Source organism: Pseudomonas sp. TE6288 (assembly GCF_054062095.1).
In genome coordinates this window covers 1-57671 of the sequence record NZ_JBSSEW010000016.1, presented here as the reverse complement: position 1 = coordinate 57671, position 57671 = coordinate 1, and the positions used below count along the sequence as shown (strand labels likewise).

The 57671-nt window shown below is 65.4% G+C and carries 49 protein-coding genes (1 of these 49 running past the window's edge); 27 read left to right on the top strand and 22 right to left on the bottom strand.

Annotated features, from left to right (window positions below; translation table 11 throughout):
• The 8 genes from lnt to ACVWY1_RS17875 all read right to left on the bottom strand — a co-directional run.
• Positions 1-52 carry the beginning of an apolipoprotein N-acyltransferase gene (gene lnt / locus ACVWY1_RS17910; protein ID WP_457378590.1) on the bottom strand. It extends 1466 nt beyond the left edge of the window, so the window shows 52 of its 1518 coding nt (coding positions 1-52); the start codon lies at positions 50-52; its stop codon lies off the left edge, out of view.
• Positions 53-60: 8 nt separating this feature from the next.
• Positions 61-900, bottom strand: a complete 840-nt coding sequence (locus tag ACVWY1_RS17905; RefSeq protein ID WP_023630352.1) for an HlyC/CorC family transporter — start codon at positions 898-900, stop codon at positions 61-63.
• A 26-nt stretch (positions 901-926) separates the two neighbouring features.
• Complete coding sequence (gene ybeY, locus ACVWY1_RS17900) at positions 927-1400, bottom strand: rRNA maturation RNase YbeY (RefSeq protein ID WP_023630353.1); 474 nt, start codon at positions 1398-1400, stop codon at positions 927-929.
• Positions 1393-2391: a PhoH family protein gene (locus tag ACVWY1_RS17895; protein ID WP_139668302.1), complete on the bottom strand. Its 999-nt coding sequence runs from the start codon at positions 2389-2391 to the stop codon at positions 1393-1395. The genes ybeY and ACVWY1_RS17895 overlap by 8 nt, the downstream gene beginning before the upstream one ends.
• A 180-nt stretch (positions 2392-2571) precedes the next feature.
• A complete protein-coding gene (locus tag ACVWY1_RS17890) occupies positions 2572-3117 on the bottom strand; it encodes a tetratricopeptide repeat protein (protein ID WP_102684172.1) in 546 nt (181 codons plus the stop codon).
• Between the two features lie 199 nt (positions 3118-3316).
• Positions 3317-4600 carry a glutamate-1-semialdehyde 2,1-aminomutase gene (hemL, locus tag ACVWY1_RS17885; RefSeq protein ID WP_277502661.1) on the bottom strand — a complete coding sequence of 428 codons (1284 nt, stop codon included), beginning with the start codon at positions 4598-4600 and terminating at the stop codon, positions 3317-3319.
• A gap of 17 nt (positions 4601-4617) precedes the next feature.
• Entirely contained in the window at positions 4618-5241 is a 624-nt protein-coding gene (thiE, locus tag ACVWY1_RS17880; protein WP_277502662.1) for a thiamine phosphate synthase, read from the bottom strand.
• A 14-nt stretch (positions 5242-5255) separates the two neighbouring features.
• Complete coding sequence (locus ACVWY1_RS17875; protein WP_102684169.1) at positions 5256-6053, bottom strand: hydroxymethylpyrimidine/phosphomethylpyrimidine kinase; 798 nt, start codon at positions 6051-6053, stop codon at positions 5256-5258.
• Positions 6054-6318: 265 nt separating this feature from the next.
• Here ACVWY1_RS17875 and ACVWY1_RS17870 point away from each other — a divergent pair, with 265 nt between their 5' ends.
• The 4 genes from ACVWY1_RS17870 (at position 6319) to ACVWY1_RS17855 (ending at position 12239) form a co-directional block, all read left to right on the top strand.
• Positions 6319-8310 carry a sensor histidine kinase gene (locus ACVWY1_RS17870; RefSeq protein WP_277502664.1) on the top strand — a complete coding sequence of 664 codons (1992 nt, stop codon included), beginning with the start codon at positions 6319-6321 and terminating at the stop codon, positions 8308-8310.
• Positions 8311-8409: 99 nt separating this feature from the next.
• A complete protein-coding gene (locus ACVWY1_RS17865; protein ID WP_102684168.1) occupies positions 8410-10062 on the top strand; it encodes an acyl-CoA dehydrogenase family protein in 1653 nt (550 codons plus the stop codon).
• 77 nt (positions 10063-10139) lie between these two features.
• A complete protein-coding gene (amn, locus tag ACVWY1_RS17860) occupies positions 10140-11603 on the top strand; it encodes an AMP nucleosidase (RefSeq protein ID WP_023632409.1) in 1464 nt (487 codons plus the stop codon).
• A gap of 6 nt (positions 11604-11609) precedes the next feature.
• Positions 11610-12239 carry a pseudouridine synthase gene (locus ACVWY1_RS17855; protein ID WP_457378589.1) on the top strand — a complete coding sequence of 210 codons (630 nt, stop codon included), beginning with the start codon at positions 11610-11612 and terminating at the stop codon, positions 12237-12239.
• Between the two features lie 23 nt (positions 12240-12262).
• Here ACVWY1_RS17855 and ACVWY1_RS17850 read toward each other — a convergent pair whose 3' ends face one another.
• Both ACVWY1_RS17850 and ACVWY1_RS17845 read right to left on the bottom strand, forming a co-directional pair.
• Positions 12263-12466, bottom strand: coding sequence for a DUF2788 domain-containing protein (locus ACVWY1_RS17850; RefSeq protein WP_023631482.1), 204 nt, complete (start codon positions 12464-12466; stop codon positions 12263-12265).
• A 53-nt stretch (positions 12467-12519) separates the two neighbouring features.
• The gene (locus ACVWY1_RS17845) at positions 12520-12996 is read right to left on the bottom strand and encodes an Lrp/AsnC family transcriptional regulator (RefSeq protein ID WP_011535815.1); all 477 of its coding nucleotides are present in this window, start codon (positions 12994-12996) and stop codon (positions 12520-12522) included.
• A 444-nt stretch (positions 12997-13440) separates the two neighbouring features.
• Here ACVWY1_RS17845 and ACVWY1_RS17840 point away from each other — a divergent pair, with 444 nt between their 5' ends.
• Positions 13441-14274 (top strand): DUF6515 family protein, encoded by an 834-nt coding sequence (locus ACVWY1_RS17840; protein WP_277502671.1) that lies wholly within the window; start codon positions 13441-13443, stop codon positions 14272-14274.
• Between the two features lie 21 nt (positions 14275-14295).
• Here the strand turns inward: ACVWY1_RS17840 and ACVWY1_RS17835 are convergent, their stop codons facing one another.
• Positions 14296-15165, bottom strand: coding sequence for a cation diffusion facilitator family transporter (locus ACVWY1_RS17835; protein WP_102684165.1), 870 nt, complete (start codon positions 15163-15165; stop codon positions 14296-14298).
• Positions 15166-15190: 25 nt separating this feature from the next.
• Positions 15191-15610, bottom strand: coding sequence for a polyribonucleotide nucleotidyltransferase (locus tag ACVWY1_RS17830; RefSeq protein ID WP_102684164.1), 420 nt, complete (start codon positions 15608-15610; stop codon positions 15191-15193).
• Positions 15611-15729: 119 nt separating this feature from the next.
• Here ACVWY1_RS17830 and hrpB point away from each other — a divergent pair, with 119 nt between their 5' ends.
• Complete coding sequence (hrpB, locus tag ACVWY1_RS17825; RefSeq protein WP_457378588.1) at positions 15730-18258, top strand: ATP-dependent helicase HrpB; 2529 nt, start codon at positions 15730-15732, stop codon at positions 18256-18258.
• A 10-nt stretch (positions 18259-18268) separates the two neighbouring features.
• Here hrpB and ACVWY1_RS17820 read toward each other — a convergent pair whose 3' ends face one another.
• Entirely contained in the window at positions 18269-18931 is a 663-nt protein-coding gene (locus ACVWY1_RS17820) for a YciC family protein (RefSeq protein ID WP_110703165.1), read from the bottom strand.
• A gap of 157 nt (positions 18932-19088) precedes the next feature.
• Here ACVWY1_RS17820 and ACVWY1_RS17815 point away from each other — a divergent pair, with 157 nt between their 5' ends.
• Entirely contained in the window at positions 19089-19823 is a 735-nt protein-coding gene (locus ACVWY1_RS17815) for a DUF2076 domain-containing protein (RefSeq protein WP_457378587.1), read from the top strand.
• A gap of 108 nt (positions 19824-19931) precedes the next feature.
• Positions 19932-20411, top strand: a complete 480-nt coding sequence (locus ACVWY1_RS17810; RefSeq protein WP_023631362.1) for an NYN domain-containing protein — start codon at positions 19932-19934, stop codon at positions 20409-20411.
• 8 nt (positions 20412-20419) lie between these two features.
• On the opposite strand, the gene ACVWY1_RS17805 is transcribed toward ACVWY1_RS17810, so the two are convergent.
• On the bottom strand, positions 20420-20878 hold the full coding sequence (locus tag ACVWY1_RS17805; RefSeq protein WP_023631363.1) for an Lrp/AsnC family transcriptional regulator: 459 nt from the start codon (positions 20876-20878) through the stop codon (positions 20420-20422).
• Between the two features lie 152 nt (positions 20879-21030).
• Between ACVWY1_RS17805 and yedA the strand changes: the two genes are divergently transcribed.
• Together yedA and ACVWY1_RS17795 are read left to right on the top strand one after the other, a co-directional pair.
• A complete protein-coding gene (gene yedA / locus ACVWY1_RS17800; protein ID WP_102684160.1) occupies positions 21031-21951 on the top strand; it encodes a drug/metabolite exporter YedA in 921 nt (306 codons plus the stop codon).
• Positions 21952-22006: 55 nt separating this feature from the next.
• Positions 22007-23338: a DEAD/DEAH box helicase gene (locus ACVWY1_RS17795; protein ID WP_102684159.1), complete on the top strand. Its 1332-nt coding sequence runs from the start codon at positions 22007-22009 to the stop codon at positions 23336-23338.
• Between the two features lie 34 nt (positions 23339-23372).
• Here ACVWY1_RS17795 and ACVWY1_RS17790 read toward each other — a convergent pair whose 3' ends face one another.
• The 3 genes from ACVWY1_RS17790 to pmrG form a co-directional block, all read right to left on the bottom strand.
• Positions 23373-24614, bottom strand: a complete 1242-nt coding sequence (locus ACVWY1_RS17790) for a TIGR03862 family flavoprotein (RefSeq protein WP_457378586.1) — start codon at positions 24612-24614, stop codon at positions 23373-23375.
• 149 nt (positions 24615-24763) lie between these two features.
• Entirely contained in the window at positions 24764-25678 is a 915-nt protein-coding gene (locus ACVWY1_RS17785) for a histone deacetylase family protein (protein ID WP_277505537.1), read from the bottom strand.
• A 111-nt stretch (positions 25679-25789) separates the two neighbouring features.
• Positions 25790-26476 carry a lipopolysaccharide core heptose(II)-phosphate phosphatase PmrG gene (gene pmrG, locus ACVWY1_RS17780; RefSeq protein WP_277502685.1) on the bottom strand — a complete coding sequence of 229 codons (687 nt, stop codon included), beginning with the start codon at positions 26474-26476 and terminating at the stop codon, positions 25790-25792.
• Positions 26477-26643: 167 nt separating this feature from the next.
• Between pmrG and ACVWY1_RS17775 the strand changes: the two genes are divergently transcribed.
• The 4 genes from ACVWY1_RS17775 (at position 26644) to ACVWY1_RS17760 (ending at position 29894) form a co-directional block, all read left to right on the top strand.
• Positions 26644-27213, top strand: coding sequence for a GNAT family N-acetyltransferase (locus tag ACVWY1_RS17775; RefSeq protein WP_139668342.1), 570 nt, complete (start codon positions 26644-26646; stop codon positions 27211-27213).
• Between the two features lie 91 nt (positions 27214-27304).
• On the top strand, positions 27305-28174 hold the full coding sequence (gene tesB, locus ACVWY1_RS17770; protein ID WP_110703148.1) for an acyl-CoA thioesterase II: 870 nt from the start codon (positions 27305-27307) through the stop codon (positions 28172-28174).
• Entirely contained in the window at positions 28171-28761 is a 591-nt protein-coding gene (locus ACVWY1_RS17765; protein ID WP_457378585.1) for an HAD family hydrolase, read from the top strand. Before tesB ends, ACVWY1_RS17765 begins: the two co-directional genes overlap by 4 nt.
• A 122-nt stretch (positions 28762-28883) precedes the next feature.
• Positions 28884-29894: a zinc-dependent alcohol dehydrogenase family protein gene (locus tag ACVWY1_RS17760; protein WP_277502692.1), complete on the top strand. Its 1011-nt coding sequence runs from the start codon at positions 28884-28886 to the stop codon at positions 29892-29894.
• Positions 29895-29949: 55 nt separating this feature from the next.
• On the opposite strand, the gene ACVWY1_RS17755 is transcribed toward ACVWY1_RS17760, so the two are convergent.
• The 3 genes from ACVWY1_RS17755 to ACVWY1_RS17745 all read right to left on the bottom strand — a co-directional run bounded on the left by ACVWY1_RS17755 (position 29950) and on the right by ACVWY1_RS17745 (position 33126).
• Complete coding sequence (locus ACVWY1_RS17755) at positions 29950-30843, bottom strand: GNAT family N-acetyltransferase (protein ID WP_457378584.1); 894 nt, start codon at positions 30841-30843, stop codon at positions 29950-29952.
• Between the two features lie 124 nt (positions 30844-30967).
• Positions 30968-31846, bottom strand: coding sequence for an RHS repeat-associated core domain-containing protein (locus tag ACVWY1_RS17750; RefSeq protein ID WP_457378583.1), 879 nt, complete (start codon positions 31844-31846; stop codon positions 30968-30970).
• 173 nt (positions 31847-32019) lie between these two features.
• Positions 32020-33126: a peptidase C39 family protein gene (locus tag ACVWY1_RS17745; protein WP_110703134.1), complete on the bottom strand. Its 1107-nt coding sequence runs from the start codon at positions 33124-33126 to the stop codon at positions 32020-32022.
• Between the two features lie 92 nt (positions 33127-33218).
• Between ACVWY1_RS17745 and ACVWY1_RS17740 the strand changes: the two genes are divergently transcribed.
• The 12 genes from ACVWY1_RS17740 to ACVWY1_RS17685 all read left to right on the top strand — a co-directional run bounded on the left by ACVWY1_RS17740 (position 33219) and on the right by ACVWY1_RS17685 (position 54281).
• Positions 33219-34805, top strand: a complete 1587-nt coding sequence (locus tag ACVWY1_RS17740) for a RimK family protein (protein ID WP_457378582.1) — start codon at positions 33219-33221, stop codon at positions 34803-34805.
• 12 nt (positions 34806-34817) lie between these two features.
• Positions 34818-35834 carry a magnesium transporter CorA family protein gene (locus ACVWY1_RS17735; protein ID WP_457378581.1) on the top strand — a complete coding sequence of 339 codons (1017 nt, stop codon included), beginning with the start codon at positions 34818-34820 and terminating at the stop codon, positions 35832-35834.
• A gap of 353 nt (positions 35835-36187) precedes the next feature.
• Complete coding sequence (gabP, locus tag ACVWY1_RS17730; protein WP_102684146.1) at positions 36188-37582, top strand: GABA permease; 1395 nt, start codon at positions 36188-36190, stop codon at positions 37580-37582.
• Positions 37583-37755: 173 nt separating this feature from the next.
• A complete protein-coding gene (locus ACVWY1_RS17725) occupies positions 37756-38532 on the top strand; it encodes an efflux RND transporter periplasmic adaptor subunit (RefSeq protein WP_046857240.1) in 777 nt (258 codons plus the stop codon).
• Positions 38529-39848: an efflux RND transporter periplasmic adaptor subunit gene (locus ACVWY1_RS17720; RefSeq protein WP_457378580.1), complete on the top strand. Its 1320-nt coding sequence runs from the start codon at positions 38529-38531 to the stop codon at positions 39846-39848. Before ACVWY1_RS17725 ends, ACVWY1_RS17720 begins: the two co-directional genes overlap by 4 nt.
• A complete protein-coding gene (locus ACVWY1_RS17715; RefSeq protein ID WP_457378579.1) occupies positions 39845-41941 on the top strand; it encodes an HlyD family efflux transporter periplasmic adaptor subunit in 2097 nt (698 codons plus the stop codon). Before ACVWY1_RS17720 ends, ACVWY1_RS17715 begins: the two co-directional genes overlap by 4 nt.
• A gap of 73 nt (positions 41942-42014) precedes the next feature.
• Complete coding sequence (locus ACVWY1_RS17710) at positions 42015-42815, top strand: aspartyl/asparaginyl beta-hydroxylase domain-containing protein (RefSeq protein WP_457378578.1); 801 nt, start codon at positions 42015-42017, stop codon at positions 42813-42815.
• Positions 42803-43786, top strand: coding sequence for a sulfotransferase family protein (locus tag ACVWY1_RS17705; protein WP_457378577.1), 984 nt, complete (start codon positions 42803-42805; stop codon positions 43784-43786). Before ACVWY1_RS17710 ends, ACVWY1_RS17705 begins: the two co-directional genes overlap by 13 nt.
• A 175-nt stretch (positions 43787-43961) precedes the next feature.
• Positions 43962-44522 (top strand): GNAT family N-acetyltransferase, encoded by a 561-nt coding sequence (locus tag ACVWY1_RS17700; RefSeq protein ID WP_110703116.1) that lies wholly within the window; start codon positions 43962-43964, stop codon positions 44520-44522.
• Positions 44523-44597: 75 nt separating this feature from the next.
• On the top strand, positions 44598-45188 hold the full coding sequence (locus ACVWY1_RS17695) for a phage tail protein (RefSeq protein ID WP_102684140.1): 591 nt from the start codon (positions 44598-44600) through the stop codon (positions 45186-45188).
• A 138-nt stretch (positions 45189-45326) separates the two neighbouring features.
• A complete protein-coding gene (locus ACVWY1_RS17690; RefSeq protein ID WP_457378576.1) occupies positions 45327-52721 on the top strand; it encodes an Ig-like domain-containing protein in 7395 nt (2464 codons plus the stop codon).
• 63 nt (positions 52722-52784) lie between these two features.
• Positions 52785-54281, top strand: coding sequence for a TolC family protein (locus ACVWY1_RS17685; RefSeq protein WP_457378575.1), 1497 nt, complete (start codon positions 52785-52787; stop codon positions 54279-54281).
• A gap of 32 nt (positions 54282-54313) precedes the next feature.
• Here ACVWY1_RS17685 and cysC read toward each other — a convergent pair whose 3' ends face one another.
• Positions 54314-54889 (bottom strand): adenylyl-sulfate kinase, encoded by a 576-nt coding sequence (cysC, locus tag ACVWY1_RS17680; protein WP_457378574.1) that lies wholly within the window; start codon positions 54887-54889, stop codon positions 54314-54316.
• A gap of 87 nt (positions 54890-54976) precedes the next feature.
• A complete protein-coding gene (locus ACVWY1_RS17675; protein ID WP_277502719.1) occupies positions 54977-55849 on the bottom strand; it encodes a LysR family transcriptional regulator in 873 nt (290 codons plus the stop codon).
• Between the two features lie 150 nt (positions 55850-55999).
• On the opposite strand from ACVWY1_RS17675, the gene ACVWY1_RS17670 reads away from it, so the two are divergent.
• Positions 56000-57580, top strand: coding sequence for an MFS transporter (locus ACVWY1_RS17670; RefSeq protein ID WP_457378573.1), 1581 nt, complete (start codon positions 56000-56002; stop codon positions 57578-57580).
• Positions 57581-57671 lie beyond the last annotated feature (91 nt).

Genomic DNA, 57671 nt, shown 5'->3' with positions numbered 1-57671 from the left:
CCGCCATGGCCAGCAGGTTACCGGGCCAGCCGGGGCGGGTGATCCAGCGCATGTTCGTCCTTAACGGTTGATCGGTGTCAGGCGCAGCAAGTGTATCCGGCGGCTGTCGGCATTGAGAATGCGGAAGCGGTAGCCGCCGATCTCGGTGGTTTCGTTACGTTTGGGCAAATGGCCGAACGCACTCATCACCAGGCCGCCGACCGTGTCGAACTCGTCATCGGAGAATTCGCTGTCGAAGAACTCGTTGAAGTTCTCGATCGGGGTCAGTGCCTTGACCAGGAAGTCGCCGCTGGGCAGCGGCTTGATGTAGCTGTCTTCCTCGACGTCATGCTCGTCCTCGATATCGCCGACGATCTGCTCGAGCACGTCCTCGATGGTCACCAGCCCCGCCACGCCGCCGTATTCGTCGATGACGATGGCCATGTGGTTGTGGTTGGCGCGGAACTCGCGCAGCAGCACGTTCAGGCGCTTGGACTCGGGCACGAAGGTGGCCGGGCGCAGCAGGTCCTTGATGTTGAAGCTGTCGCCATTCTCCTTGAGGATCAGCGGCAGCAGGTCCTTGGCGAGCAGAATGCCGAGCACATCGTCGTGGCTCTCGCCAATCACCGGGTAGCGCGAGTGCGCGGCATCGATCACTGCCGGCAGGAACTCGCGGGGCGACTGGTTGGCCTTGATGCTGATCATCTGCGAGCGCGGCACCATGATGTCGCGTACCTGCAGGTCGGCGACCTGGATGGCGCCTTCGACGATGGTCAGCGCTTCGCTGTCGAGCAGTTTGTTCTGATGGGCTTCGCGCAGCAGCTCAAGGAGCTCCTGGCGGTTTTTCGGCTCATGGGCAAAAGCCTGGGTCAGCTTACCCAACCAGGACTTCTGCCCGTTGCTCGATCGGTCTTCGCTCATGGCGGTTACTCGTGATCCTTGCAGTATCAGTGTGTGATTGTTTCGGTTTCGTCGTCGGCGTAAGGGTCCGGGTGACCCAGTTCCGCCAGCAATTGCCGTTCCAGCGCTTCCATTTCCTCGGCTTCATCGTCTTCGATGTGGTCGTAGCCGAGCAGGTGCAGGCAGCCGTGGATGACCAGGTGCGCCCAGTGCGCCTCCAGGGACTTGCCCTGTTCGGCGGCCTCGCGCTCGACCACCGGCACGCAGATCACCAGGTCGCCCAACAGCGGGATGTCGAGCAGCTCGTCGGGGACGTCGGCGGGGAAGGACAGCACGTTGGTGGCGTAGTCCTTGTGCCGGTAGGTGTGGTTCAGCTCGCGACCTTCGGCGGCGTCGACCAGGCGGATGGTCATTTCCGAGTCGGCGCTGCGCTGGCGCAGGGCAAGTTCGCACCAGCGGCGGAAGGCGGCGTCATCGGGGGCAGCGGCGTCCGTGGCCCGTTGCAGATCGAGTTCAAGCATCTTTGCCGGGTGCCTCGGGCTTGGACTGACGGGCTTCGAAGCGGTCGTAGGCTTCGACGATACGCTGCACCAACGGGTGGCGTACCACGTCCTTGGGCTGGAAATGGGTGAAGCTGATGCCTGGCACGTCCTTGAGCACCTCGATCACATGGGCCAGGCCCGACTTGGTGCCGCGGGGCAGGTCGACCTGGGTGATGTCACCGGTGATCACCGCGGTCGAGCCGAAGCCGATGCGGGTGAGGAACATCTTCATCTGTTCGAGCGTGGTGTTCTGGCTCTCGTCGAGGATGATGAAGCTGTTGTTCAGGGTGCGGCCGCGCATGTAGGCCAGCGGCGCGATCTCGATCACCTGGCGCTCAATCAGCTTGGCCACGTGCTCGAAGCCAAGCATCTCGTAGAGCGCGTCGTAGAGCGGGCGCAGGTACGGGTCGATCTTCTGGGCCAGGTCGCCGGGCAGGAAGCCGAGCTTTTCGCCAGCCTCGACCGCCGGGCGCACCAGCAGGATGCGGCGCACCTGTTCACGCTCCAGCGCATCGACCGCGCAGGCCACGGCCAGGTACGTCTTGCCGGTACCGGCCGGGCCGATGCCGAAGTTGATGTCGTTGGCCAGGATTTCCTTGACGTAGCGCTGCTGGTTGACGCCGCGCGGGCGGATATTGCCCTTGCGCGTGCGCAGCGAGACGCTGACTTCGTTGACGGCCGGATTCTCGATGTTCTCGATCGTCGACTCCTGGAGATAGAGGTGCACCGTTTCCGGTGACAGCTCGTTCGCCTTGGCTTCGCGATAGAGGCGGCGCAGCAGTTGCTCGGCGGCGGAGGTGGTCTTGGGCTCGCCGATCAGTTCGAACTGATTGCCGCGGTTGCGGATCTCGATGGCCAGGCGTTGTTCGATCAGGCGCAGGTGCTCGTCGAACTGGCCGCACAGGTTGGCGAAGCGATGGGCCTCGAAGGGCTCGAGTATAAAGCGATGGGGTTGTATGGGTGCGTTCAAGGTCGTTTTTAGCCGCTCGACGGCAATGAATGTGAACTCAAGAATAACCCTTGAGTGGCAGTGGCGAAAGCACTGAAACGATCAAGGGTCGCTGGGAAGCGTCCGATCCGTGCGTCAAAGCATGGCAGGGCAAGTTGACGAATCGATGATGCCGGGGCCAGCGCCGGGCCGGGCAACGGGTCAGGGAAGAGGAGAGAAAGGTGTGCGCCCTTCGGCGTTCTGCAGTTCCAGCAGGTATTTGCGGAAGATCTGGCCGAGTACCTGGGTAGCGTGCTCAAGCTCGTCGCGGGGCATCTGCTCGGTGACTTCGTCGGCCATGTCCAGGGCGTCTTCGGCACCGTTGACCGCGGCTATCTTGAGCAGGATGTAGGCTTGCACGTTGTTGGCCTTGACCCCTTCACCGTGGAAGAACATCGAGCCAAGACGGTATTGTGCCTGCGCCTGGCCTTGCAGCGAGGCTTTCTCGAACCACTTGAGCGCGTTGTCGAGTTGGCGCGGCGTGCCGCTGTAGTAGAACTCGCCCAGCTCGTACTGCGCTTCGGCATCCCCTGACTGAGCGGTCTGCTCGCAGGCCTTCAGGGCATTGGGCAGGTCTTCGGGCGCGGTATCGAGGGCGCAGCGGCCCGTCGCTGGAATCAGCAACGAATTACCGCCCTCCGCCAAGGCCAGCAGGGGCTGAAGAAGCAACAGGCAGCCCAGGGTAAGGGCGCGGCCGGTGCGGTTCATGGGGATCGACTTACCTCTGCAAAGCTACGGCCAATGTCTCTGGTGGCACATTATGGGATAAGCAGCGCCTACCTTACAAAGATTTACGCGAATTTCTACAGCCGGATTGGACGTGACGGGCTGTGATGGGGTTCACAGGCTTGCTTGGTCCGGCCTGATCGTGGGGCAAGGCCGCGATCAGGCCGAGACAGGAACACCCTTACTTCAGCTTGGCAAATGCCCGCTCGGCCGCATCCAAGGTGATCTGCAGCTCCTTGTCGCCATGGGCAATGGAGGTGAAACCCGCTTCGAAGGCGCTTGGCGCCAGGTACACGCCGCCTTCGAGCATCAGGTGGAAGAAGCGCTTGAAGCGTTCGGCATCGCTGGCCATCACGTCGTCGAAGGTGACGATATCGTCGGCGCCGCTGAAGTACAGGCCGAACATGGCGCCCGCCTGAGTGGTGACGAACGGGATACCCACGGCATCGGCACGCTGTTGCAGGCCATCGAGCATGCGGCTGGTGAAGGCACTCAGCTCGTCATGGAAGCCCGGGCGGCTGATCAGCTTCAGGGTGGTCAGGCCGGCGGCCATGGCCAGCGGATTGCCCGACAGGGTGCCGGCCTGGTAGACCGGGCCCAGCGGGGCGATGCAGCCCATGATTTCGCGCTTGCCGCCGAAGCAGCCGACCGGCATGCCACCGCCGACGATCTTGCCGAAGGTCGACAGGTCGGGGGTGATGCCGTAGTGGCCCTGGGCACCGCCGAGAGAAACGCGGAAGCCGGTCATCACCTCGTCGAAGATCAGTACCACGCCGTGCTTGTCGCACAATGCGCGCAGGCCTTCGAGGAAGCCCGGCGCCGGCGGCACGCAGTTCATGTTGCCGGCCACTGGCTCGACGATGATGCAGGCCACGGTCTGGCCGACGTCGGCCAGGGTCTTCTCGACGGCGGCGATGTCGTTGAACGGCAGGGTCAGGGTGTGCTTGGCGAAGTCCGCCGGCACACCGGCCGAGCTTGGCACGCCCTGGGTCAGCAGGCCGGAGCCGGCCTTGACCAGCAGGCTGTCGGAGTGACCGTGGTAGCAGCCTTCGAACTTGATGATGGCGTCACGGCCGGTGTAGCCACGGGCCAGGCGGATGGCGCTCATGGTCGCTTCGGTGCCGGAGCTGACCATGCGCACCATCTCCATCGACGGCACGATCGAGCAGACCAGGTCGGCCATCTCGGTTTCCATGGCGGTCGGCGCGCCGTAGGACAAACCGTGCTCCAACTGCTTGCGTACGGAGTCCAGCACGTCCGGATGGGCATGGCCGAGGATCATCGGGCCCCAGGAACCGACATAGTCGACGTAGCGCTTGTCGTCTTCATCGATGACGTAGGCGCCTTCGGCGTGCTTGAAGAACAGCGGAGTGCCACCGACGCTCTTGAAGGCGCGAACCGGCGAGTTGACGCCACCGGGGATGTGTTTCTGGGCTTGGGCGAACAGGGCTTCGGAACGGGACATGGGATCTTCTCTCGAAATCAGCAAGCGAACAGGGCGTTGAAGGCGCGGGCGCGGCGGGTGACTTCCTGCGCGCTGTCGGCACCGAACAGGCCGTGGATAACCGCCAGCAAGTCGGCGCCATGGGCAACCAGCGGGGCGGCGTTGTCGAGGGTGATGCCGCCGATCACCGCGATCGGCAGCTTGACCTGGGCGCGGGCCTGCTCCAGCAGTTCGACGCTGGCGGCGGGCGCGCCCGGTTTGGTGACGGAATTGAAGAAGCGGCCGAAGGCGACATAGCTGGCGCCTTCGCTGGCGGCCTGCCGCGCGAGGTCCAGGCTGGCGTGGCAGGTCGAACCGATGATCGCCTCGCGGCCGAGCAAGGCGCGGGCCGGTGTGAGCGGGCCATCGGTCTGGCCGAGGTGCACGCCAACGCCCAGGCGGGCCGCCAGTTCGGCGTCGTCGTTGATGATCAGCTCGGTGCCGTAACGCTCACACAGCGTCTTCAACGCTTCTGCCTCGCGCAGTCTGTGGGCGGTATCGTCGCTCTTGTCGCGGTATTGCAACAGGCGAACGCCACCTTCCAGCGCCGCTTCAACGTGGGAGAGGAAACGGCCGGCCAGCAGCTGGCTGTCGGTGATCGCGTACAGACCGCGGAGCTTCATCGGAGGGCCTCGTGTCAGGAACAGAAATCCAGGGGCAGGCGGCGCGGCACGTACTGGCCCTTGCCCAGCTGTTCTGCGTCGCGCAGGGTGCGCCAGGTGTAGTCCAAGGCGCTGCGCACGGCGCTGGTCAATGCTTCGCCGAGAGCCAGGCGGCCGGCAAGGGCGCTGGCCAGGGTGCAGCCCGAGCCGTGGTAGCTCCCCGGCAGGCGTTGGCAGGTCCAGGTGTGCTGCTGACCGTCGCGGCTATACAGGCGGTTGTGGATTTCCACCTCGTCGCCGTGACCGCCGGTAATCAACAGGTGTCTACAGAACGGCAGCAATTTCTCGGCGCACTCGTCCGCGGTGCCTTCGGGCAGTTCCGCCAGAATGCGTGCTTCCGGCAGGTTCGGCGTGGCGATGGTGGCCAGCGGCAGCAGGCGTTCGCGCAACGCGTAGCCGACTTCGTCCTTGCCCAGGCGACCACCGCCACCGGCGCGCAGAACGGGGTCGCAGACCAGAGGCAGGTGCGGGTGGGCGGACAGCAGTTCGGCGACGGTGTCGACCATCTCGATCGAGCCGAGCATGCCCAGCTTCACCGCGGCTACCGGGGAGTCGGCCAGCACGGCGTTGGCCTGGGCCAGCACCCACTCGCGGTCAAGCACGCGGAAGTCGGAAACGTTGACGGTATCCTGCACGGTCAGGGCGGTCACGGCGGGTGCGGCGTGACAACCCTGGGCGATCAGGGCTTCGATATCTGCCTGCAGCCCGGCGCCACCACTGGGGTCGTGGCCGGAGAGACAGAGGACAACGGGGCGGGAGCTGTAGGTATTCATGGTCGGCGAGCTTATCACCAAACCTTTTTGTGCGGTTCGGTCGCGGCGAGAGAATTGCTGATCAAGTGGTCAGGTTGGTTTTGTTGGATATTCTGAAACGTGCGTCCTAGAGCCTCTGCATTGAAAATCTCAGTAGCTGCCGAGCAGTGCTGGAGGCTATGCTAGAGTGCTCGGATAACTCGATGAACGGGTTCTGCCGGATCACGTCGTCTCAAAGGGAAGGGAGGCAACCGCGACGCGACCGGACAGGCCATGCTGGGGCTGTATGCGCTATTTGCTGATTGTGCTTCTGGGCTGCTTGCCCCTGCTTGCCGGAGCGGTCGAATTCGACGACTCCACCGGGCGCTTGCCGCTGGGCCGCTACATGCAGGTCTATGAAGACCACGATGGCAGCGCCAGCATCGCCCAGGTCAGTACCGCCGCATTCGCCGGACGCTTCCATGCCCATCACGACGAGGTGCTCAACGCCGGCTATTCGACCTCCGTTTTCTGGCTCCGTGTCGATCTCGCCTATTCAGCCACATCTTCGCCAGCACCACGCCAGTGGTTGCTGGAGCTTGCCTACCCGCCGCTGGATCATCTGGAACTCTATCTGCCGGACGCGCAGGGCACCTATCGCCTCGCCCAGCGCACAGGTGATGCCTTGCCCTATGCCAGCCGGCAGATCCGCCAGAACAACTACCTGTTCGAGCTGCCGCTGCACCCCGGCCAGGCGACGACCGTCTACCTGCGCCTGCACAGCCAGGGTTCGATCCAGGCGCCGCTGACATTGTGGTCGGCCCAGGCCTATCTGGAAGACCAGCCCACGCGTCTTTACGTGCTGGGCATGATCTACGGCGTGCTGCTGGTAATGCTGGTTTACAACTTGTTCCTGTACCTCAGCGTGCGTGATGTCAGCTACCTGTACTACATCCTCTACATTGCCTCGTTCGGCCTGTACCAGGTTTCGGTCAACGGTGCCGGCATCGCCTACTTCTGGCCGGACAACCCCTGGTGGGCAAATGCCGCCACGCCATTGTTCATCGGCGCCGCCGGGTTGTTCGGCTGCCAGTTCGCCCGCCATTTCCTGCAACTGGGCAACCTCAGCCGTGGCCTCGACCGCCTGCTGAAGGGGTTGATGGCAGGTGGTGCGCTGGTGATGGTGCTGGCGGTGACCCTGCGTTACGGCGTGGCGCTGCGCATGGCCACGCTGCTGGCACTGTTGTTCACCGTGAGCATCTTCAGTGCGGGGTTGTATGCCTGGTGGCGCGGCTTGCGCGTTGCGCGCTGGTTCATCATCGCCTGGACGGCCTTCCTCGTCGGCGGGCTGGTCAACACCTTGATGGTGCTTGGGCACCTGCCCAACGTGTTCATCACCATGTACGCCAGCCAGCTTGGCGCGGCGCTGGAGGTGGCGCTGTTGTCGCTGGCCCTGGCCGACCGCATCAACAGCTTGCGCGAGCAGCAGGCGCAGACCCTGCGTGACACCGGACGCACCCTGGAGCAACTGAACCTGCAACTGGCCCGCAGCAACCGGCTCAAGGACGAGTTCCTCGCCACCGTGACCCACGAGTTGCGCACGCCGATGAACGGCGTGATCGGTTCGCTGGAACTGCTGCACACCCTGCCCATGAGCGCCGAGCAGGCCCAGTATCATCGCACCGCCAGGGGGTCAGCCCAGGACATGATGGCGATGGTCGACGATATCCTCATCCTCACCGAGCTGCAGGCCGGGCGCCTGCGTAACCATGGCATGGCGTTCAGCCTGCGGCGGCTGCTTCAGGAACTGCGGGCCGGTTATGCCAGCCAGGCGCTGGCCAAGGGCCTGTACCTGAGCCTGGACATCCCCGCCGACCTGCCCGACAGCCTGGTCGGCGATGCACAGAAGCTCGCCCGCTGCCTGGCGTGCCTGGTGGACAACGGGCTGAAGTTCACCCACCAGGGCGGTGTCACCGTGCAGGCCCGTGGCCGGCGAACCGGACCTGACAGCCTGGCCCTGAGCCTCACGGTCAGTGACAGCGGCATCGGCTTCGACGACCTGGATCAGGCGGTGCTGTACCAGCGCTTCTTCCAGGTGGACGGTTCGATGACCCGGCGCTATGGCGGATTGGGGATTGGCCTGTCCATCTGCCGCCAGTTGAGCGAGTTGATCGGGGCCACGTTGTCCCATGAGTCCACGCAGGGGCTGGGCAGTCGGTTCGAGCTGACGCTGCCCCTGATGGTGGCACAGGTGCAGGCTCCACCGGCCCGTGCCGCCTCGAGCCTGGACCGCTTCTGAACAGAGGTGCCCCCGATGTAGTCCGTTTTGTCACTTTGACTGACCGGCCCGCGGTGCTTCACTGGGTTATCCAGCCATGAGCGGATCCAGGAGGCCCCGATGAACCTGCACCAGTTCGCTGAAACCCACGAAGTCACCAACCAGCCGCCGTCCCTCGACGGCGCCAACCTCTACCGCCTAGACCAGCCCTTGCAGGAGTGGTCGCGGCGTTTCGGCGCCGGCTGGGCCGAGTCGCGGATCGATGCCTACGGTGCCCTGGCCGGTGGGCCACTGATGACGGCGGGTTTCCTGGCCAATGCCCACAAGCCCGAGTTCAGCAGCCATGACCGCTATGGCCACCGCATCGACCTGGTGGAGTTCCACCCCGCGTATCACCAGTTGATGCGTACCGCCGTCGAGCACGGCTTGCCCTCGCTGCCGTGGGCCGAGCCACGGGACGGTGCCCACGTGGCGCGTGCCGCGATGACCTACCTGCACAGCCAGGCCGAGGCCGGTACCGGCTGCCCGCTGACCATGACCTTCGCTGCCGTGCCGGCCCTGCGGCTGCAGCCTGAGCTGGCCGGCTACTGGCTGCCGAAGGTCCTTGCCCGCGAGTACGACCCGCGCAACGTCGGCGACCGGCACAAGGCTGGTGTCACCCTCGGCATGGCCATGACTGAAAAACAGGGCGGTACCGACGTGCGCGCCAACACCACCCGCGCTTACCCCGTCGGCGCGCCCGGTGCAGGCCAGCCCTATGAACTGGTGGGGCACAAATGGTTCTGCTCGGCACCCATGTGCGATGCCTTCCTCACCCTGGCGCAGACCGACAAGGGTCTGAGCTGCTTCCTGTTGCCTCGGCACCGCCCTGACGACAACCGCAACCAGTTCTATATCCAGCGCCTGAAAAACAAACTGGGCAACTGTTCCAACGCCTCCAGCGAAGTGGAGTTCCGTGGCGCTCTGGCGTGGATGGTGGGCGAGGAGGGGCGCGGCGTGCCGACCATCATCGAAATGGTGGCCATGACCCGCTTCGACTGCATGGTCGGCTCCAGCGCATTGATGCGCCAGGCCCTGACCCAGGCCGCGCATCACTGTGCCCACCGCAAGGTCGGTGGGCGCGTGCTGGCCGAGCAGCCCTTGATGCAGAACGTGCTTGCCGACCTTGCCCTGGAAAGCGAGGCCGCATTGGCCCTGAGCCTGCGCATGGGCCAGGCGCTTGATCGGCTCGACGACCCGCAGCAGGCACATTTCGCCCGCCTGGTGACGGCCGTGGGCAAGTACTGGATCTGCAAGCGCGCCCCCGGGATGATCAACGAGGCCGCCGAGTGCCTGGGCGGTGCCGGCTACGTCGAGGACAGCATCCTGCCGCGGCTGTACCGCGAGGCGCCGGTCAACTCGACCTGGGAGGGCTCGGGCAATGTGCAGTGCCTGGACGTGCTGCGCGCCTTGTCGAAGGAGCCGGGTGTGCTGGAGGCGCTGTTTACCGAGCTGGGGGACGGGCATGGCGACCCACGCCTGGCGGCGTTCATCGGCAACCTCAAGGGCGCGTTCGCCGATACCGGCGATATCCAGTATCGCGCCCGGCAACTGACCGAGGACATTGCCGTGGCGTTGCAGGCCAAGCTGTTGCTGGAGGCGGGCAACGCCACGGTGAGCGACGCGTTCATCGGCAGTCGGCTGGGCGGCGGTGGTCGCGTGTACGGCGCATTGCCGCGCGGGGTTGATGCTGCGGCACTGGTAGCCAGGGCCACGCCGGTGTGGGCCGGATAACGCCATCGCGGGGGTGTTTTTACCCTGCAACGCAGGCAAGATGGTTGTCATGCATTCCATAAGACAGGAAGCCCAGCGTGAGCCAAGCGTTTGTAGTCGTTGATACCCCCGAACAGGCCGTCGACCGTCTGGCGGCCTTGCATGAACAGGCCACCGGTGCCCTGAGCCAGGCCCTCAAGCGCTACCTGAAAGACCGCACCGAGCCCGGTGACGAAGAACGCGCGCTGTTTCGCTACCCGGCCCTGCGCCTCATCTATTCCAGCCAGGGTGAAGTCGCCGCGACCACGCGTGCCTACGCCAAGGTCCAGGTGGATGGCACATACAGCGTCACTGTCACCCAACCTGCGGCGTTTCGTGGTTATCTGCTCGAACAGCTGCGCCCGTTGATGCACGACTACACCGTGACGGTGGAAGTCGGTGTCAGCGAACAGAACATTCCTTACCCTTACGTGGTTGACCAGGGCGATGAGCTGGCGGGCAGCGGCATCACCGCGGCGCAACTGGCGCGGGTGTTCCCCAGTACCGACCTGTCGGCGGCCACCGACAACACCGCCGATGGCCTATACGACTGGGAAAGCGCCGAAACCCTGCCGCTGGCGCTGTTCGACGCCGCCCGCGTGGACTTCTCCCTGCGCCGCCTGGTGCACTACACCGGCAGCGACTGGCGGCACATGCAGCCATGGATCCTGCTGACCAACTACCATCGCTACGTCGACCAGTTCATCGCCCATGGCCTTGAGCAACTGCGCGAGGACCCACGCTTCGTGCGCATGGTCCTGCCGGGCAACGTGGTCATCGAGAAGGGCATGGACAACGGCGAGGCCCAGGCCCTGGTCGCCAGCGTGGTCTGGCACCGCTACCAGATGCCGGCCTACCACCTGATCGCCGCCGACGGCGATGGCGTGACCCTGGTCAACATCGGCGTCGGCCCGTCCAATGCCAAGAACATCACCGACCACCTGGCGGTGCTGCGTCCGCACTGCTGGCTGATGATCGGCCACTGCGGCGGCCTGCGCCAGTCGCAGACCATCGGCGACTACGTGCTGGCGCATGCCTACATGCGCCGCGACGGCATCCTCGACCGGGTCGTGCCGCCGAACATCCCGATCCCGGCCCTGGCCGAGGTGCAGCTGGCGTTGCAGGAAGCGGCCGCGCAGGTCACCGGCGAACGTGGCGAGCAGCTCAAGAAGCGCCTGCGCACCGGCACCGTGCTCACCTACGACGACCGCAACTGGGAGCTGCGCTGGGCACAGGAGCGCCCGTTGATCAACCTGTCCCGTGCCGTGGCGGTGGACATGGAAAGTGGCACCATCGCGGCCCAGGGTTACCGCCTGCGTGTCCCCTACGGCACCTTGCTGTGCGTTTCCGACAAGCCGCTGCACAGCGAGATCAAGCTGCCGGGGTCGGCCAACGCCTTCTACAACCGCGCGGTCAGCCAGCATCTGAAGATCGGCATCGCCGCCCTCGACCTGCTGCGCACCGAGCTCAACTCGCTGCACTCGCGTAAACTGCGCAGCTTCGATGAGCCGCCGTTCCGCTGAGGATCCATGCCCCTGCCACCCCGTAGCACCCCGCGCCGCCCTGCGGCGCGAACCACCGGCCTGCGTCGCCAGCCCAAGGCGCCGCCGGCCGAGCCGCGCCTGATCCTGTTCAACAAACCGTTCGATGTGCTCACCCAGTTCAGCGACGGCGAGGGGCGCGCCACGCTCAAGGATTTCATCGACATCCCCGGCATCTACCCGGCCGGGCGCCTGGACCGCGACAGCGAAGGCCTGCTGCTGCTGACCAACGACGGGCGCCTGCAGGCGCGGATCGCCGACCCCAGGCACAAGCTGGCCAAGACCTACTGGGTGCAGGTAGAGGGCGAGCCGAGCGAGGAGCAGCTACAGCGCCTGCGCGAGGGCGTCGAACTCAACGACGGGCCCACGCTGCCGGCGCAGGCACGTCTGCTCGAGGAGCCCGAGTTGTGGCCGCGCAATCCGCCGGTACGTTTTCGCAAGAGCGTGCCGACTGCCTGGCTGGAGCTGGTGATCCGTGAAGGCCGTAATCGCCAGGTGCGGCGGATGACGGCGGCGGTGGGGCTGCCGACCTTGCGTCTGGTACGGGTGCGTATCGGTGACTGGACGATCGAAGGGTTGGAGCAGGGGCGATGGCGGGAAGTGGCGGCGAAGCTGTAGTCGCCGCCCCGGCGTTGGGGTCGTCAGACCCCTTCCAGAAACCCCACGACCACGCTCTTGATGATGAACGCCAGCACGCCAAGGCCCAGCACAAAGAACAGGATCAGCGTGCCAAAGCGCCCCGCCTTGGACTTCTTCGCCAGGTCCCAGACGATGAAGCCCATGAAGGCGATCAGCACGGTGACGAGGATGATCATCATCCACTCTTCGAATACGGCGGGATCCATCGGTTTACTCCAGGCAAGCGCAAAGCCCGATCATACGCCGGGCGCGCAGGGATTCAACGCAGGTGGGTCAATGGCAGCTCGGTGCTGGCCAGCACCTGGTTGAGCACGAAGCTCGAGCGCACGCTGGTCACTCCTTCGATACGGGTCAGGCTGCCCAGCAGCAGTTTCTGGTAATGGTCCATGTCCGGCACCACCACCTTGAGCTGGTAGTCGGCGTCCATCCCGGTGACCAGGCTGCATTCGAGGACCTGGGGCAGGCTGCGGATCGCCGCCTCGAAGGTTTCGAAGCGTTCCGGGGTGTGCCGGTCCATGCCGATCAGCACATAGGCTGTAAGGCTCAGGCCGAGTTTCTTGCGATCCAGCAGGGCCACCTGGCGCGAGATGTAGCCGTCGTCCTCGAGCTGCTTGACCCGGCGCGAGCAGGGGGACGGCGACAAGCCGATGCGTTCGGCCAGTTCCTGGTTGGAGATGCGCGCATCGCGCTGCAATTCGGCGAGGATGCTCAGGTCGTAGCGGTCGAGCTTGCTCATGGAAAGGACCTTTTCTGTTCGGATTGCGGCGAATTATCGATCCTGAGTGAAAAATTGCGCAAGCGGTATTTATCAGAGCAATCTTCGCAATCCTCTGCCCCAGCGTCTGCCCTATCTTAATCACCAGAATCACTGCCCGGACATCAGTCCACGGCGACGCGCCCTAGGCGGGCGGTCGCGGCCAGCCATCCAACAGGATCCGCCAGGCCCCCGGGCTACGCACTGTCCAGAAGACGGCGCGAGGTGAGCCGGTGCCACAAGCGCCGAGCACGGACGACAATTCCCGAAGGGAGGCCGCAAGGCCTCCCTTTTTTATTGTGCCGCGAATCAGAGTCGTCATTTGTGAAACACCGCACTAGGCTGTGCGCTGTTTCATCTGCCGGTCGTGGTCCCCGGAGTAGACTGCGAACGGTACAAGCGGGCGTTTTCATCGAGAGGAACAACATGAGTTCGCGCATCTGGCGGTTGGCAGGTGTTGGTTTGCTGGGCCTGGGCATCAGCCTGGGCGCCCTGGCCGAGGGTCCCGGAGACGGGCATGACAGTCATGGCGGCCAACAGGAGCAGGGCGGTGGTGAACGGCGCGGATCGCCGCTCAATTCACGGGACGAAGTGCGCCAGACGCAACCGCCGCGCCAGGGCTACTACCAGGACATTCCCCGGCGTTACGGTGACAACCGTCACTGGGAGGCGGGTGGTCCGGGTCAGCGCCCGGGCGGCAATTGGTCGGGACGGCCTGATGGTCATGGCAATGGCTGGGGGCCAGGGCCGCAGTATCACCCCGGGCACACTGTCGATCGCTTCCCGGACCGCTACTGGAAGGTGCCTTATCGTGGACAGGACTACTTCTACTCCGGCGGTTATTGGTACCGGCCGCATGGCGGCGGCTACGTGGTGGTCACGCCGCCTTACGGTGTGCGGGTCGGCTATCTGCCGCCCTATGCCCGCGAGGTGTGGTTGAGCGGTGCGTTGTTCTTCCTGGTGGCCGACACGTACTACCAGTACCAGGCCGACAGCCGCGAGTATGTGGTGGTCAACCCGCCCAGCGTTGCGCCTGCACCGCAGCAGCAGGGCAATGGCTATGATGTGATCGCCTACCCGATGTACGGCCAGGGGCCGGAGCAGCAGGAGCAGGACCGATACCAGTGCCACCGCTGGGCGGTGAGTCAGTCGGGGTTCGATCCGGCGACGGCGACCTATGCGCCTCCGGCCAATGTGGCGGGCAACTATAGGCGGGCATTGGGGGCGTGCCTGAGTGGGCGCGGCTACAGCGTCAATTGACAAGGCAATTGCGAGCGCGGGCTACACCGGGTCGGCGTGAACCATCACATCGGCCCGCGGATAGCGCTGGCGAATGACCTGCGAAGCCTGCACGCACAACTCATGGGCGGCGTGCAGCGGCATTTCGCCGGGCAACTCGAGATGTAGCTGCACGAACCACTGGCTGCCGGACACCCGCGTGCGCAGGTCATGCACCCCCTTCACCCCGGGAATCGCCAGCACCACTTCGAGCATGCGCTCGCCGACATCGGCAGGCAGTTCCTTGTCCATCAGGATCGCCGTGCTCTCGCGGGCGATCTGCAGCGCGCTCCACAGGATGTACAGGGCGATGCCCAGGCCGAACAGAGCATCGAGCTGTGGCCAACCGAAGCGGGCCAGCAGCAGCGCCAGGAGGATGCTGGCGTTGAGCAGCAGGTCGGATCGGTAGTGCAGCGAGTCGGCGCGCACGGCCGTGGAGCCGGTCGCGCGGATGACTTTGCGCTGAAATGCCAGCAATGCGAGGGTCAGTACCAGCGACAGCAGCATCACCACGATGCCGGCGGCAGTGTCGCCCAAAGGCTCCGGCGACGTCAGCCGATCAACCGCCTGGACCCCGATCAGCACCGCGCTGACCCCGATGAACAGTGCTTGGGCCATGCCGGCCAGGGCTTCGGCCTTGCCATGGCCGAAACGGTGGTCGTCGTCGGCGGGGCGCAAGGCGTAGTGAACGGCCAGCAGGTTGAGAAAGGAGGCGGCGGCATCCAGCGCCGAGTCGGTCAGCCCGGCCAGCAGGCTGACCGAGCCGCTCAGCCACCAGGCCACGGCCTTGCTCAGCACCAGGATGCAGGCGACGCTCAGCGAGGCGCGGGTGGCCAGGCGCAGCAAGCGTTGGTGTTCGGCGGTGGCGGTCATGCGCAGAGGATCGTCCGTGGTCAGATCAGGCGGCAGGCACCAGGCCGTAGCTGGCCAGTTGCTCGACACTGCCACGGTGCTGGATCAGCCGTGGGTCGTTCAATGGCAGGCGCTGGCCCAGTTCGCTCTCCAGGATAGCCTGCAGCTTGGTCCTGTCGACCTGGCCGTCGGCATTGACCGCCGGCTTGAGCTTGGCCGGGTCGATCTGCGCGCTCTTGCCGCCGGGGTAGTAGATGGCGCCAGTGGCGAAGTCGATGCCGAAGGCGATCAGGCCGGGGAGCACGTAGAAGAGAATACCAATGGCGTCCATGGCCGCGACCACAGGGTCGATCTTGCCTTCGATCTGGCCGCGACGGTCAGGGTAGAACAGGGTGCCGCAGGCCGTCAGCTGGGTCAGCAGGGTGGCGATGAGGGCGCCACCGATGACGCGGGAAGGGATGCGCATGTGAATCTCCGGAAGGTAACGACGATCAAGGGCGCGGCAATCGCCGGCGCCTGAGGTTAAGACCATGATAGGGCAGCCTCGGTTCGCCGTTATACTCGGACGATTGTTCGAGGACCACCATGATTTCATTACCGATCGATGCCGTATTGTCCGACCTGCGCCAAGCCCTGGCCGAACGTGACGAAGCGGTGCTCGAGGCGCCCCCCGGCGCCGGCAAGACCACCCGCGTACCGCTGGCGCTGCTCGACGAGCACTGGCTGGCCGGGCAGACCATCCTCATGCTCGAGCCGCGGCGCCTGGCCGCCCGCGCCGCCGCCGAACGCCTGGCCAGTGAACTGGGCGAGAAGGTCGGCGAGACCGTGGGCTATCGCATCCGCCTGGACAGCAAGGTCGGCCCGAACACGCGTATCGAAGTGGTCACTGAAGGCATCCTCACCCGCCGCCTGCAAAGCGATCCTGCGCTTGAAGGCGTGGGCCTGGTGATCTTCGACGAGTTCCACGAGCGCAGCCTGGATGCCGACCTGGCCCTGGCCCTGAGCCTCAACGGCCGGGCGTTGCTGCGTGACCAGCCGCCGCTGAAGGTCCTGCTGATGTCGGCAACCTTGGAGGGCGAGCGCCTGTCGCGCCTGCTCGACGATGCACCGATCATCAGCAGCCAGGGGCGCATGCACCCGGTGGATATCCGCTGGGGCCGGCCGTTCCAGCCTGGCGAGTTCGTCGAGCCGCGCGTGGTCGACTGCGTGCTCCAGGCCCTGGCCGATGAATCCGGCAGCCTGTTGGTGTTCCTCCCCGGACAGGCCGAGATCCGCCGCGTGCACCAGGCTCTGCAGGAGGCTGTGGGCGAGCGTCCGGAGATCCTGCTCTGCCCGCTGCACGGTGAGCTTGAGCTGAATGCCCAGCGCGCCGCCATCGAGCCGGCGCCCAAGGGCCAGCGCAAGGTGGTGCTGGCCACCAATATCGCGGAGACCAGCCTGACCATCGACGGTGTGCGCGTGGTGATCGACGCCGGGCTGGCGCGGGTGCCGCGCTTCGACCCCGGCAGCGGCATGACCCGCCTGGACACCCAGCGCATCTCCCGCGCCAGCGCTACCCAGCGCGCCGGGCGTGCCGGGCGCCTCGAGTCTGGCGTGTGCTATCGGCTGTGGTCCGAGGCGCAACATGACCAACTGGCGGCCCACGGCAGCGCCGAAATCCTCCAGGCCGACCTGGCCGGGCTGGCCCTGCAGTTGGCGCGCTGGGGTGTGCCGCCGGAGCAGCTTAGCTGGCTTGACCAACCGCCAGCGGCCGCCTTCGCGCAAGCTCAGGACCTGCTGGCCCGGCTCGGCGCCTTCAAGCCGGGTTGTCGCGACAACCTGAGCGCCCATGGTCAGGCCATGGCCGAGCTGCCTGCGCATCCGCGTATCGCCCACCTGCTGCTGCGCGGCCAGGATCTTGGGTTGGCCGACCTGGCGTGCGATGTCGCCGCGTTGTTGGGCGAGCGCGACATCATGCGCGGCGGCGGTGCCGACCTGCATAGCCGGCTGGCTTTGCTCAGCGGTGAAAGCCGCGCCTCCCGGGGCGGGCAGGGCGGCGTGCAGCGCGCCCGGCAACTGGCTCGTCAGTATCGTGGTCAGCTACGTGGCAAACCGCGCAGCCCGGTCGCCGACCCCGATCATCCTCGCTGGTTGGGCGCGGTGCTGGCGCTGGCCTACCCTGACCGGGTGGCGCAACAACGTCGCGACGGCGGCGCCGAGTATCGCCTGGCCAATGGCCGCGCGGCATTGTTCGCCGAAGCCGATGTGCTGATGAAAAGCCCGTGGCTGGTGATCGCCGACCTGGGCAGCCGTCAGGGGCAACGCGAGGAGCGCATCTACCTGGCTGCCGAGTTCGACCCGTCGCTGTTCGGCGGAGTGTTGGCCGAGCAGGTGGAGCAGCTCGACCTGCTCGACTGGGACGAACGCGAGCAGGTGTTGCGCGCCGAGCGCCAGCGCAAGGTCGGCGAGCTGGTGCTCAGCCGTGAACCGTTGCCTGGGCTGGACGACGAGGCGCGGGCCAAGGCGTTGCTCGGCCTGGTACGGCGCAAAGGCTTGAACCTGCTGACCTGGACCCCGGAACTGCGCCAGTGGCAGGCCCGTGTCGTGCTGCTGCGCCAGCTCGACCTGGAAAAGGACAACCACAGCGAATGGCCTGACCTGGGTGACGATGCCTTGCTGGCCAGCCTGGAAGACTGGTTGCAACCCTACCTCGGCAAGGTGTCGCGGCTGAGCCATTTTTCCAACCTGGATCTGGCCTCGATCCTGCGCAACCTGCTGCCCTGGCCGCTGCCCCAGCGCCTGGACGAGCTCGCACCGTCGCACCTGGCCGTGCCTTCGGGCTCAAGCATCCGCCTGGACTACAGCGAGCAACCACCGATCCTGGCCGTGCGCCTGCAGGAGCTGTTTGGCCTGGCCGACACTCCACGCATCGCCAATGGGCGGCAGCAGGTCAAGCTGCACCTGTTGTCACCAGCACGTCGGCCTGTGCAAGTGACCCAGGACCTGGCCAACTTCTGGCGCACCACCTACGCCGAGGTGAAGAAGGACCTGAAAGGGCGCTATCCCAAGCACTACTGGCCGGAAGACCCACTGGTGGCCGAGGCTACGGCGCGGGCCAAGCCGAGGAAAGCCTGAGCGCGCGCGATCAGGTGGCTGCGCCCGCCTCACTCTCCAGTAGCATGAACAACCTGTACAGCACCACGGTGCTGAACAGCTGCAGGAAGCCGCTGAGGCTGTCCAATGCCAGTTGCACGCCGGCCTGTGGCTCTGGGAACAGCTGCAGCAGCAGGCCGTCGATCAGCCACAGCGGCGCCAGTACCGAGAGCATGCACACCATGATGCGCAGGAAGTGTCCGGTGGTCATGCGCGCGCTGGTGCGCATCGCCTCGATCACCGGCAGGCCGCGCAACACCAGCAGGTACTCGGCGAACACCAGGTTCACCATGATCCACACGCCGGGGAAGATGAACAGCGCCAGGCCCGCCATGATCAGCAGCGAGCTGATCACGATCAGCAGGGCCAACATCGGCCACAGCTGCAGGGCGCGGGCGAACAGGTCGCGCTTGGCGATGGCCTGGCCATTGCTGCGGGTGTCGAGGTAGAGGATCAGCGCGGCGCTGTACAGCGGATAGAACAGCAGGCTGACCAGCATGCCGTAGGCCGGCGAGGCCTGTTCGCCCAGCTGGTTGTAGAGCAGCTGGGTGCCGAGGGCCTCGAGTACCACCAACGGCAGGCACAGCTGGAGGATGCCCGTCAGGTGACGGCGGAAGAAGTACAGGGAGTCGCGCAGAACGCTCAACGGATTCATCGGTCAACATCGCATGGCGGAAAAAGCAGGGCGTAACTTTAGCCCAGACCGCCCGCTTGCTGAAAAAAGTTTCATGGCCAGCGCAATTGAATCGCCGCGCCCGGCCCCCCATCTTTGACGCTGTCCGATGCCCTGTTCAGCGCACGAGGTTGCCCCGATGAACACTGAAGAACAAACCCTGATCGATGGCCTGTTCGGCCGTCTCAAGCAAGCCGAAGACCCGGCCCAGCCGCGTGATGCCCAGGCCCAGGCGCGCATCGAGGAGCACCTGCGCCAGCAGCCGGCGGCGCCTTACTACATGGCTCAGGCGATCCTGGTGCAGGAAGCGGCGATCAAGCGCCTGGACGAGCAGAACAAGCAGCTCGAGGCCGAGCTCAAGCAAGCGCGGGCGCAACTGGAGGCAAGCCGCCCCAGTGGCAGCGGCGGCGGTTTTCTTTCCAGCATCTTCGGTGCGGGAGCGCGCAACCCGGAGCCGCAGCGGCCGGTTGCTCCGGCTTCGACTTCCACAGGGGGCTGGCGTGAGCCGGCGCCGCAGGCTTATACCCCGCCACCACCACCACAGGGTTTCGGTGCGGCGCCTACTCCGGCGCGCAGCGGTGCCAGCAGCTTCCTCGGCGGGGCAATGCAGACTGCTGCGGGGGTGGCTGGTGGTGTGCTGCTGGCTCAAGGTATCAGCAGCCTGTTCAACCACAACTCGCAGCCTGAAGAAATCGTCGAGGTGATCAAGGAAGAGCCGGCGCCGGCCAGCGACGCTGGCGGCTGGAACGATCAGGACAGTCAGCGCCAGGTGGCCGACAACGGTGGCTGGGGCAATGACCAGGGCGGGTTCGCCGATACCGACTACAGCGGCGGCGATGATGGCGGTTTCTTCTCGGACGACGACTACGTCTGAGGGCTCTGGCATACTGCAGCGTCTGATCGCGGGGCAAGCTCGCTCCTGTCGAAGCGTGGGAGCGGGATTGCCCCGCGATTGCCTGCCACTGCCAGAGAGAGGCTCCCGGTGAAGAAAATCGCGCTGTTCGCCGATGTACAGAACCTCTACTACACGGTTCGCCAAGGCCATGGCTGCCATTTCAACTACGCCGCGCTGTGGGCCGACGTTAGCCGCGAGGGCCAGATCGTCGAAGCGGTGGCCTATGCCATCGACCGCGGCGACAGCAAGCAGCAACAGTTCCAGCAGATCCTGCGCAACCTCGGTTTCGAGGTGCGCCTAAAGCCGTTCATCCAACGTGCCGACGGTTCGGCCAAGGGTGACTGGGACGTGGGCATCACCCTCGATGTGATCGAGGCGGCGGCACGGGTTGACCAGGTAGTGCTGGCCTCCGGCGACGGTGATTTCGACCTGTTGCTGGAGCGGGCAATGCAACGCCATGGCGTGGAAACCGTCGTGTACGGCGTGCCGGGGTTGACGGCGTTGTCGGTAATCCGCGCCGCAAGCCGCTACGTGCCGATCGAGGGCAGGCTGCTGCTGCGTCACTGAACTCACGCTCAGGTTTTTTTGCCATTACCCCCCAGATGCCCCAGCGGCACCCTTCGCGCCACCGCGCTGGACAGGATGATCGAGGTCTTGGTGAAGCCCAGCTGCGACACGCGGTTGATCAGCGCCTCCAACTCGCCCATGGACGTGACGGCCGCTTGCATGATCACGCACGGGTCACCGGTCACCCGGTGGCACTCGGTAAGTTCAGGGATCTTCTCCAAGGCCTCGTAGGCCTGCTGGTTGCCATGGCTGGCCAGGCGCAGTTCCATCACGCACTGGATCGGCAGGCCGATTTTTTCCAGGTCGACCTTGGCCGTGTAGCCGCTGATAACACCGCTGGCCTCCAGCTTGGCCACCCGCTCGGCCACCGCCGGGGCGGAGAGATTGACTTGGCGCGCCAGCTGCGCGTAGGTGGCCCGGCCGTTTTCCAGCAGCGCGGCGAGAAGCATGCGATCGTACTTGTCCATGGCGATTCCAGGTGACCTTGCAATCGACGGTGAAGCGTCTGCATAACCGTGCATTGCAAAGTGTTTCGGTGTTTTAAACGTGTTTTGTAACTTAATTTTGCGCGAGGGCCTTTCTAAACTAATCCACCCGTAAACGGATTTCGAGCCCTGCCATGTCCACCGCCCGCCGCTTCCCGCTGTTGCTCATCGGAGCCTTCCTTGCCTTGTACCTGGTGTGGGGCTCGACCTACCTGTTCATTCGTATCGGCGTGGAGTCCTGGCCGCCGATGCTGATGGCCGGCGTGCGTTTCGTGATTGCCGGCAGCCTGCTGTATGGCTTCCTGCGCTGGCGCGGCGCGCCAGCGCCGACCTGGCCGCAGTGGCGCGCGGCCGGCGCCATCGGCTTTCTCCTGCTCAGTTGCGGCAACGGTGGTGTGACCCTGGCCGAGCATGCCGGGGTCGCCTCGGGCGTGGCGGCGCTGGCGGTAGCCACGGTGCCGCTGTTCACCCTGGTGTTCGGGCTGTTCTTCGGCCATCGCAACTCGCGCCTGGAATGGGCGGGGATCGCCCTTGGACTCGTCGGCATCGGCATGCTCAACCTGGGCTCGAACCTGCAGGCCAGCCCCATGGGCGCGGCGCTGATCCTTTTCGCCGCAGCGGCCTGGGCCTTCGGCTCGGTGTGGAGCAAGAGCCTGCCGCTGCCCCAGGGCGCCATGGCCAGTGCCGCGGAAATGCTCGTGGGCGGCGCCGCCTTGCTGATCGGCAGCGCCGTGAGCGGCGAGCGGCTGACCCAAATGCCCACGGCCGCCGGTTGGGGGGCGCTGGCCTATCTGGTGTTCTTCGGCTCGATCCTGGCGTTCAGTTCCTACATGTACCTGCTCAAGCACGTGCGCCCGGCAGCGGCCACCAGCTACGCCTACGTCAACCCGGCGGTGGCGGTGCTGTTGGGGATCGTTTTCGCCGGCGAGCAGATCGGCGCCGAGGAGTGCGTGGCCATGGCGGTGATCATTGGCGCGGTGGTGCTGATCGGCCTGCCGCAATGGCGCAAGGCGCCGCAGCAGCCGGTGCCGCTGAAAGGCGAAATGTGCAAGTAGGGCAGGGCGTTGCGGTAAACTTGCCGCCTTCGCTGAACCCCCTGACGGTATTGCCATGAATTTCGCCCAACTCGGCCTGATCGAACCGCTGCTGCGCACCTTGCAGACGCTGGACTACACCACGCCCACCCCGGTCCAGGCCAAGGCCATCCCCGCCGTGCTCGCCGGTCGCGACCTGATGGCCGCCGCCCAGACCGGCACCGGCAAGACCGCCGGCTTCGCCTTGCCGGTGCTGCAGCGCCTGGCCCTGGAAGGGGAGAAGGTCGCCAGCAACTCGATCCGTGCGCTGGTGCTGGTACCGACCCGCGAGCTGGCCGAGCAGGTGCACAACAACGTGCGCGAGTACGCCGAGAACCTGCCGCTGAGCACCTACGCGGTGTATGGCGGGGTCAGCATCAACCCGCAGATGATGCGCCTGCGTCGTGGTGTCGACCTGTTGGTGGCGACCCCAGGCCGCTTGCTCGACCTCTTCCGCCAAAACGCGGTGAAGTTCAACCAGGTGCAGACCCTGGTGCTCGACGAAGCCGACCGCATGCTCGACCTGGGTTTTGCCGAAGAACTGCAGTCGGTGTACGCGGCGTTGCCGCGCAAGCGCCAGACGCTGCTGTTCTCCGCCACCTTCTCCGAGCAGATCCGTCTGCTCGCGGGCCTGGCGCTGAACGATCCGCTGAGCATCGAAGTGAGCCCGCGCAACGCCGCCGCGAGCACGGTCAAGCAGTGGCTGGTGCCTGTGGATAAAAAGCGCAAGGCCGACCTGTTCATCCACCTGATGCGCAAGCAGCGCTGGAAGCAGGTGCTGGTATTCGCCAAGACTCGCAACGGTGTCGATCAACTGGTCGAGCGTCTGTTGGCCGAGGGCGTGAACGCCGACGGCATCCATGGCGACCGTCCGCAGGCCACTCGCCAGCGCGCCCTGGACAGCTTCAAGGCCCGTGAGATCCAGGTATTGGTGGCCACCGATGTGGCCGCTCGCGGCCTGGACATCGACGACTTGCCGCTGGTGGTCAACCTCGACCTGCCAATCGTCGCCGAAGACTACGTGCACCGCATCGGCCGTACCGGCCGCGCAGGGAACAAGGGCGAGGCGATTTCGCTGGTGTGTGCCGACGAGGTGCAATTGCTGGCCGCGATCGAGACCCTGATCCGCCAGGTGTTGCCACGGCACGAGGAGCCGGATTTCATCCCCGATCACCGGGTGCCGGTGACCGATGCCAGTGGCCAGGTGCTGAAGAAACCGAAGAAGCCCAAGAAGCCGAAGGAGAACAGCGCCAAGCGAGGCCTGGGGCGCTGGATGGACAGCGAGGGAGCGGGGGCTGCTGCGCCGGCGGTCAAGGCGGTGCGCAAGGTACCGGCGTTCGGTGGCAAGCCGCGCAAGCCCAAGCCTTGAGATCCTCGGGGCTGCCTAGCAGCCCCGGCATTCTTCAGGTCAGGCGCGTCAGCCAATTAGCTGCCGCATTTCCCGCCCGCAACCCACTAGCGAAGCACGCCGTTAGCAGGTACCCACCCGTCGGGGCTTCCCAATCCAGCATCTCCCCCGCGCAGAACACCCCGGGCAGGTTGCGCACCATCAGTCCGTCGTCCAACCCTTCGAACCGCACCCCGCCGGCACTGCTGATCGCCTCGTCCAGCGGCCGGGTCCGCACCAGCACGATCGGCAGCGCCTTGATCGCCGCTGCCAGGCAGGCGGGGTCGGCAAAGGTCGCCTGGTCGGTCAGTTCGCGCAGCAACGCCGCTTTCACCCCGTCGATGCCCAGCTGACCGTGCAGATGCTTGGCCATCGAGCGCGATCCACGCGGCCTGGCCAGGGCCTGGGCAATCTTGTCTACAGGCCGGTCCGGCAGCAGGTCCAGCAGCAGGGTCGCCCGGCCGTCGCGGTTGATCGCCTCGCGCAGCGCCGCCGACCAGGCATACACCAGGCTGCCTTCCACTCCCTGGGCGGTGAGGATGAACTCGCCCTTGCGCGGCGCGGCGCCAGGGACGCTCAAGGCAATGTTCTTCAGCGGGGCACCGGCGAACTTGTCCTTGAGCAGCGTGCTCCAGCCTTCGACTTCGAAGCCGCAGTTGCTCGGTTGCAGCGCTGAGATATCCACACCCCGTTCAGCCAGCAGCGACACCCAGGCGCCGTCCGAACCCAGGCGCGCCCAACTACCGCCACCCAGCGCCAGTACCACGGCGTCTGTCTGCACTTGTCGTTCGCCCTGTGGATAACTGATCCGCAAGGCACCAGCGTCGGTCCAGCCCAGCCAACGGTGGCGGGTGTGGATAACCACCCCGGCCTCGCGCAGGCGCTTGAGCCAGGCCCGCAGCAGCGGCGCGGCCTTCATGTCGCGGGGAAATACGCGGCCCGAGGTGCCGACGAAGGTTTCGATACCCAGGCCGTGAATCCACTGGCGCAGGGCATCGGCGTCGAAGTCGCGCAGCAGCGTGTCGATCTCGCCGTGGCGTTTACCGTAGCGGCCTACGAAGGCCGGGTAGGGCTCGGAATGGGTGATGTTCATGCCACCGACACCGGCCAGCAGGAACTTGCGGCCCACCGAAGGCATGGCGTCGAACACTTCAACCACCATCCCGCGCCTGGCCAGGGCTTCGGCGGCCATCAGGCCAGCAGGGCCGCCACCGATCACGGCGACAAGGGGGCAGGAGGCGGGGCGAGGATCGTTCATGGCGGGCGGCAGGCTGTGGAAAAGAGCGCGCATTCTACCCCAGCGGGACGGCTCGCGGCACTGCTCAAAAAACAACCAACTCTTTGCGGCTCAGGCAGTTAAAGGGCTGGAGCGGCTTTCCCGCAGGTTATCCACAGGCGGTTCCACAGTCATTGTGCACAACCGAGCACCCGCGCCGCGCTGTGGTGGAGGATGCCGTGGCGCCGGGCCAGGGCCTGGCGGTCCTTGCTGTAGCCGCCACCGATCACCCCTACCACCGGGATGTCGCGGCCCAGGCATTGACGCAGCACATGCTCGTCGCGGGCAGCGAGGCCTGCGTCGGTCAGTTGCAGGTAGCCCAGGGCGTCGTCCTTGTGCACATCGACGCCGGCGTCATACAGCACAAGGTCTGGCTGGTACAGCGGCAGCAGGTAGTTCAGCGCATCCTCGACCACCTTGAGGTAGGCGCTGTCGTGCATGCCGCGCGGCAGGGGGATGTCCCAGTCGCTCTGGGCCTTGCGCGCCGGGAAGTTCTGCTCGCAGTGCAGCGATACGGTGATCGCCTCCGGCGTGTCGTGGAGAATGCGCGCGGTGCCGTCGCCCTGATGCACGTCGCAGTCGAAGATCAGCACCCGGTGTACGCGTCCGGCTTCCAGCAGGTAACGGCTGATCACTGCCAGGTCGTTGAAGATGCAGAAGCCGGCCGGGTGGTCGTAGTGGGCATGATGGGTGCCGCCGGCCAGGTGGCAGGCGATGCCATGCTGCAGCGCTTGCTCGGCGGCCAACAGCGAACCGCCCACGGCGCGCACGGTGCGCCTGGCCAAGGCTTCGCTCCAGGGCAGGCCCAGGCGGCGTTGGTCCTCGCGGGACAGTTCGCCGTTCATGTAGCGCTCGATATAGGCACGGTCATGGGCCAGGGCGAGGATGTCGGTGGGGCAGATTTCAGGGCGCAGCAGGGCGGTGTCGGTGGTCAGGCCGCTGTCTACCAGGTGATCGCGCAGCAGGCGGAACTTGTCCATCGGGAAGCGATGGTCCGGCGGGAATTCGGGGCTGTAGTCGTCGTGGTAGATCAGCGGCAGGGGCATGGTGTCGGCGCGTTGGGGGCGAACACCGATCTTGCCAGTATTGGTGGCGCCGGCGCCAACGCAATCGCGGGGCAAGCCCGCTCCCACGGAGCTGAGGTTATCTTGTGGCGCTCATTGGCCTGCCGATGCCAGCACCCTTTGCCAGTCCGGCTCGTTCATCCGCCCAAGAATCCGTGCCTTGCCATTGCCATCCACCGACACGAACAGCGCACTGGCGTAGCCGCTCTCACGCTCGCCGCCCGGCACATGCTGCTGGCGGGCGAAGTGATCGATGCAACCATTGTGGGTCACCAGTACCAGGTTATGCCCGGGCCGCTTGCGGGCCATGGCCTCGGCGGGGAAAGGACGGTCGCAGCGCTCCAGCCAGTCTTCGCTGGACACGGCCTGGCCAAGGATGAAATGCGCGGTCTGGCGGGTACGCAGCTTCGGGCTGCTGAGCACATCGGCTCCGGTCAGCCCCAGCTGCCGCAAGCCGTGGCCGACCCGCTGCGCCGCCTGGCTGCCGGCCACGGTTATGCCGGTCGCATCGTCCAGGCAGGGGCCAGGGGCGCTGTCACAGCGCTCGGCATGGCGGATCATCACGATCACCGCGCCTTCCTTCCAGTCCTGCAGCAGGCCGCTGTCACTCAGTTGTTGCTCGTTGCCAAGGTTCACGATGTGCGTCCTCGTCGCTAGCCAGGTGCTGGCCCCAGCCAGTACCAGGAGCAGGCCGATGGCGGCGCCGAGCGCGGTACGTGAGCGGCGGCGTTCGGGGCGGGCCAGCAGGGCCGGGTTGTGCAGGGCGTTGCTGGGGGGCATGCGTCACTCCGATGGCAGTGCGGCGTCGACCAAGGCCGCGGTGGGTGCCGGCATTGTGCGAAGGCGCCTGTCGGGGAGCGGTGAAGCCGATGTGAAAAATGCATCGGCTGGACGATGGACGCGGCCTACGCTGTAAACTGCCAGACCGAGATTCTGGAGCCGCGCCGATGACCCCCATCCTCGAACTGGAAAGCCCGCGCCTGGTGCTGCGCCAATGGCAGGACGACGACCTGCGCGAGTTCGCCGCCTTGTGCGCCGACCCACAGGTGATGCGTTACTTCCCCGCACCGATGACCCGGGTCGAGGCGGCCGCGCTGATCGGCCGGGTGCGCGGTCATTTCAACGAGTACGGCTTCGGCCTGTGGGCATTGGAGCGCAAGGACAGCGGTGCTTTCATCGGCATGACCGGGCTGCTCAACGTCAACTTCGACGCGCCCTTCGCCCCGGCGGTGGAGATCGGCTGGCGCCTGGCCCGCCGGCACTGGGGGCTGGGTTTCGCCAGCGAGGCGGCCTGGGCTTGCCTGCGCTGTGCCTTCGCCCAGTTGCATCTGGACGAGGTGGTGTCGTTCACCACCGAGGGCAACTTGCCGTCGCAGAAAGTGATGCAGGCCATCGGCATGGTTCAGGACCTCGAGGGCAGCTTCGAGCACCCGCGCCTGCCGCCGAACGATCCGCTGCGCCCTCATGTGCTGTACCGCATCGACCGCGCCCGCTGGCAACAGAACCTGCGCGGCTGAATAGCTCGCCATTCGTACGACGGGACCAACGGCAAAACCCTGTATCATTCGCCGGCATAAACGCGCCGTATTGCCTTGCCAGGAGAACCCCATGAGCCACGTACTCGACGATCTGGTCGACTTGCTGAGCCTCGAGTCCATCGAGGAGAACCTGTTCCGCGGACGCAGCCAGGACCTGGGCTTCCGCCAGCTGTACGGTGGCCAGGTGCTCGGTCAGTCGTTGTCGGCGGCCAGCCAGACGGTCGAGGATGCGCGCCATGTGCATTCGCTGCATGGCTACTTCCTGCGCCCGGGTGATGCCAGCATGCCGGTGGTCTACTCAGTGGATCGAGTCCGTGACGGCGGCAGTTTCAGCACCCGGCGGGTCACGGCGATCCAGAAGGGCCAGCCGATCTTCACCTGCAGCGCCTCGTTCCAGTACGACGAAGAAGGCTTCGAGCACCAGGCGTCGATGCCCGACGTGGTCGGCCCGGAGAACCTGCCTAGCGAGGTCGAGCTGGCCAGCGCCATGGCTGACAAGCTACCCGAGCGCATCCGCGAGAAGGTGCTGTGCGCCAAGCCCATCGAGATCCGTCCGGTCACCGAGCGCGACCCGTTCAATCCCAAGCCAGGCGACCCGGTCAAGTACGCCTGGTTCCGTGCCGATGGCAACCTCCCGGATATTCCGGCGCTGCACAAGTACCTGCTGGCGTACGCCTCGGACTTCGGCCTGCTCACCACATCCTTGCTGCCCCATGGCAAGTCGGTGTGGCAGAAGGACATGCAGATCGCCAGCCTCGACCACTCACTGTGGTTCCACCGTGACCTGCGCGCCGACGACTGGTTGCTGTACGCCACCGACAGCCCCTGGGCCGGCAATGCCCGTGGCTTCTGCCGGGGCAGCATCTTCAACCGCGCCGGGCAACTGGTGGCCTCTTCGACCCAGGAAGGCCTGATCCGCCATCGCAAGGACTGGGCATGAGCCTGGGCGACATTCGCCACTGGGTGTTCGACATGGACGGCACCTTGACGGTTGCCGTGCATGACTTCGCGGCCATCCGCGAAGCGCTCGAAATCCCGTCCGAGCACGACATCCTCACCCACCTGGCAGCCTTGCCGGCAGCGGAGGCGGCGGCCAAGCATGCCTGGCTGCTGGAGCATGAGCGCGACCTGGCGATCGCCTCCAAGGCCGCCGACGGCGCCGTGGAGCTGGTGCGCGAACTGGCCCGACGCGATTGCCGGCTGGCCATTCTCACGCGCAATGCCAGCGAGCTTGCCCACGTGACCCTCGAGGCCATCGGCCTGGCTGACTGCTTCCCGGTCGAACATATCCTCGGACGCGACGAGGCGGCACCCAAGCCCAGCCCGGACGGGTTGTTGCAGATCGCCCGGGCCTGGGGTGTGAGCCCCGGTGTAATGGTGATGGTCGGTGACTACCGCTTCGACCTCGACTGCGGCCGGGCCGCAGGCACCCGCACCGTGCTGGTCAACTTGCCGGACAATCCCTGGCCGCAGCTGGCTGACTGGCACGCGGCCGATTGCCGGGCGTTGAGGGCGTTGCTCGGCTGACGGCCCTGTCGCGGGGCAAGCCCGCTCCCACGTGCCTACCATCGTGGGAGCGGGCCTGCCCCGCGATCGTCCAGACCTGTCTAAGCTGCACTGCACCTTTTCCCATGATGGAGACCCATCCCATGAGCACCAAGGCCCTCTACGTCCTGCCCGGCGGCGGCTACGACAAGGTCCAGGTCGGCACCTGCGAAACCGTCGCGCCCAAGGCCGGTGAGATCACCGTGCGCCTGCATGCCAGCTCCCTCAACTACCACGACTTCGCCGTGGTCAGTGGCATGTGGGGGCCGAGCGAGCGGCGCATCCCGATGGCCGACGGCGCTGGCGAAGTGATCGCGGTGGGGGCTGGGGTCAGTGAGTTCCAGGTTGGCGATGCCGTGGTCAGCACGTTCTTCCCCGACTGGCTCGGCGGCCAGGCCCAGGTCGAGGGCTTCGCCAGCGTGCCGGGGGATGGCATCGACGGCTACGCCCGCGAACAGGTTACCGCCCGGGCTACCTCCTTCACCCATGCGCCCAAAGGCTACAGCCATGCCGAGTCGGCGACGCTGACCACCGCCGGCCTCACCGCCTGGCGCGCGTTGATGAGCGACGACCACCTCAAGCCCGGTGACAGCGTGCTGGTGCAGGGCACCGGTGGCGTGTCGATCTTTGCCCTGCAGTTCGCCAAGCTGGCCGGCGCCACGGTGATCGCCACCTCGTCCAGCGATGCCAAGCTCGAGCGCCTCAAGGCACTGGGCGCGGATCACTTGATCAACTACAAGGCCACGCCTGCCTGGGGCGAAAAGGTCCGTGAACTCACCGGCGGCCGTGGCGTGGACCATGTGATCGAAGTCGGCGGCCCGGCCACCCTGGAGCAGTCGATGATCGCGGCGCGCATCGGTGGCCACGTGTCGTTGATCGGCATTCTCACCGGCGTGGCCGGGCAGTTGCCGTTGGTGCAGGCGCTGGTGCGGCAGATCCGCCTGCAGGGCGTGCTGGTGGGCAGCCGCGCCCAGCAGCAGGCGATGGTCCGCGCCATCGACGCCAACGGCCTGCGGCCGGTGGTGGACAAGCATTTCGAACTGGAGCAGATGGTCGAGGCGTTCAGGTATCAGGAGAGCAACCGGCATTTCGGCAAGATCTGCCTGACCTGGTGAAGGTCTGTGCAAGGCCCTGTGAAGAGACGGTGCGCTGTTTGGCGTGGGACCCAGTTCAGGTATGGGACAGCAATGGAAACATCAGCGCCTGTCCATCGACACTGGTGGGGGCCGCGCCCCAGACGAACAGCGCATCATCGTTATCCACAACTCGCGTCGCGAAGCCATCGCTATGTAGCGGCGCAAACCCCAGCACTACCTCCCGGGTCGTAGCCGTGACCAGTTCAGCCACCACATCGGCGAGCACCAGTTCGCGTTCGCAGAACACGTCCACCAGCACCATCCGCTCGCCATCATGTTCGATCACCACATAGGCCTCGTGCTCTGCGGAATGGAACACCGCCTCCCGGTATGGCCCATCGCAATAGAACATCGTCAGCGGCACATTCGGTACCAGGCTCAATCGTGCCTGTGGACAACTCTTTTCCAGCGCATCGATGAAGCGTTGACGTTGTTCGCCATCATCCAGATTCACCGGGTGGAAGGTCGTGGCCCGTGGTTGCGCAGCCCAGGGCTGGTAGTACTCGCGTTCGACCACTCGGCGAAAACCGAACTTGGGGTAGAGATCAAGTACGGTGCTGTTGGCGAACAGGTACAGCAGGTCGCATTGGCCTGCCCAGCGCTCCACCAGCACTTCCATCAGATAACGGCTGTAGCCACGGCCTCGTGCTTCGGGCGCAGTCATCACCGTGCCGATCTGAACGCAGTGCAGATGTTGGCCACCGAGGGTGAAGTCGAGCAGGTTGGCCGAGGCGTTGGCCAGCATCTTTCCGTCGCGAACCAGTGAGCACGGCTGGTTGTCGGCTTGCCAGAAACCGGCCTGGTACCAGGCTTCGAAGTCGAAGCCGAAGGTCTGGCGGGTCAGGGCGTTTAGTTCGGCGCGTAGAAGCTGGTCGTCTCGGTAGTGTTCAACCAGTTTGTGGGTGGGCTCGCTCAGGGAGGTTACCATGGCCTTTTCTGACGCTATGTATGAGGCACTGAATATTAGCCATGACACTGAGCGAGTGTTGTAATTAATTGTGCAGTTGGAAACTGAATGTTCTCAGGCAGGCACCAGTAGTTGGACTTCCAGGTTACTGACCATCCGCTTCTAGCTGGCGAATTCGCTGACGAAGATTGGCTATTTCGATGTGCTGCTGTTCCATCCTCGTTCGAGGTGTTCTCAAGCGTTGGCCTCCAAGGTTGATAGAGCGGGGGACGTTTGGAGATCCGGTGTCGACAGTGTCAAAACCGTCAACTGTCGTATGGTCTGCACGGGTCATAGGTATTGATTCGGGAGTTCGCCGCGACGCGCCTGCTTGGTGAGATGCACCGATGGTGCTTCCAAGTTCATGGTAACCCACCCCAATCACTATGGCATTCCCTGTAGCAGTAACAAGTTGCGTTGGCAGTGCGGCGGCTTCGCCAAGTGCACCAACTGTAGCAACAACTGAACCCGTGAAAGCAATTTGTGTATTGCGATCCGCTAGGTCAATATTATGAGTGCCATTTCTCCGGTCAGCGATCGCAGTGGCAGCAATAGTCAACGCAGGTTGAGAGGCGCCAAGTGCATTTACACTGTTGGTAAGTATGGGTGAGATCCACTCTGGTAATAAATAGTCTTTTATAACTGTCCAGGCTGCTAACCACTTGGAGCGTCCGCTTCGATCATGGAAGTTGATAGGGTCTCCGTGACAGTAGGCATAAGCGTTCACTCCGCCACGACCGAAAGGGCTCAGGCCGTCGGGCGAGTGGAACCGCATGATCATGGGGTTGTAGGTTCTGTGCCCATTACCTAGCACGTACCAACTCAGATGCTGTTCACAGGGCTGTCCAGTAAAACCCGATACAGGCGTATTGGCTCGCGGGGTGCGATCACCGTAGGGACCATAGCTTATGCCGGTGGGCTTTTCCGCTTGCCGCATCAAGAGCGGGCTTTGCAGGCGGTCTGTGGCCAGCAAGGTGTTTGTCATGGTGGGTACCATTTGTAGTGGGAAAGCCCGGATGATCGCGATCTGTCGTGCTCAAGCTGATGACAGCCAAACTATCAGTGCGTAAAGGCCCGTGAAACTGGTAAAAATGACAGTTGCCCGGACCACCTCCTCACTGGGTTTGGTTGAGGTAAACGCATCGAACGCGGATGGCTTTACGCCCTACGTACCTCCCGTTCAAACACCACCACCGCCGCCCGCAACTTGCGCCCACCGAACAGGCTCATGCGCTGGAACTCCTGGTAGCTGACCGGCAGGTGCTGGCAGTCCAGGGCCTGCCGGTGACGAGCGTGGTCGGTGTCGGGGTCGTGCAGGTAGACGAAGTCGTCGTCGCAGGCGGTGACCAGCACCCAATGCGGCGCCTTGCTACCGGTCAGCCGGTAGTTGCTGATCAGCACCAGCGCCAGGCCGCCTTCGGCCAGTACCCGGGGCAGGTCGGGGGCCTGCCGGGCGACCTCCACGTCGCTGTCCTGCAATTCGGCGCAGAAGTCCTCATGAACCAGGCGCATGACCTCCTTCTTGCCAGGCTGGCGCACGCCATCGAGAAACAGCGGCCCTTCGGTATTGAGCAGCAGGCGCACGCGAAAGCCCCGACGCCATGCGGCCAGCGCCAGCCCGTGGGGGCTGCAGCCGCCGTGGCCGGAGGTCATGAACACGGTGGTTGCCTCGCGCCACAGGCGCAGTTCCTCGCGGCGGCTTGGCGGGCGCTGCGATCGCAGCGCGGCCATGGCCATCAGCAGGCAGGCCGGGCCGCAGGTGAAATCGGTGGTCTGGGCATAGTAGGGAACCGGTCGCGTCTCGCCCGCCGGGTGCTGGAGGATGCGCTTTTCGTAGCGCAGGGCGCTGGTGTGGTCCTCGTAGTAGTCGTCGACCTGGGCGAAGCGGCGGTAGCCATGGCGTTCGTACAGGGCAATGGCCTTGGGATTGTCGGTGCGTACCTCAAGACGCAGGTAGGCGCGTTCGTGCTCCAGGGCGCAATGTTCGGCCTGTTCCAGCAAGCGGGCGCCAAGGCCATGGCCACGCGCCTGTTCGGCAATGGCGATGGAATACAGCCGGGCCAGCGAGGTGCCACGGTGGAAGAGTAACAGCGCATAACCCATCAGTTGTCCGTCGCGTTGCGCCACCAGCAGGCTGGCGTTGGCGTGGGAAAGCATCCAGCGAAAGCTGCGCGGGGTCAGTCGATCGATGGCGAAGCACTGGTTCTCCAGCGCCAGCAGGGCCGGCAGGTCGTCAACAGTTGCCAGGCGAAATTCGATGTGCATAGGGCCGCCGTAAAAGTTGCGTAATGAAACGGGACATTCGAAAAACTTCGTGCTTAATAGAACCCGTGTCTACCCAACACAGGGCTTCAATCATGTCTTCGTTTCAGGAACCTTTACCTGGCTGGCCCGGGGAAAGTTCACACTCAAGTACAGCTGGTGTTATTTATCCACTGACACTGGATAATAAGTCAAGTCAGCTGGTGATCATCGTTGAACGGCGTGAGGACTGGGCTTCGTACCTGCCCAGCGAGGACGTCTTGACGGCCCAGGAGTATCTGGAGGAGCCACGCGAGGCCGATAACGGCAAGCGTGTCCAGGTAATAAACCTATGTCGTAATTACAAGTATCTAGGTCACGGTTATTATTGTTCGTTGTTGGCCGAGGCGCGAGGGCATAAAGTCATTCCCTCGGTCAGAAGTATCAGTGAGTTGACCCGTAAGTCGTTATACGGACTGGCCCTCGACGACATGGCGCGCAGCCTCGAGAGTGCCTTGGCCAATCACCCCTATGGAGAAACCGAAGGGTTCACCCTGACCCTGTATTTCGGCCGTACCGATCTGGAACCGCTGCAGGACATCGCCCGCCAGCTGTTCGAAAGTTTCCCGTGCCCGATCCTGTTGGTGGAGTTCCGCAAGACCAGCGCCTGGCATATCGCCGGGGTCAAGGCCGGTGCGCTGCACAAGTTGCGTGAAGACCAGCAGGACCCGTTCGCCAACGCCCTCGATGGCTTCAGTCGCAGGATCTGGCGCCAGCCACGCTCGCGCCGCGTGGCGCGATACGACCTGGCGATCCTCCACGATCCTGACGAAGCGCTGCCGCCTTCCAACCCCAAGGCACTGGAACACTTCATCCGCGCCGGGCGCCAGTTGGGGGTCGATGTCGAGCTGATTGGCAAAAAAGACTACGCCCGTCTGGCCGAATACGATGCCCTGCTGATCCGCGAGACCACCAGCGTCGACAACCACACCTACCGTTTCGCCAAGAAGGCCGAGAGCGAAGGGCTGGTGGTAATGGACGACCCGGCATCGATCCTGCGCTGCACCAACAAGGTGTACCTGACCGACCTGCTGCGCAGCCATCGCCTGGCCATGCCGGCCAGCGAGATCCTCTACCGCGACAACCCTCAGGCCCTGGAAGGCATCGGCGAGCGGTTGGGCTTTCCGCTGGTGCTGAAGATCCCCGACGGCTGTTTCTCCCGGGGCGTGATCAAGGTCAAGGACCCCGGCGAACTCCAGGCCGCCACCGCCGACCTGTTCGAGCATTCGGTACTGCTGCTTGCCCAGGAATACCTCTACACCGAGTACGACTGGCGTATCGGTGTGCTCAACCGCAAACCGATTTTTGCCTGCCAGTACTTCATGTCCAAGGGCCACTGGCAGATCTTCAACCATCAGGCCCAGCGCGACGAGGTCAACGGCGAGTGCCGCACCCTGGCCGTGCACGAGGCGCCGCGGGCGGTGGTGGAGCTGGCGGTCAAGGCCGCCAACCTGATCGGCGATGGCCTGTACGGCGTCGACCTCAAACAGGTCGGCGAGCGGGTGGTGGTAATAGAGGTCAACGACAACCCCAACCTCGACGCAGGCATCGAGGATGCCTACCTGCATGACGACCTCTACACCCTGGTGCTGGAGGAATTCATCCGTCGCCTGGAGCAGAAGCGCCGGGGGCAAGCCTGGTAACGAGGTGCTGGCATGATCGAAAGCTATAGCCTGGCCCATGGCCAGTTGCGCAAGCGCGAAGGACTCGATTGCGAGGTGCTGCTGTTCGTAGAGCCGGACAGTGCTGAGCGTGAGCTGTTGCAGGCTTGGTTCCACCTGGATGCCCATGCCCTGGCTTCGGCACTCGACCCGGACGAGGTGTCACGCATAGAACTGCACCGCGATGGCCTGTTCCTCATCTGGAAACGCCCGGAGAGCTACACCGGGGGCAACAGTTTCGCCTTCCAGGTGTCTTCGTTCGGCATGTTGATGGTCGACGGCCACCTGGTGCTGATCGCCCCGGACGCCTCCCTGCTCGACGGCCTCGGGCAGCGCCATGCGCTCCACGATCCGATGGATGTGCTGCTGGCCATCCTGCTGGACAACCTGCATCACTACCTGGGGCACCTGAAGGTGATCAAGATGGTCGCCCGCGAACTGCAGCAGCGCTTCGAGCAGTCGCTGGAGAACCATCACCTGATGCAGATGTTCAACCTCAGCGAGAGCTTGATCCACTACATCAACGCCATCCACAGCAATGGCGCGGTGCTCTCGCGCTTGCGCGCCCATGGCGAGAAGCGCCATTTCAACCCCGAGGTGCTGGCGCTGATCGACGATCTGGTCATCGAGAACAACCAGTGCCACAAGCAGGCCGAAATCTACTCGACGGTGTTCGCCGGCTTGATGGACGCCCGCGGCAACCTGGCCAACAACGCGATGAACGAGACCCTGCGCAAGCTCACCCTGATCAACGTGGTGTTCCTGCCGCTGAACCTGATCGCCAGCATTGGCGGGATGTCCGAGTTCAGCATGATGACGGCAGGCGTGCCCTGGTGGCTGGCCTATGCCGTGCTGGTGCTGGCGATGATGCTGCTGGGCGTGCTCATGGTGCTGGCGCTCAAGCGCCTGGCCAGGGGGCGTCGGCCCGTGGTGCCCCTTGCGCAAACCGAGCGCCCCGTTGCACGGCCGACCCCTTCTTTCCCTGGTATCGCCAATTGGAGAACGCCATGAGCAACCTGCAGATCGGCCTGATGATCGTCACGGTGATCGTGGTGTTCGCGGTGGTGAACTTCTACTGGGACTACCTGCGTGACCGCGACTGACGCAAACAGGCATGTCCGGGGGCTTGACTGACGTGCACGGGCACGCGGTGTCGTGATCGAACCGTTGTCTGACGTTTTCGAGCATTTTGCTCGCGCCGCGCCCGGCTTAAAGTGAAGCCCGCATCCCCATGGTGCGTTGCCCCGGGCGCATGAGAAGGCCGTAACAGAGCGTGCGCAACGTACTCCGCCCTTAGCCGAGGAGACCGTTTCGCCTACGCCTGCCCGTCCCTTCCTTGTGTCAGTAAAAAGAGAACAAGACCAATGAACACCGTGGGAACTGATGGCAACCTTGCTCAAGGTTTCAAGCCACGTCACGTAACGATGCTGTCCATCGCCGGCATCATCGGCGCGGGACTTTTCGTCGGCTCCGGACATGCCATCGCGGCAGCCGGGCCCGCCACCATTCTTTCCTATTTCGTCGCCGGCACCCTGGTGGTACTGGTCATGCGCATGCTCGGTGAAATGGCCGTGGCCCATCCTGATACCGGCTCGTTCTCCACCTATGCTGACCAGGCCATTGGCCGTTGGGCCGGCTACACCATCGGCTGGCTGTACTGGTGGTTCTGGGTGCTGGTGATCCCCATCGAGGCGCTGGCTGCGGGGCATGTGCTCAACGCCTGGTTCCCCCAGGTGGACAGCTGGATCTTCGCCTTGGCCTCGGTGCTGCTGCTGGCCTGCACCAACTTGTTCAGCGTGGCCAAGTACGGCGAGTTCGAATTCTGGTTCGCCATTCTCAAGGTCACCGCGATTCTCGGCTTCATCGGTCTGGGTTTTGCCGCACTGGCAGGCTGGTTGCCGGAGCGCGAGGTCAGCGGGTTGAGCACGCTGGTCGACGAGCATGGCGGCTTCGCCCCCAAGGGCTGGTCGGCGGTGGTCGGTGCCTTTATCACGGTGATGTTCAGTTTCATCGGCACCGAAGCGGTGACCATCGCTGCCTCCGAGTCCAGCGATCCGGCGCGCAACATCGCCAAGGCCACTCGTTCGGTGATCTGGCGCATCAGTACGTTCTATATCCTGTCGATCTTCGTGATCATCTCGGTGGTGCCCTGGAATGACCCGCAGTTGGCTGTGGTGGGCTCCTACCAGCGCGCGCTGGAGATCATGAACATCCCCAATGCCGCGCTGATGGTCGACTTCGTGGTGCTGATCGCGGTGACCAGTTGCATGAACTCGTCGATCTACATCGCCTCGCGGATGATGTACTCGCTGGCCAAGCGCGGCGATGCGCCAGCGCTGCTGAAGAACACTTCACGGGTTGGCGTGCCGCGTGCGGCGGTGTTCGGCAGCACCCTGATCGGCGCGGCCATCGCCATTCTCAACTACTTCGCGCCCAAGGGCGTGTTCGAGTTCCTGCTGGCCAGCTCCGGCGCCATTGCCTTGCTGGTGTACCTGGTGATCGCCATTTCGCAGTTGCGCATGCGTGCACGGCTGGAGCGCGAGAGCGCCAACCTCAAGTTCCGCATGTGGCTGTTCCCCTGGCTGACCTGGGCGGTGATCCTGTTCATCGGCGGCGCACTGGCCGTGATGATGTTCACCGAGGAACACCGCGCCGAAGTCACCGCCACCTTGAGCCTGGCGATCGTGATCTCGTTCCTCGGCATCATCACCACCCGGGGGCATGCGCGGGGCGCCGCAGCAGCAGGCTCTGCGGGTTGAGGTGAAACCGGGCTTGCCCGCAACGTGGCAAGCCCGAGCCTACGCGTTGCCATGACGTTTCCCGGAGGATTTGCGGGTTTTGGCAAAGCCCCGAATCTTCATTGGCGTGATATATCCGTGCCATCATTTTTTGTCTTACACTCCGGCCATCAGCTCGCAAGGGAGTGCGCAACATGCTTCGCGGTTTCCGTCTGGCTTTGACCCTGGGTCTGTTGCACCTGCCGCTGGCGCAGGCCGGCGACCCACCCGCCGACCCCTTGCTCGATACCCCCGCTGCGTCCAGCGCCGGGCAGAATCCCCGTGGTGTGCTGCGTGCCCGTGACCAGGCCGTGCTGTCCAGTGAGCTGGCCGGGCGCATCGTCGAGATGCCCTATGCCGATGGCCAGGACTTCAAGCAGGGCAGCACCCTGGCGCGCTTCGATTGCAGCGCCTACCAGGCCCAGCTCAACGCCGCCCAGGCCGCCGTGCGCGCTGCCCGCGAGGAACTCAACCACAACCGCCAACTGGCCGCGCTGAAGTCGGTCGGCCAGTTCGAGGTGTCGTTGGCCGAGGCCAAGCAGGCCCAGGCCCAGGCCGAGGCCCAGGTGTACCAGGTACAGGTCCGGCGCTGCGTGGTCAGCGCGCCGTTCGATGGCCGGGTGGTTCAGCGCCGGGCCCAGCCCCATGAAAGCGTCGCCAGTGGGTCACCGCTGCTTGAGGTGGTGGACAACCGCTCGCTGGAGATCCACCTGCTGGTGCCCTCGCGTTGGCTGGGGCAGCTCAAGCAAGGCCAGCCGTTCGAGTTCGTTCCCGATGAAACCGGCAAGCCGCTGCAGGCACAGGTCAAGCGCGTCGGCGCACGGATCGACGAGGGCAGCCAGACGTTGCTGCTGATCGGCGAACTGCCCCGTGACAGCCAGGGGCTGCTGGCCGGCATGAGCGGCACCGCCCACTTCGCCGCACAACCATGACGGCCGCCGCCACGGGGGTGGCCGAGCATGCCTTCGCGCTGTTTCTCGGCCTGCAGCGTCAGGCCCGCCAGGCGGCTGGTCCCGAGCAACTGGCCTACAACATGGTCAACGATGGCCAGACACTGTTCGGCTTTCGCCATGCCGCCCTGCTGATCGCGGGCAAGGTTCGGGCACTGACCGGCATCAGTGTGGTCGAGGCCCATGCGCCGTTCGTGGCGTTTGTCGAACGCGCCGCTCACACGCTCCAGGCCGCCGGTGTGGCGGCCCGGACGGGGGCCGTGGATCCGGCGACGCTGGATACCCAGGCCCAGGCAGACTGGCAGTTGTTGTCGGCCGCTCACGCATTTTGGTTGCCCTTGCTCGATCGCCAGGGCGAAGCGTTCGGCGGGCTGTGGCTGGCCCGCGACCAGGCGTTCAACCCCGCCGAGCAAGCCCTGCTCAATCAGTTGGGGGAGACCTACGCGCATGCCTGGCTGGCTTTGGGCCCGGCCAAACCCTGGCGATTGCGTTGGCCACGGCGGCGCCTGCTGGCGGCCTTGGGGTTGTCGTTGCTGGTGCTGTTGGTGCCGGTGCGCCAGTCGGTGCTGGCCCCGGCCGAGGTCGTGCCGCGGGCAGGGCGGGTGGTTGCCGCGCCGCTGGACGGGGTGATCGCCGAGTTCCTGGTCAAGCCCAACCAGACGGTCGCCGTCGGTGACCTGCTGGTGCGCTTCGACGCCACCACCCTCAAGGCCCAGGTCGATGTCGCCGAGCGCGCCCTCGGGGTCGCCGAGGCTGAGCTCAAGGCCAGCACCCAGCGCGCCTTCAGCGATGCCGAATCCAATGCCCGCCTCGACCTGCTGGCCGCCCGCGTGGAACAGAAACGCGCCGAACTCGACTACGCCCGCCAGCTCCTCGGCCGCAGCGAAATTCGCGCCGAGCGTGCGGGAATCGCGGTGTTCGCCGACGCCGAGCGCTGGACCGGCAAGCCCGTGCAGACCGGCGAGCGCCTGATGCAACTGGCCGATCCGCAGCAGGCCGAACTGCGCCTGGAGCTGCCGGTGGGCGATGCCATCGCCTTGCAACCCGGCGCCGAAGTGGCGTTGTTCCTCGACAGCGACCCGCTGCATCGCCATGGCGCCCGCTTGGAGCGCGCGGCCTACGAGGCCCAGGCCACCGCCGCCGGGCAACTGGCCTACCGGCTGGACGCCGGTTTCGACGAGGCACCACCGCGCATCGGCTTGCGTGGTACCGCCAAGGTGTACGGCGAGCGCGCCCCGCTGGTCTATTACCTGCTGCGTCGCCCGCTGGCTGCGTTGCGTCAGGGGCTGGGGCTGTGACCCTGCCGGCGTTGCGCGTCGACCTGCAGCTGTCGCCAGCGGCGGCCGGGCATGACGGCGCGCCGCAGTGGACCCTGGCCGACCCGCTGCGCGGGCGTTACTTCAAGCTGGGCGGTGGCGCCGTGCGGCTGTTGCAGCACTGGCGCCTGGGCGACCCGCAGCGTGTGCTGGCTGCCGCCAATGCCGAGCCTGGCCTGGCAGTCGACGAGCAGGCATTGGAAGAACTGTTGCTGTTTCTCGGCCAGCACGACCTGATCGGCGCCGAAGATGCCCGCCAGCGCGAAAGCTATGCGACCAAGGCCGCCGCCACCCGGCAGAGCCTGTGGACCCGTGTGCTGCACCAGTACCTGTTCTTCAGGATTCCGCTGTGGCGCCCGGATGCCTTCCTCAACCGCGCATGGCCGGTGCTCGAACGCCATGGAGGCTGGATCTTGCGCTACGCCCTGCCGTTGGTGCTGGCGTTGGGTGTGTTCCTGGTGATCCGCGATTGGTCGCGCTTCATTGCCACGTTCCCGCACCTGTTCAGCCTCGGCGGCATCCTCGCCTTTGGCGCGGCGCTGGGGTTCGCCAAGCTCTGCCATGAGTTCGGCCACGCCTTCATGGCCAAGCGCGCCGGGTGCCGGGTGCAGAGCATGGGCCTGGCGTTCATGGTGCTGTTGCCGATGTTCTACACCGATGTCAGCGATGCCTGGCGCGTCAGCGACCGCCGTGCGCGGTTGCTGATCGATGCCGGTGGGGTGTTCGCCGAGCTGCTGCTGGCGGTGCTGGCGCTGCTGGCCTGGTCGCTGCTGCCTGACGGCCCGGCACGCACGGCAGCGTTCATGCTGGCCAGCGCCACCTGGATCACCACCTTACTGGTCAATCTCAACCCCTTCATGCGTTTTGATGGCTACTTCCTGATCAGTGACTTGTGGCGGGTCGAGAACCTGCAGAACCGCGCCTTTGCCCTGTGTCGCTGGCGATTGCGCGAGGCGCTGTTCGGCTATGGCGAGCCAGCCCCGGAAGCCTGGTCGCCGACCATGCGCCGCCGTTTGCTGGTGTGGGGCTATGGCGCCTGGCTGTGGCGCGCGGTGCTGTTCTTCGGTATCGCCCTGGCGGTGTATCACCTGTTCTTCAAGGTGCTGGGCATCTTCCTGATGCTGGTGGAGCTGGCCTGGTTCATCGGTATGCCGGTGTACAAGGAGTTGCGGCAATGGTGGCTGCACCGTGGCCAGGCGGCGCCGGGCAAGACGCTGCGGGTGGCGGCCGGGCTGGGTTTGCTGCTGGCCGTGCTGGTGCTGCCCTGGCGTGGCGCGGTGGACGTGCCGGCGATGCTCGAGGCGTCCCGCGTCAGCGCCCTGCATGCGCCGGTGGCGGCACGGGTGAAAAGCTTGCCGGTGGGCGAAGGGCAGGCGGTTCGCCAGGGCGAGCTGCTGGTGGAGCTGGAATCGCCCGACCTGACGTCGCGCCAGTCCATCGTGCGCCGCGAGATCGACATCCTGCAGCTGCTGTTGCGCCGCCAGGCCGGGCGCAGCGAGACGGCGGCGGACGCTGGGGTGCTAGAGCAGCAACTGGCCGAAGCCGTGGCCGAGTACCGCGGCCTGGCCGCCCAGCGCGAGCGCCTGCAGCTGCGCGCGCCCCGCGACGGTGTGCTGCGTGACCTGCCGGCCGGCCTGGCAGCGGGGCAATGGGTAAGCCCGGCACTAACCTTGGGCCGGGTAGTCGAGCCGGGGCTGCGTTTGCGCGGTTACCTGGCCGAAGCCGATCTGTGGCGGGTGGCGGCCGGCAGCGAAGGGCGCTTCATCGCCGATGACCCGGCGCGCCCGGCATTGCCGGTGCGCGTGGAGCAGGTGGATGCCACCGGCGTTGCCGTGCTGGAGCTCGAAGCGCTGGCCTCCGACCGCCATGGCCCGGTAGCCGTGCGGCGTGATGGCCAGCAGCGTGCGGAGCCGGTGCAGGCCCAGTATGGCGTGCGCCTGAGCCCGTTGGGCGAAGTGCCCGATGTGGCCCAGCCGTTGCGTGGGGTGGTGGTACTGGAGGGCGCGCGCGAGTCGTTGCTGGGGGCCGCCTGGCGACGTTTGGCGGCGTTGGGGGTTCGTGAGAGTGGGTTTTAGGCGGCCTTTCCCCTCCAGGGACCCGTCTTCGCCAGGAACACCGTTCAAGACAATGCCAACGCAAGGAGCCCGCATGACCGAGACTGCTTTGCCACTGTGTTCCCGCCTTACCTTGCCCACGAACCTGCCCGCGTTGCTGCAGGCCCTGACCCGGCTGGACACTCACGCCTGGCAGGCGCACTTCAACCGGGGCTACCACGAAGGTGACTGGAGCGGTGTGGCACTGGTCGCCGCCGAGGATGCGCCGTTGCCGCTGGCCCCAGGCACAGGCGCGCCGAATAGCCTGGCCTGGTGGCAGGGCGAGCCGGCCTGGCAGCAAGCACTCGCACCCTTCCAGGCATCGCTGCGCGCCGCCCGCCTGCTTCGCCTGGGCGCGGGGGCGCGGATACACGAGCACCGTGACCCCGACCTCGGGCGCCCAGGCGGCTGCCTGCGCTTGCACATACCGCTGCTGAGCCCTCCGGGCGTGGAGTTTCTTGTGGATGGCCTGCAAGTGCCGATGCGCCCGGGCGAGTGCTGGTTCATCGACTTGTCGCGCCCCCACCGGGTCAACAACCCCGGGCCCGGTGAGCGCATTCACCTGGTACTCGACTGCGCGGCCGACCCTTGGCTACTGGCGCTGATCGACGAAGGCCTGGCGCAGACGCCGGCACTGCAGCCCGGGAGGGCTGGGCAGGCATTCGAACGGTTTCGCCAGCAGGTGAGTGAGGCGCCGGCATTGGCCGCGCAACTACAGGCGTTGGAGGATCCCCGGGCCTTCGTGGCCGAGGCGGTGCGCCTTGGTGCCGAGCTAGGGCTGGCGTTTTCCGAGGCAGAGGTCCTGGGCGCCATGCGCCGGGGCAAGCAGGCATGGAGCGATCAATGGCGAGTGTGAATACCCCGATGGATTTTCACGGCTGGCTGCCCATCCGCCTCTGGCAAGGCGACGCCGGATGGCGGGTGGACTGGTGCTGGTTCGGCGAGAGGCGCCTGGCCCGGCCGTTTTTCCGCGACGACGTCGACCAGGCACTGCGCTTGCCCTTCAACCAGGCCATGCGCCGCGACACCGATGTCCAGGCTTTGCTCGACTGGCAACTGCACAGCCCGGGCCTGGCGCCCTCGGTGCTGGTGTTCCATGCCTCGCGCTGTGGCTCGACGCTGATCGCCCAATTGCTCGCCAGTCAGGCCCGCAACATCGTGCTGTCCGAGCCGCCGCCGTTGGACAACCTGTTGCGTGCCGCGCGCCAGGACCCGTCCGCCGTCGCCTGGCAGGCCGATGCATTGCGGGCGCTGTGCTCGGCCTACGGTCAGCGTCGTCGGGGCGACGAGCGCCACCTGTTGATCAAGCTCGACGCCTGGAGCATCTTCGACGCGCCACTGCTGACGGCGCTGTATCCCCAGGTGCCACGGGTATTCCTCTACCGTGACCCGCTGGAAATCGTGGTTTCCCAATTGCGCCAGCCGGGCATGCACCGGGTACCGGGCCTGCTTGGTGCCTCTGGGCTCGACAGTGTGCTGGCCGAGGCCCAGGGCATGGGCGCGGTGCAATACACCTGCCGGATGATTGGCGAAATCCTTGCGGCTGGCCTAGCGTTGTGCGAACGCGAAGGTGCCATAGCGGTGAACTACAGCGAGTTGCCCGATGCTGTCTGGGGGCGCCTGGGGCCACTGTTCGGCATCCTGCCAGACGAAGTAGCGGATTTGCAGGCGGTCGCGGCCTTCGACGCCAAGCAGCCGGCCCTGAACTTCAGCGCCGATGGCCAGCGCAAGCGTGACGAAGCCAGCGACGAGGTGCGCGCGGCGATTGCCCGTTGGGCCCTGCAGCCTTACAACGCTTTGGAATCCATACGGTTGCGAAATGCTTAGAAACCGGCGTCAAAATACCTCGAACGGGTGTTTGAGAAAATAGTTGCAAAGACCACGCTACAGTAGTGGCTATATGCCTTGTTGTTCGGCTACGCTGCGGGTGATCGTGTAGGACAATTCACTTGGATGTGCGCCCCTCACCATGGGGTAACCTTACGCAGGGAAGCCAGACCCGATGTCCATCCCCGAGGTGAACCTCCGTCCCATGGTGGACGCCGACCGGGCGTTCCTGCGCGAGCTCTATGGCACCACGCGTGCCGCCGAAATGGCCCTGCTGCCGTGGCCGCAGGCCGCTATCGATGCCTTCCTCGACCAGCAGTTCCAGGCCCAGCACGACTACTACCAGGCCCAGTTCGCCGACGCCGGCTTCTTTGTCATCGAAACGGCGGGCGAGCGCATCGGCCGTGCCTGCCTGCAGTGGACCGACAGCCACGTGCAATTCATCGACATGGCCCTGCTGCCCGCCTGGCGCGGCCGTGGCATCGGCAGCCGGCTGCTCGGCCAGTGGCTGGCACGTGCCGATGAACGGGGGCTCAGCGCCGGCCTGCATGTGACCGCCCACAACCCGGCCTTGCGGCTCTATCAGCGCTGTGGGTTCCGGGTGGTCGGCGAGAACGGCTTGTCGCTGAAAATGAGCCGGCCAGCGTCCATTGCCGCGATTGATGCGACCGGTGAGCCCCGATATCCAAGGGGGCCGGAGCTCCAGACGATTTCCCACGCCGATCGGCAGCTCTGAGCGTGCCTGTCACGAACGTGATTACCTGCGGGCCTTGAGGCCCGTCCTTGCCGCGTTGTCAAAGGAGTGCAGTAAATGAGTGAGCCATTCATCGGTCAGATCACATTGTTCGCGGGAAACTTCGCGCCACGGGGTTGGATGTTTTGCCAAGGGCAGCTGCTAAGCATCGCCCAGAACACCGCGTTGTTCTCGATTCTGGGTACGACCTACGGTGGCAATGGCCAGACTACATTCGCCCTGCCTGACCTGCGTGGTCGCGCACCTGTCCAGCAGGGGCAGGGGCCAGGCTTGCCGAGTGTCGTGCTGGGCGAGGCAGCCGGCACGCCGACTACCACGCTGACATCGCTGAACATGGCGTCGCAGGCCGTGAACATCCCCGCGCAGACCGTATCGGTCGCCATCCCTGCCGCAGAAGGTGACGCCGACCTGCCTGCACCCTCGACCACTGGCGTGCTGGCCAAACCAAAGGATTCGTCCGGTTCGGGGGTGTCGATCGACATCTACGCCTCTACCGCCAGCAATACCACGCTCAAACCCTTCAACCTCACCATCCCTGCCACGACAGGGGTGACCGCGGCAGGCAACCAGCCGTTCTCGAACCAGAGCCCTTACCTGGGCATCAACTTCATCATCGCGACCGAAGGGATCTTCCCATCCCGTAACTGAGGCCAGGATTTCGGCAGGCAGGGCAGCGGGGCGCGCATCGGCGCCCCGTCGTCCGTTCAGGATTACCAGACAAGGACAGGCCGCCCTCATCTGCAGGGACGGCAAGCATAAGCAGCCGCAGGGCTGAGCGAGGGCATCATGGCATTCTGGAAACGCGGTAAAGACACCCACACACCCAACGTTTCCGCGAGCCGGCCCAGTCTCATCCAGGCCCTGGAACCGCGCATGATGTTCGACGCCTCGGTGGGCGTGGTCGCCGATCAGGGGGCTCAGGCGGTCGAAGCCGCCGCAGCCGCCACCGGAGGCAAGGACACCAGCGCCGCCAGTGATGCGGCCAGTACCCGCGATAACACCGCCCACGAACCGGCCCATCAGGCGGCACCGGCCACCGCGCCGATCTCCCAGGCTCCGGGCAATCATGAAGTGGTATTCGTCGACTCTGCGGTAAGTGATTACCAGAAACTCATCGCCGGCCTGCCTGCCGGGGTCGAGGTGGTGGTGCTGGACAACGGCAAGGATGGCTTCAAGCAGATCGCCGACTATCTCAATGGCCGTAGCGACGTGACTTCGGTCGATATCATCAGCCACGGCGACAGCGGCTATGTGTACCTGGCCGGCAATGCCATCTGGGCCAACCAACTGGCCAGCCATGGAACCGACCTGGCGCGCATCGGCGCCAGCCTGGCCCCAGGCGGCGATATCCGCTTCTTTGCTTGCAACACCGGCGCCGGCAGCGATGGCCAGATGTTCGTCAACGAGGTGGCGCGGCTCAGCGGTGCCGACGTGGGCGCCTCGGCCGACTCGACTGGCAACCGCGCTGGCGAGGACTGGGAACTGGAGACCGTTTCCGGCGCGGTGGCCACTGGCGTGGGCGTGCAGCGCGGCGACCTGTCGGCATTCAATACCTCGCTGGCGACCATCACCGTCACCAGCAGCAATGCGTCGCTCATCGCCAACGATGGCCAGGTATCCCTGGCCGAAGCCATCCAGGCCGCGAACACCGACACTTCGGTAGATGGCTCCGCTGCGGGCAGCGGCAACGACATCATCGTGTTCCACCAGAACCTGAAAGGCGGGACCATTCGCTGGTCGTCGGCCACGGCGCTGGCGGTGACCAGCAACATTACCATCAACGGTGATGTCGACGGCGACGGCAAGGGCGACATCATCCTCAGTGGCGACGTCAACAGCAACAACATCCGCGATGCTGGCGAGGCCTCGGGCCTGCAAAGCAACGGTGGCGGTGTGCTGACGGTGCGCAACCTGGACATGCGGCATTTCTCCGGCAACATCACCGGTGGGGCCATCCGCGCCAATGGCGGTTCGATCACCGTCGAGGATTCCAACTTCCAGGACAACGCCGGCACCGTGATCAACTCGGCGACCACCCTAGGCTCCACGGTGGTGGTACGCAACACCACGATCCATGACAACAATGCGAGCATCATCGGCGCCACCGGCATGTCGTCGCTGGTACGCCTGGGTGGCGCCAACAACCACGTCCTGGAAAACGTGGCGATCTACAACAACAGTGGGACCTACGCCGCCACTGCCACGGTCGCTGGCGCCTCGGTCATCGTGCTGAGCAATACCGGTGGCTCGGTCAGCATCGTCAACAGCACCATCGCCAACAACACCTACCTCAACACCAGCAGTGGCACCATCAACTCCGCCGGCCTGGGGTGGGCCACTGGCGGCGCCGGCACGGTGACGGTGCTCAACAGCATCATCAGTGGCAACACGGTCAACGGCGCTGCTCTTGATGCCGCCACCAACAGCGGCAGTGGCGGTGGCTACACCAGCACCACCAACCTGATCGGCACCCCGGTCAACTTCGTCAATGCCGCCGGCGGCGATTACCGCCTGGCCAGCACTGCCAGCAACGCCATCGACCAGGGCACCCAGGCGGGCGCGCCGGCCACCGACCTGCGCGGCTTCGACCGGCCCCGTGGCGGCGGTGTCGACATCGGTGCCTACGAGGTGCTGTACTCGGCGCCGCCGCTGGTCGACCTGGACACCAGCACCGGTGGTAACGACAGCACCGTCAATTTCGCCGGCTCCCCGGTGGTGATCGTGCCGAACATCAACATCAGCCAATCCGACGGCGATACCCAGGTCAGTGGCGCCACGCTGACCTTGGGCGGCGTGCTCGATGGCGGCAGCGAGACCCTGTCGCTCAGCGCCGGGCAGATCGCCACGGCGGCCAGTTACGGCATCACCATCAGCGGCTCGGGCAGCGCGGTGCTGTCGCTCAGTGGTGTGGCCACCCTGGCCCAGTATCGTGCGGTACTTGCCACAGTGACCTATGGCAACGCCGCAGGGGCCTACACCAGCGGCACCCGTAGTGTGACCGTCAGTATCAATGACGACATGGGCAGTACTACCCGCACCGCTTCGGTGGTGGTCCAGCCACTCAATGCCGCGCCGGTGATTGCCAACCTCAACGGCGACAGCCAGACCTTCACCCAAGGCAGTGGCGCCGTGCTGCTCGACAGCGGCAGCAACGCCACGGTCACCGACAGCGACTCGGCCGACTTTGCCGGGGGTAACCTGACCGTGGCAGTCAGCGCCAACGGCGTCGCCAGCGAAGATCTGCTGGGCATCCGCCACCAGGGCAATGGCGCCGCGCAGATCGGCGTCAGCGGCAGCACGGTGAGCTACGGCGGAGTGGCCATCGGCACCTATACCGGCGGCACGGGCGGCGCCAACCTGGTGCTGACGTTCAACGGCAATGCCACGGCCGCAGCAGTCCAGGCGGTGGTGCGCAACCTCACCTACGACAACAGCAATGCCGCCAACAGCATCGGCCAGGCCACCCGCACCCTGTCGGTCACCGTCAACGATGGCGATGGCGCCACCTCCAGCGCGGCTTCGGTCACGGTGGCCATTCACGAGACGGTTCTGCCCACCGCCACCATCACCCTCAGCGACACGGCCCTGAAAGTGGGCGAGACCGCGACGGTGACCATCACCTTCAGCGAGGTGGTGAGCGGTTTCTCCAATGCCGACCTGACGGTGGCCAACGGCACCCTGAGCGCGGTGTCCAGCAGCGATGGCGGCAAAACCTGGACCGCCACCTTCACCCCGACCAACAGCATCACCAACGCCAGCAACGTCATCACCCTGAACAACGCCGGTGTCACCGACCTGGCCGGCAACGCTGGCGTAGGCACCACCAATTCGGCCAACTACAGCATCGACACACAGCGCCCGACGGCGACCATCGTGGTGGCCGACAGCAACCTGAGCATCGGTGAGACGTCCCAGGTGACCATCACGTTCAGCGAGGCCGTGACCGGCTTCACCAATGCCGACCTGACGGTGGCCAACGGCACCTTGAGCACGGTGTCCAGCAGCGATGGCGGGATCACCTGGACCGCGACGTTCACCCCGACCAACGCCATCACCGACGCGACCAACCTCATCAATCTGGACAACACCGGGGTGAGCGATGCCGCTGGCAACGCCGGCAGCGGCACCACCAACTCGAACAACTACGCCATCGACACCCTGCGCCCGACAGCGACCATCGTGGTGGCCAGCCCCACCCTGGCCATCGGCCAGACGTCGTTGGTGACGTTCACCTTCAGCGAGGCCGTGACCGGCTTCACCAATGCCGACCTGACGGTGGCCAACGGCACCCTGAGCGCCGTCTCCAGCAGCGACGGCGGGATCACCTGGACCGCGACGTTCACCCCGAACAGCACCATCACCGACGCGACCAATGTCATCACCCTGGACAACACCGGGGTGAGCGATGGCGCTGGCAACGCCGGCAGCGGCACCACCAACTCGAACAACTACGCCATCGACACCGTGCGCCCGACCGCGACCATCGTGGTGGCCAACCCCACCCTGGTCATCGGCCAGACGTCGCTGGTGACGTTCACCTTCAGCGAGGCCGTGAGCGGTTTCAGCAATGCCGACGTGACGGTGGCCAACGGCAACTTGAGCGCGGTGTCCAGCAGCGACGGCGGGATCACCTGGACGGCCACCTTCACCCCGTCAAGCAACATCACCGACACCACCAACCTCATCACCCTGGACAACAGCGGGGTGGCCGATCTGGCCGGCAACGCCGGTAGCGGCACGACCGACTCGAACAACTACGCCGTCGACACCCAGCGCCCGACGGCCACCATAGTGGTCGCCGACAACAATCTCACCGTCGGCGAGACCACCACGGTGACCATTACCTTCAGCGAGGCTGTAACCGGCTTCACCCTCGCCGATCTGACGGTGGCGAACGGCAACTTGAGTGGGCTTTCCAGCAGTGATGGCGGCATCACCTGGACGGCGACGTTCACCCCTTCGGTAAACGTGCAGGACGCCACCAACGTGATTGCCCTGAGCAACAGCGGGGTGGCCGACCTGGCTGGCAACGCCGGCAGCGGTACCACCAACTCCAACAACTACGGCGTCAGCACCATGCAACCCACGGCCACCGTGGTGGTAAGCGATGCGGCGCTGCGCATCGGTGAAACCTCACTGGTAACCATCACGTTCAGCGAGGCGGTGAGCGGATTCACCAACGCGGACCTGACCGTGGCCAACGGCACCCTGAGCGCGGTCTCCAGCGCCGACGGCGGCATCACCTGGACGGCCACCTTCACCCCGACCGGCAACATCACCGACAGCACCAACCTGATCACCCTCGACAACAGCGGCGTGGTCGGCCAGAGCAGCGGCAATGCCGGTACCGGCAGCACCGACTCGAACAACTATGCCATCGACACCCAGCGCCCGACGGCGACCATCGTGGTGGCCGGCAGCAACCTGGCCATCGGCGAGACGTCGCTGGTGACCATCACCTTCAGCGAGGCGGTGAGCGGATTCACCAATGCGGACCTGACCGTGGCCAACGGCACCCTGAGCGGGCTGAGTAGCAGCGATGGCGGTATCACCTGGACCGCGACCCTGACGCCGAGCGCCGGCATCACCGACACCTCCAACGTGATCACCCTGGATAACAGCGGGGTGACGGACACCGCCGGCAACGCCGGTTCCGGCACCACCGACTCGAACAACTACGCCGTCGACAGCCAGCGGCCAACCGCCACCATCGTCATGGCCGACAGCGATCTGCGCGTCGGTGAAACCTCGTTGGTGACCATCACGTTTAGCGAGGCGGTAGCGGGCTTCACCAACGCTGACCTGAACTTGCCCAATGGCACCCTGGGCACGCTGTCCAGCGTCGACGGCGGTATCACCTGGACCGCCATCTTCACGCCGAGCAACGGCGTGCAGGACGCCACTAACCTGATCGTACTGAACAACACGGGCTACACCGACCTGGCCGGCAACAGCGGAACCGGCACCACTTCATCGGCCAACTACACGGTCAACACCGTCGTCCCCACCGCCACCGTCGTGGTTGCCGATACGGCCCTGCGCGCGGGCGAGTCGAGCCTGGTGACCATCACTTTCAGCGAGGCGGTGAGCGGCTTCACCCTGGCCGACCTGACAGTGGCCAATGGCACCTTGAGCGGGTTGAGCAGCAGCGATGGCGGCATCACCTGGACCGCGACCCTGACACCTGGCAACGGGGTCGAGGACACCAGCAACCTGATCACCCTGGACAACAGCGGCGTGGTCGCGGCATCTTCGGGCAACGCCGGCGTGGGCAGTACCGATTCCAACAACTACGCCATCGACACCCGCGTTCCCAGCGTGACCAGCGTCGGTGGCCCGGCGGGGGTGTCCTACAACGCCGGCGACTCGCTGGTGTTCGTGGTCAACGCCAGTGAAGCGGTCCAGGTCACGGGGGCGCCGCGCCTGGCTCTGGACATCGGCGGGCACACGGTGTTTGCCGAACTGGTGGCGGGCGCCGGCACCTCGACCTTGGTGTTTCAGTACATCGTCCAGGCCGGTGACAACGACGCTGACGGCATCACCGTGACCGGCCTTGTCGCCAATGGTGCGACCCTTGTCGACGCCGCGGGCAATGCCATGGACCTGACCCTCAATGGCGTGGCTGACACCCACCAGGTGCTGGTCGACACCCAGGCGCCGAGCGCGGTCGGCATCGTCACCCTCGACCCGTCGCCGAGCAACGCCCAGAGCGTGCGCTTCACCGTGACCTTCAACGAGCAGGTCAATGGCGTCGATCTCAGCGATTTCAGCCTGGTTGGCACCGGCTCGGCCAGCGGTACGCTCAGCGGCCTGCAAGCGCTGGGCGGTGGAGTCTATGTCATCACCGTCAGTGGTGTGCACGGCACCGGCACCCTGGGCCTGAACCTCAATGGCAGCGCCACGGGTATCACCGATGTGGCCGGCAACGCCTTGGTCGGTGGCCTGACCGGCGCCACGTACAACATCGACCGCGACGCCCCCACGGTGGGCAGTGTCGGCGTGCCGGTCGGCGTCCCCTATAACACGGGCGATGTGCTCACCTTCGTGGTCAACACCAGCGAGGCGGTGATGGTCGACGGCGTGCCGCGGCTTGCCCTGGATGTCGGCGGGCGCACGGTTTACGCCGATTTCGTGGCCGGCTCAGGCACGCCGACGCTGGTGTTCCAGTACCAGATCCAGGCCGGCGACAACGATGCCGATGGCATCCAGGTGCTTGGCCTGTCGGCCAATGGCGCGAGCCTGCACGATGCGGCCGGCAATCAACTGACACCGGCGCTGAACAATATTGGCGACAGCCACGGGGTCATTGTCGACAGCACGCCACCCGGCGTGGTCTCGATCGTGGCGAATCCGTCGCCGACGCCGGGCAGCCAGTCCTTCACCGCTACCTTCAGCGAAGACGTCAGCGGGGTCGACCTGGGCGACTTCGAACTGCTGGCCAGTGGCAACGCCAGTGGCACGCTTCAGTCGCTGGTACGCCTCGACGGCCATACCTGGCAGGTCAATGTCGCAGGCGTGGCGGGCAGTGGTGGCCTGGCCCTTGGGCTCAAGGCCAGTGGCACCGGCATTCGCGATGGCGCAGGCAACGACGTGGTCGGCGGCTTCGCCGGGCAAAGCGTGACATTGCAGTCTACCGACGGTGATCCGGAATTCCGCGCATACCCACCGGCGCGCCCGGGCCAGGCCAGCCCAGGCACGCCGGTGGTGATCGCACCGTTGCCGGTAACGGCGCCGTTCCAGTCGCCGCTGCTGCCACAGCCGCTGTTCGAGGTGCCGACAACGGGCGGCGGGCTGCCGACCTTGGGCAATCTGTTCATCCAGAACGGTGCGCTGGCGCCGAGCTACCTGGCCCAGGTGTTCGCCGGCCAGCACGCTGACAGCGGTATCGGCAATGGTTTGGGGGCCGGTTTCCTCGGCTTTGGTGGTGGTGACGCCAACGTGTTCGGGGCCAGCAGCCTGGCCAACATCTTCGACAAGACGCTGCCGGATGACGGTGGCCAGTATGAACTGAGCGGTGGCAAGCCATTCCGCCAGGGGGCAGAGGCAGGGGCGGGCAAGGGCCTGACCGGGGCGCCGACCCTCGGGCAGCAGCTGCAGGCCTTCCAGGAGGGGGAGCAACGCCAGGCCAGGCAACTGGCGCAGGTGTTGGGGCAGGTCGAGGTACCCGTGCCGCAGGCCTGAGCCGGCGCACGCGAGCAATCCAATTAGAAGAAAAGCAGTGCCGTACCAAGGGGGCGGACAGGGATGAGCAGAACATCGAGGATTTTTGCGGTAAGCGTACTGGCACTGGTGGTAACAGGGTGCGCGGTCAAGACCCAACCCATCGACCGCAGTGTCAGCGAGCAGCGGGCGCGGGCGGACCTTGCCAGCATGTTCAAGGGCCAGGAGGCCTTGCATGGGCCGCTGACCCTGCACCAGGCCATGGCTCGTGCGGTCAAGTACAACCTGGAGGCACGCCTCAAGATCATGGAAGAAGCCCTGGCCCAACGCCAGGTCGACCTGGCCACCTTCGACATGCTGCCGCGCATGGCCCTGTCGGCCGGTTACGCCGGGCGCAGCAACGTCAGCGCATCAAGCAGCCAAAGCGTGCTGACCAATACCCAATCCCTGGAGCCATCGACCTCCCAGGACCGCGACCGCGACGTGGCCGACCTGACCATGGTGTGGAACGTGCTCGACTTCGGTGTCAGCTATGTCAGCGCCAAGCAACAGGGCGATCAGCGCCTGATCGTCCAGGAGCGCCGGCGCAAGGTGGTGCAGACCATCATCCAGGACGTACGCTCGGCCTACTGGCGGGCGGTCGCCGCCGAGCGCTTGCTCAAGCAGATCGACGCGCTGATGGTGCGGGTCGAGCAGGCCCGGGACAACAGCCAGCGCATGGGGGACCAGCGCATCGGCGACCCGATCCAGGCGCTCAACTACCAGCGCTCATTGATCGAGGCCACCCGCCAGTTGGAGGAACAGCGCCGTGCGCTGTCGCTGGCCAAGACCGAACTCGGCGCGCTGATCAACCTGCCGCCGGGTAGCGAGCTGACCCTCGCCGCCACTGACGACTACAGCGTGCCGGAGCTCAAGGTGGGCCTCGAAGCGCTGGAGCAGCAGGCCCTGGCCACGCGCCCCGAATTGCGCGAGCAGGACTACCAGGCCCGCATCAGCGCCGCCGAGGTGCGCAAGTCGATGCTGCGCATGCTGCCGGGGTTGGAGTTTTCGGCGGGCGGGCACTACGACAGCAACAGCTTCCTGACCAACCAGCACTGGGCCGATTATGGCGTCAAGGTCACCTGGAACCTGTTCAACGTGCTGTCGGGGCCGGCGTCCATCGACGTCGCCAAGGCTGGCGAGCAGGTGGTCGAGGCGCGTCGCCAGGCGATGTCGATGGCCATCCTGGCCCAGCTCTACGTGGCCAATGCCAACTACAACGAAGCTCGCCGCCAGTTCGCCACCAGTCAGCAACTGGTCGCCCTTGACCAGCAGATCGTCGAGCAACTGCGCAATCGCCACCAGGCGCAGGGTATTGGCGAGCTGGAGCTGATCCAGGGGGAACTGAATGCGCTGCAGGCCGACCTGCGCCGCGACCTGGCCTATGCCGAGCTGCGCAATAGCTATGGCCAGGTGTTCGCCAGCGCCGGGCTCGACCCGTTGCCACAGACCCTGCCGTCCGGCGAACTCGCCGACATTGCCCAGGCCCTGGGTAATAACGAGGCACGCTGGCAGCGTGGCGATATCGCCCCGGGCAGTTGAGTGCAACCAGCAGGCGCGGGGTCAGCCCGCGCCTACTGCGTTTGGTGCAGTACCCGCTGCTGTACGTACGCCAGCAGTTGCGCCGTTGCTATCGGCAGCGGCACTTGTGCCGTCTCCACCACCAGCTCCGGGCGCTCCGGCACCTCGTACGGCGCATTGATCCCGGTGAAGGCAGGCAGCTCTCCCGCCCGGGCGCGGCGATACAGGCCCTTGGGGTCGCGGGCCTCGCAGGTGGCCAGGTCGGCCTTGACGTACACTTCGTGGAAGCCCGCCTTGCAGGCCTGGCGCGCGGCGGCGCGCCCCGAGTGATAGGGCGAGATCAACGCGGCAATGCAGATCAGCCCGGCATCGGCGAACAGCGCCGCCACCTCACCCGTACGGCGGATGTTTTCGTGGCGATCCTGGGGTGAGAAACCCAGGTCGGCATTCAGCCCTGTGCGCAGTACATCACCGTCGAGCACGTAGCAGCCATGCCCCAGCTCATCGAGCTGCCGGGCCAGGGCCTGGGCCAATGTCGACTTGCCCGCGCCCGACAGGCCGGTGAGCCAGATTACCGCGCCAGGGCGGGCACGTGCCGGTGGACGTTCATCGCTTCCTGCATGATGCACCTTGGGCGTCTCCGAAAGGGGGAGTGCCCGAGTGTACTGCGCCGCGTGGCGGGATGTCAGTGGCCTGGAAACGGCCACGGTGGGTGTTCAGTCGATTCCTCTGCGCACTCCTTCTATATAGCGCAGCACTGCAGGCGACTTCTCGAAGCGGCGGTGCACCAGGCTCAGCCATGAACTTGCCTGGGCGTCGGCGATGGGCCGGTAGTTGACCTGGGGCAAACTGATGCGCTGGACCACCGACGCCGGTACCACGGCCACGCCCTGGCCCAGTGACACCAGGGTGAGCACCGCCACCAGGCTGCCCGGCTGCGGCCCCAGGCGCGGTGTGAAGCCGCCCTGGCCGGCGATTGCCAGGGTGCCGGAGATCTGCTCAGGCAAGATGAAAGTTTCGTCGGCTAGCCGCGCGGCGGGGATTGTCTTCAGCTCATTGAGGCGCGAGCTGGCCGGCAGCGCCAGGACGAAACCTTCCTGGTGCAGGGCGATGGCATTCAGGCTCTGCGGCAGCTCCATCGGCGAGCGCAAGTAGGCGAGGTCGAGTTGGCCCTCGTCGACAAGAGAGGGGAGCTCGAGCATGGGCACTTCGCGAATGTTCAGCTGTATGCCGGGATAAGCCTGGGCAAACCGACTGACCTGTTGCTGCAGGGTGCCGGAGTAAGCCGCCGAGGCAACGTAGCCGAGTTCGATCCGCCCACTGTCGCCGCGACCGGCACGCTGTGCACCCAACTGTGCGGCGTCGAACTGCTGCACCGCCTGTTCAGCCTCGGTGAGCAACGCCTGGCCTGCGGCGGTGAGGCTCACCTCGCGCTGGCTGCGTTCGAACAGCCGCACGCCCAGCTCACGCTCCATGTCCTGGATCTGCCGGCTCAGGGTCGGCGGGGCGATGCCCAGTTGCTCGGCGGCGCGGGTGAAGTGGCCGTGGCGGGCGACGGCAAGGAAGTAGCGGAAGTGACGTATCTCCATGGGGCCTCGTTAGCCAGGCGCTAATGACGCGGGACGTGCTGGCTAACAAGCCGGGCGCCCTGCGGCGTTATGGTTGAGGCAACACTACAAGGCTGGCGTCGTGGCGGTAAAGCGGCGACGACCTGCCTGCTCTCTATAACGGAGCCTTGCATGCCTGCAGCCGCCTCACCACGCTTCACCCTGTTCACCGCCTCGGCGGTGTGCGCCGTGATCATCCTCGACACCAACATCGTCGCGGTCAGCCTGCCCAGCATTGCCCGCGACCTGTCGGGCTCGTTCAGCGACATCGAATGGGTGGTCAGTGCGTACTTGCTGGCGTTCGCCGCCTGTCTGCTACCCGCTGGCAGCCTGGCCGACCGCTTCGGCAGGCGGCGCATGCTGCTGCTCGGCCTGGCGCTGTTCGGCGCGGCCTCGCTGGCGTGCGGCGCCGCGCCGAGCCTGTTGTTCCTCGATCTGGCCCGAGCAGCCAAGGGCATCGGTGCCGCGTTGTTGCTGACTGCCGCGCTGGCCGCCATCGGCCACCGTTTCCATGCGCCGCAGGAGCGCATGCGGGCCTGGGCTTTCTGGGGCGCGTGCATGGGCGCGACCATCACCTTCGCGCCGCTGCTCGGTGGGCTGATCGCCAGTACCTTGGGCTGGCGCTGGATCTTCTATATCAATCTGCCGCTGGTGATGGTGCTGGCGCTGATGGTCGTGCGCAGTATCGAGGAGTCCCGCGACGGTTCGGCGGCGCGGTTCGATCCACTGGGTAGTCTGACTTTCGCCGGTGGCCTGGGCTACCTGATCTGGGCCTTGATCGATGCCAATCGGGTCGGTTGGGACAGTGCTCCCACGTTGGGACGTCTGCTGATCGCAGTGTTCCTGCTTGGCCTGTTCGTGATGGTCGAGCGTAGCCAGGTGCGTCCGATGGTCGACCTGGGTTTGATGCGCAGCGGGCGCTTCATCGGCGCCTTGCTGGGGATGTTCGCCTATGCCGCCTGTGCGCAGGTGATGATGACCTTGCTGCCGCTTTACCTGCAGAACGGTTTGCAACTGTCGGCCTTGGCTGCGGGGGCGGGCATGTTGCCATTTGCCGTGGCCATGCTGCTGACGCCTCGGCTGGGCATGCGTCTGGCGGTGCGCCTGTCGCCGGCCCAGGTGTTCGCTGTGGGGTTGGTGCTGGTCGGACTGGGCAACCTGGCCTGTGCCTGGGCCGTCGGGCAGGGTGGCTATACCGCGTTCGCCCTGGCCAGTGTCGTGCTGGGCTCGGGAGCTGGATTGCTCAACGGCGATACGCAGAAAAACATCATGGCTTGCGTGCCGCGTGAGCGCACAGGTATGGCTTCGGGGCTGAGCACGACCACGCGCTTTGGAGCCATCGTCCTTGCCATAGGCATTCTTGGCGGCATCCTTGCGGCGCGCAGTGGGCAACTGCTGCGCGATGCCCTGGCGATACGGGCGCCTGAGGCGTTGGGTGCGGCGGGGGAGATGGCCACACGGGTGGCGGCGGGGGATCTGCATGCCGCGCTGGCGTTGCTTGACCCAAGATTCCGAGAGGTGGCGGCACCCCTGGCGCGCCAGGCGTTTATCGGTGGCTTCGAGGCGGTGCTGTGCAGTGCCGGTACTGCGGCGCTGGTCTTTGCGGTGGTGGTGGGGGTATTGCTGAATAAACCCTTGCCGGTCGGGGACGCTCATCATCAGGCAATGCAGACCCGTGCGTCAGGCCAAGCACCAGATATTGCAAATACATGAAATTAACGGTTGACGGGGTTTCAGATCCCCTTATAATGCGCCCCACTTCCAGCGACATCGGAACGAAAAACTCCTTGAATATCAAAGAGTT

Excerpts from the sequence above, each read along its gene's own strand:
- ACVWY1_RS17905 (WP_023630352.1), bottom strand. The coding sequence starts at position 900 with ATGAGCGAAGACCGATCGAGCAACGGGCAGAAGTCCTGGTTGGGTAAG.
- ybeY (WP_023630353.1), bottom strand. The coding sequence starts at position 1,400 with ATGCTTGAACTCGATCTGCAACGGGCCACGGACGCCGCTGCCCCCGAT.
- ACVWY1_RS17890 (WP_102684172.1), bottom strand. The coding sequence starts at position 3,117 with ATGAACCGCACCGGCCGCGCCCTTACCCTGGGCTGCCTGTTGCTTCTT.
- hemL (WP_277502661.1), bottom strand. The coding sequence starts at position 4,600 with ATGTCCCGTTCCGAAGCCCTGTTCGCCCAAGCCCAGAAACACATCCCC.
- thiE (WP_277502662.1), bottom strand. The coding sequence starts at position 5,241 with ATGAAGCTCCGCGGTCTGTACGCGATCACCGACAGCCAGCTGCTGGCC.
- ACVWY1_RS17875 (WP_102684169.1), bottom strand. The coding sequence starts at position 6,053 with ATGAATACCTACAGCTCCCGCCCCGTTGTCCTCTGTCTCTCCGGCCAC.
- ACVWY1_RS17870 (WP_277502664.1), top strand. The coding sequence starts at position 6,319 with ATGCGCTATTTGCTGATTGTGCTTCTGGGCTGCTTGCCCCTGCTTGCC.
- ACVWY1_RS17865 (WP_102684168.1), top strand. The coding sequence starts at position 8,410 with ATGAACCTGCACCAGTTCGCTGAAACCCACGAAGTCACCAACCAGCCG.
- ACVWY1_RS17855 (WP_457378589.1), top strand. The coding sequence starts at position 11,610 with ATGCCCCTGCCACCCCGTAGCACCCCGCGCCGCCCTGCGGCGCGAACC.
- ACVWY1_RS17850 (WP_023631482.1), bottom strand. The coding sequence starts at position 12,466 with ATGGATCCCGCCGTATTCGAAGAGTGGATGATGATCATCCTCGTCACC.
- ACVWY1_RS17845 (WP_011535815.1), bottom strand. The coding sequence starts at position 12,996 with ATGAGCAAGCTCGACCGCTACGACCTGAGCATCCTCGCCGAATTGCAG.
- ACVWY1_RS17840 (WP_277502671.1), top strand. The coding sequence starts at position 13,441 with ATGAGTTCGCGCATCTGGCGGTTGGCAGGTGTTGGTTTGCTGGGCCTG.
- ACVWY1_RS17835 (WP_102684165.1), bottom strand. The coding sequence starts at position 15,165 with ATGACCGCCACCGCCGAACACCAACGCTTGCTGCGCCTGGCCACCCGC.
- ACVWY1_RS17830 (WP_102684164.1), bottom strand. The coding sequence starts at position 15,610 with ATGCGCATCCCTTCCCGCGTCATCGGTGGCGCCCTCATCGCCACCCTG.
- hrpB (WP_457378588.1), top strand. The coding sequence starts at position 15,730 with ATGATTTCATTACCGATCGATGCCGTATTGTCCGACCTGCGCCAAGCC.
- ACVWY1_RS17820 (WP_110703165.1), bottom strand. The coding sequence starts at position 18,931 with ATGAATCCGTTGAGCGTTCTGCGCGACTCCCTGTACTTCTTCCGCCGT.
- ACVWY1_RS17815 (WP_457378587.1), top strand. The coding sequence starts at position 19,089 with ATGAACACTGAAGAACAAACCCTGATCGATGGCCTGTTCGGCCGTCTC.
- ACVWY1_RS17805 (WP_023631363.1), bottom strand. The coding sequence starts at position 20,878 with ATGGACAAGTACGATCGCATGCTTCTCGCCGCGCTGCTGGAAAACGGC.
- yedA (WP_102684160.1), top strand. The coding sequence starts at position 21,031 with ATGTCCACCGCCCGCCGCTTCCCGCTGTTGCTCATCGGAGCCTTCCTT.
- ACVWY1_RS17795 (WP_102684159.1), top strand. The coding sequence starts at position 22,007 with ATGAATTTCGCCCAACTCGGCCTGATCGAACCGCTGCTGCGCACCTTG.
- ACVWY1_RS17790 (WP_457378586.1), bottom strand. The coding sequence starts at position 24,614 with ATGAACGATCCTCGCCCCGCCTCCTGCCCCCTTGTCGCCGTGATCGGT.
- ACVWY1_RS17785 (WP_277505537.1), bottom strand. The coding sequence starts at position 25,678 with ATGCCCCTGCCGCTGATCTACCACGACGACTACAGCCCCGAATTCCCG.
- pmrG (WP_277502685.1), bottom strand. The coding sequence starts at position 26,476 with ATGCCCCCCAGCAACGCCCTGCACAACCCGGCCCTGCTGGCCCGCCCC.
- ACVWY1_RS17775 (WP_139668342.1), top strand. The coding sequence starts at position 26,644 with ATGACCCCCATCCTCGAACTGGAAAGCCCGCGCCTGGTGCTGCGCCAA.
- tesB (WP_110703148.1), top strand. The coding sequence starts at position 27,305 with ATGAGCCACGTACTCGACGATCTGGTCGACTTGCTGAGCCTCGAGTCC.
- ACVWY1_RS17765 (WP_457378585.1), top strand. The coding sequence starts at position 28,171 with ATGAGCCTGGGCGACATTCGCCACTGGGTGTTCGACATGGACGGCACC.
- ACVWY1_RS17760 (WP_277502692.1), top strand. The coding sequence starts at position 28,884 with ATGAGCACCAAGGCCCTCTACGTCCTGCCCGGCGGCGGCTACGACAAG.
- ACVWY1_RS17755 (WP_457378584.1), bottom strand. The coding sequence starts at position 30,843 with ATGGTAACCTCCCTGAGCGAGCCCACCCACAAACTGGTTGAACACTAC.
- ACVWY1_RS17750 (WP_457378583.1), bottom strand. The coding sequence starts at position 31,846 with ATGACAAACACCTTGCTGGCCACAGACCGCCTGCAAAGCCCGCTCTTG.
- ACVWY1_RS17745 (WP_110703134.1), bottom strand. The coding sequence starts at position 33,126 with ATGCACATCGAATTTCGCCTGGCAACTGTTGACGACCTGCCGGCCCTG.
- ACVWY1_RS17740 (WP_457378582.1), top strand. The coding sequence starts at position 33,219 with ATGTCTTCGTTTCAGGAACCTTTACCTGGCTGGCCCGGGGAAAGTTCA.
- ACVWY1_RS17735 (WP_457378581.1), top strand. The coding sequence starts at position 34,818 with ATGATCGAAAGCTATAGCCTGGCCCATGGCCAGTTGCGCAAGCGCGAA.
- gabP (WP_102684146.1), top strand. The coding sequence starts at position 36,188 with ATGAACACCGTGGGAACTGATGGCAACCTTGCTCAAGGTTTCAAGCCA.
- ACVWY1_RS17725 (WP_046857240.1), top strand. The coding sequence starts at position 37,756 with ATGCTTCGCGGTTTCCGTCTGGCTTTGACCCTGGGTCTGTTGCACCTG.
- ACVWY1_RS17720 (WP_457378580.1), top strand. The coding sequence starts at position 38,529 with ATGACGGCCGCCGCCACGGGGGTGGCCGAGCATGCCTTCGCGCTGTTT.
- ACVWY1_RS17710 (WP_457378578.1), top strand. The coding sequence starts at position 42,015 with ATGACCGAGACTGCTTTGCCACTGTGTTCCCGCCTTACCTTGCCCACG.
- ACVWY1_RS17705 (WP_457378577.1), top strand. The coding sequence starts at position 42,803 with ATGGCGAGTGTGAATACCCCGATGGATTTTCACGGCTGGCTGCCCATC.
- ACVWY1_RS17700 (WP_110703116.1), top strand. The coding sequence starts at position 43,962 with ATGTCCATCCCCGAGGTGAACCTCCGTCCCATGGTGGACGCCGACCGG.
- ACVWY1_RS17695 (WP_102684140.1), top strand. The coding sequence starts at position 44,598 with ATGAGTGAGCCATTCATCGGTCAGATCACATTGTTCGCGGGAAACTTC.
- ACVWY1_RS17690 (WP_457378576.1), top strand. The coding sequence starts at position 45,327 with ATGGCATTCTGGAAACGCGGTAAAGACACCCACACACCCAACGTTTCC.
- ACVWY1_RS17685 (WP_457378575.1), top strand. The coding sequence starts at position 52,785 with ATGAGCAGAACATCGAGGATTTTTGCGGTAAGCGTACTGGCACTGGTG.
- ACVWY1_RS17675 (WP_277502719.1), bottom strand. The coding sequence starts at position 55,849 with ATGGAGATACGTCACTTCCGCTACTTCCTTGCCGTCGCCCGCCACGGC.
- ACVWY1_RS17670 (WP_457378573.1), top strand. The coding sequence starts at position 56,000 with ATGCCTGCAGCCGCCTCACCACGCTTCACCCTGTTCACCGCCTCGGCG.